Origin of the sequence: Streptomyces sp. NPDC006372 (assembly GCF_040612515.1) — a bacterium.
GTDB lineage: Bacteria > Actinomycetota > Actinomycetes > Streptomycetales > Streptomycetaceae > Streptomyces.
This window is the reverse complement of sequence record NZ_JBEXQJ010000024.1, coordinates 1-57,671: the sequence shown is the minus strand read 5'-3', so window position 1 is coordinate 57,671 and position 57,671 is coordinate 1. Positions and strand designations below refer to the sequence as shown.

General features: G+C 72.2%; 39 protein-coding genes (1 of these 39 running past the window's edge). 24 read left to right on the top strand and 15 right to left on the bottom strand.

What is annotated here, in order from left to right; translation table 11 throughout:
- From ABZ016_RS29020 to ABZ016_RS28980, 9 genes are all read left to right on the top strand, one after another.
- Positions 1–2,991, top strand: the 3' portion of a protein-coding gene (locus tag ABZ016_RS29020) for an FHA domain-containing protein (protein ID WP_356919718.1). 900 nt of this gene lie to the left of the window's left edge; 2,991 of the gene's 3,891 nt are visible here — the last part of the coding sequence; its start codon lies beyond the left edge, outside the window; it ends in the stop codon at positions 2,989–2,991.
- A 208-nt stretch (positions 2,992–3,199) separates the two neighbouring features.
- The gene (locus ABZ016_RS29015) at positions 3,200–4,603 is read left to right on the top strand and encodes an ABC transporter substrate-binding protein (RefSeq protein WP_356919648.1); all 1,404 of its coding nucleotides are present in this window, start codon (positions 3,200–3,202) and stop codon (positions 4,601–4,603) included.
- A 4-nt stretch (positions 4,604–4,607) separates the two neighbouring features.
- Complete coding sequence (locus ABZ016_RS29010; protein WP_356919647.1) at positions 4,608–5,954, top strand: sugar ABC transporter permease; 1,347 nt, start codon at positions 4,608–4,610, stop codon at positions 5,952–5,954.
- The gene (locus ABZ016_RS29005; RefSeq protein ID WP_356919646.1) at positions 5,951–6,808 is read left to right on the top strand and encodes a carbohydrate ABC transporter permease; all 858 of its coding nucleotides are present in this window, start codon (positions 5,951–5,953) and stop codon (positions 6,806–6,808) included. The genes ABZ016_RS29010 and ABZ016_RS29005 overlap by 4 nt, the downstream gene beginning before the upstream one ends.
- A 142-nt stretch (positions 6,809–6,950) precedes the next feature.
- Positions 6,951–9,212: a bifunctional glycosyltransferase family 2 protein/CDP-glycerol:glycerophosphate glycerophosphotransferase gene (locus ABZ016_RS29000; RefSeq protein ID WP_356919645.1), complete on the top strand. Its 2,262-nt coding sequence runs from the start codon at positions 6,951–6,953 to the stop codon at positions 9,210–9,212.
- A 154-nt stretch (positions 9,213–9,366) separates the two neighbouring features.
- A complete protein-coding gene (locus tag ABZ016_RS28995; protein WP_356919644.1) occupies positions 9,367–11,568 on the top strand; it encodes a CDP-glycerol glycerophosphotransferase family protein in 2,202 nt (733 codons plus the stop codon).
- Between the two features lie 8 nt (positions 11,569–11,576).
- On the top strand, positions 11,577–13,817 hold the full coding sequence (locus ABZ016_RS28990; protein ID WP_356919643.1) for a bifunctional glycosyltransferase family 2 protein/CDP-glycerol:glycerophosphate glycerophosphotransferase: 2,241 nt from the start codon (positions 11,577–11,579) through the stop codon (positions 13,815–13,817).
- A complete protein-coding gene (locus tag ABZ016_RS28985) occupies positions 13,814–15,619 on the top strand; it encodes a hypothetical protein (RefSeq protein ID WP_356919642.1) in 1,806 nt (601 codons plus the stop codon). The genes ABZ016_RS28990 and ABZ016_RS28985 overlap by 4 nt, the downstream gene beginning before the upstream one ends.
- A 113-nt stretch (positions 15,620–15,732) precedes the next feature.
- Positions 15,733–17,304, top strand: coding sequence for a hypothetical protein (locus ABZ016_RS28980; protein ID WP_356919641.1), 1,572 nt, complete (start codon positions 15,733–15,735; stop codon positions 17,302–17,304).
- A 17-nt stretch (positions 17,305–17,321) separates the two neighbouring features.
- Here the strand turns inward: ABZ016_RS28980 and ABZ016_RS28975 are convergent, their stop codons facing one another.
- Positions 17,322–17,735 (bottom strand): organic hydroperoxide resistance protein, encoded by a 414-nt coding sequence (locus ABZ016_RS28975; RefSeq protein WP_356919640.1) that lies wholly within the window; start codon positions 17,733–17,735, stop codon positions 17,322–17,324.
- Between the two features lie 122 nt (positions 17,736–17,857).
- Between ABZ016_RS28975 and ABZ016_RS28970 the strand changes: the two genes are divergently transcribed.
- Entirely contained in the window at positions 17,858–18,346 is a 489-nt protein-coding gene (locus ABZ016_RS28970; RefSeq protein ID WP_356919639.1) for a MarR family transcriptional regulator, read from the top strand.
- A gap of 10 nt (positions 18,347–18,356) precedes the next feature.
- On the opposite strand, the gene ABZ016_RS28965 is transcribed toward ABZ016_RS28970, so the two are convergent.
- Together ABZ016_RS28965 and ABZ016_RS28960 are read right to left on the bottom strand one after the other, a co-directional pair.
- Complete coding sequence (locus ABZ016_RS28965; protein WP_356919638.1) at positions 18,357–18,518, bottom strand: hypothetical protein; 162 nt, start codon at positions 18,516–18,518, stop codon at positions 18,357–18,359.
- Positions 18,502–20,088, bottom strand: a complete 1,587-nt coding sequence (locus ABZ016_RS28960; RefSeq protein WP_356919717.1) for a glycosyltransferase family 39 protein — start codon at positions 20,086–20,088, stop codon at positions 18,502–18,504. Before ABZ016_RS28960 ends, ABZ016_RS28965 begins: the two co-directional genes overlap by 17 nt.
- Positions 20,089–20,247: 159 nt before the next feature.
- Here ABZ016_RS28960 and ABZ016_RS28955 point away from each other — a divergent pair, with 159 nt between their 5' ends.
- Positions 20,248–21,939: a glycosyltransferase family 2 protein gene (locus tag ABZ016_RS28955; RefSeq protein WP_356919637.1), complete on the top strand. Its 1,692-nt coding sequence runs from the start codon at positions 20,248–20,250 to the stop codon at positions 21,937–21,939.
- 86 nt (positions 21,940–22,025) lie between these two features.
- Positions 22,026–23,006, top strand: a complete 981-nt coding sequence (galE, locus tag ABZ016_RS28950) for a UDP-glucose 4-epimerase GalE (RefSeq protein WP_356919636.1) — start codon at positions 22,026–22,028, stop codon at positions 23,004–23,006.
- 9 nt (positions 23,007–23,015) lie between these two features.
- Here galE and ABZ016_RS28945 read toward each other — a convergent pair whose 3' ends face one another.
- Positions 23,016–23,642, bottom strand: a complete 627-nt coding sequence (locus tag ABZ016_RS28945; protein ID WP_356919635.1) for a TetR/AcrR family transcriptional regulator — start codon at positions 23,640–23,642, stop codon at positions 23,016–23,018.
- Positions 23,643–23,831: 189 nt separating this feature from the next.
- Here ABZ016_RS28945 and ABZ016_RS28940 point away from each other — a divergent pair, with 189 nt between their 5' ends.
- The 4 genes from ABZ016_RS28940 (at position 23,832) to ABZ016_RS28925 (ending at position 29,530) form a co-directional block, all read left to right on the top strand.
- Entirely contained in the window at positions 23,832–24,746 is a 915-nt protein-coding gene (locus ABZ016_RS28940) for an ABC transporter permease (protein WP_356919634.1), read from the top strand.
- Positions 24,739–25,581 (top strand): ABC transporter ATP-binding protein, encoded by an 843-nt coding sequence (locus ABZ016_RS28935; RefSeq protein WP_356919633.1) that lies wholly within the window; start codon positions 24,739–24,741, stop codon positions 25,579–25,581. The genes ABZ016_RS28940 and ABZ016_RS28935 overlap by 8 nt, the downstream gene beginning before the upstream one ends.
- Positions 25,582–25,682: 101 nt before the next feature.
- The gene (locus ABZ016_RS28930; protein WP_356919632.1) at positions 25,683–27,887 is read left to right on the top strand and encodes a CDP-glycerol glycerophosphotransferase family protein; all 2,205 of its coding nucleotides are present in this window, start codon (positions 25,683–25,685) and stop codon (positions 27,885–27,887) included.
- Positions 27,884–29,530, top strand: coding sequence for a glycosyltransferase family 2 protein (locus ABZ016_RS28925; RefSeq protein WP_356919631.1), 1,647 nt, complete (start codon positions 27,884–27,886; stop codon positions 29,528–29,530). The genes ABZ016_RS28930 and ABZ016_RS28925 overlap by 4 nt, the downstream gene beginning before the upstream one ends.
- Positions 29,531–29,729: 199 nt before the next feature.
- Here the strand turns inward: ABZ016_RS28925 and ABZ016_RS28920 are convergent, their stop codons facing one another.
- The 3 genes from ABZ016_RS28920 to ABZ016_RS28910 form a co-directional block, all read right to left on the bottom strand.
- Entirely contained in the window at positions 29,730–34,682 is a 4,953-nt protein-coding gene (locus ABZ016_RS28920; protein ID WP_356919630.1) for an NAD-glutamate dehydrogenase, read from the bottom strand.
- 451 nt (positions 34,683–35,133) lie between these two features.
- Positions 35,134–35,799: an HAD family hydrolase gene (locus ABZ016_RS28915; RefSeq protein ID WP_356919629.1), complete on the bottom strand. Its 666-nt coding sequence runs from the start codon at positions 35,797–35,799 to the stop codon at positions 35,134–35,136.
- Positions 35,800–35,871: 72 nt separating this feature from the next.
- Positions 35,872–36,387 carry a hypothetical protein gene (locus tag ABZ016_RS28910; RefSeq protein ID WP_356919628.1) on the bottom strand — a complete coding sequence of 172 codons (516 nt, stop codon included), beginning with the start codon at positions 36,385–36,387 and terminating at the stop codon, positions 35,872–35,874.
- A gap of 295 nt (positions 36,388–36,682) precedes the next feature.
- Here ABZ016_RS28910 and ABZ016_RS28905 point away from each other — a divergent pair, with 295 nt between their 5' ends.
- On the top strand, positions 36,683–37,450 hold the full coding sequence (locus ABZ016_RS28905) for an Rv3235 family protein (protein WP_356919627.1): 768 nt from the start codon (positions 36,683–36,685) through the stop codon (positions 37,448–37,450).
- A gap of 78 nt (positions 37,451–37,528) precedes the next feature.
- On the opposite strand, the gene secA is transcribed toward ABZ016_RS28905, so the two are convergent.
- Positions 37,529–40,375: a preprotein translocase subunit SecA gene (secA, locus tag ABZ016_RS28900; RefSeq protein ID WP_356919626.1), complete on the bottom strand. Its 2,847-nt coding sequence runs from the start codon at positions 40,373–40,375 to the stop codon at positions 37,529–37,531.
- A 277-nt stretch (positions 40,376–40,652) separates the two neighbouring features.
- On the opposite strand from secA, the gene ABZ016_RS28895 reads away from it, so the two are divergent.
- Positions 40,653–41,222: a GNAT family N-acetyltransferase gene (locus ABZ016_RS28895; RefSeq protein ID WP_356919625.1), complete on the top strand. Its 570-nt coding sequence runs from the start codon at positions 40,653–40,655 to the stop codon at positions 41,220–41,222.
- A gap of 216 nt (positions 41,223–41,438) precedes the next feature.
- Positions 41,439–42,611 carry a crosslink repair DNA glycosylase YcaQ family protein gene (locus ABZ016_RS28890; protein ID WP_356919624.1) on the top strand — a complete coding sequence of 391 codons (1,173 nt, stop codon included), beginning with the start codon at positions 41,439–41,441 and terminating at the stop codon, positions 42,609–42,611.
- Positions 42,612–42,614: 3 nt separating this feature from the next.
- Here the strand turns inward: ABZ016_RS28890 and ABZ016_RS28885 are convergent, their stop codons facing one another.
- The 7 genes from ABZ016_RS28885 to mtnA all read right to left on the bottom strand — a co-directional run bounded on the left by ABZ016_RS28885 (position 42,615) and on the right by mtnA (position 51,772).
- Positions 42,615–43,361, bottom strand: coding sequence for a response regulator transcription factor (locus ABZ016_RS28885; RefSeq protein ID WP_356919623.1), 747 nt, complete (start codon positions 43,359–43,361; stop codon positions 42,615–42,617).
- A 205-nt stretch (positions 43,362–43,566) separates the two neighbouring features.
- Positions 43,567–44,268 (bottom strand): ribosome-associated translation inhibitor RaiA, encoded by a 702-nt coding sequence (gene raiA / locus ABZ016_RS28880; protein WP_356919622.1) that lies wholly within the window; start codon positions 44,266–44,268, stop codon positions 43,567–43,569.
- A gap of 312 nt (positions 44,269–44,580) precedes the next feature.
- Positions 44,581–45,468 carry a ComF family protein gene (locus ABZ016_RS28875; protein WP_356919621.1) on the bottom strand — a complete coding sequence of 296 codons (888 nt, stop codon included), beginning with the start codon at positions 45,466–45,468 and terminating at the stop codon, positions 44,581–44,583.
- A gap of 114 nt (positions 45,469–45,582) precedes the next feature.
- Positions 45,583–47,409: an LpqB family beta-propeller domain-containing protein gene (locus tag ABZ016_RS28870; RefSeq protein ID WP_356919620.1), complete on the bottom strand. Its 1,827-nt coding sequence runs from the start codon at positions 47,407–47,409 to the stop codon at positions 45,583–45,585.
- On the bottom strand, positions 47,399–49,732 hold the full coding sequence (gene mtrB / locus ABZ016_RS28865) for an MtrAB system histidine kinase MtrB (protein WP_356919619.1): 2,334 nt from the start codon (positions 49,730–49,732) through the stop codon (positions 47,399–47,401). The genes ABZ016_RS28870 and mtrB overlap by 11 nt, the downstream gene beginning before the upstream one ends.
- 1 nt (position 49,733) lies before the next feature.
- On the bottom strand, positions 49,734–50,423 hold the full coding sequence (mtrA, locus tag ABZ016_RS28860) for a two-component system response regulator MtrA (RefSeq protein ID WP_003990656.1): 690 nt from the start codon (positions 50,421–50,423) through the stop codon (positions 49,734–49,736).
- Between the two features lie 200 nt (positions 50,424–50,623).
- Positions 50,624–51,772: an S-methyl-5-thioribose-1-phosphate isomerase gene (mtnA, locus tag ABZ016_RS28855; protein WP_356919618.1), complete on the bottom strand. Its 1,149-nt coding sequence runs from the start codon at positions 51,770–51,772 to the stop codon at positions 50,624–50,626.
- 140 nt (positions 51,773–51,912) lie between these two features.
- Here mtnA and ABZ016_RS28850 point away from each other — a divergent pair, with 140 nt between their 5' ends.
- From ABZ016_RS28850 to ABZ016_RS28830, 5 genes are read left to right on the top strand one after another with little or no spacing between them, the layout of a single operon-like run.
- Positions 51,913–53,247: a glycerophosphoryl diester phosphodiesterase membrane domain-containing protein gene (locus ABZ016_RS28850; protein WP_356919617.1), complete on the top strand. Its 1,335-nt coding sequence runs from the start codon at positions 51,913–51,915 to the stop codon at positions 53,245–53,247.
- 37 nt (positions 53,248–53,284) lie between these two features.
- A complete protein-coding gene (locus ABZ016_RS28845) occupies positions 53,285–54,028 on the top strand; it encodes a DUF4129 domain-containing protein (protein ID WP_356919716.1) in 744 nt (247 codons plus the stop codon).
- Complete coding sequence (locus ABZ016_RS28840) at positions 54,025–55,221, top strand: DUF4350 domain-containing protein (protein ID WP_356919616.1); 1,197 nt, start codon at positions 54,025–54,027, stop codon at positions 55,219–55,221. Before ABZ016_RS28845 ends, ABZ016_RS28840 begins: the two co-directional genes overlap by 4 nt.
- Positions 55,221–56,210: a MoxR family ATPase gene (locus ABZ016_RS28835; RefSeq protein ID WP_356919615.1), complete on the top strand. Its 990-nt coding sequence runs from the start codon at positions 55,221–55,223 to the stop codon at positions 56,208–56,210. Before ABZ016_RS28840 ends, ABZ016_RS28835 begins: the two co-directional genes overlap by 1 nt.
- Positions 56,210–57,520, top strand: a complete 1,311-nt coding sequence (locus ABZ016_RS28830) for a DUF58 domain-containing protein (protein ID WP_356919614.1) — start codon at positions 56,210–56,212, stop codon at positions 57,518–57,520. Before ABZ016_RS28835 ends, ABZ016_RS28830 begins: the two co-directional genes overlap by 1 nt.
- Positions 57,521–57,671: the final 151 nt, after the last annotated feature.

Here is a 57,671-nt window from a genome sequence, read left to right as displayed (position 1 = left end):
CCGGACGTGACGCCGGGCCAGGGCGGCCCGGGCTCCGTCGACGCGGCCGCGGGCTCCCCGCGTCCCGGCGCTCCCGAAGGACCGCGCCCAGGGCCCCGTGAAGGGACGCCCGCGCTGTCGCCGGAGAGCTGGGTGCGCCCTCCCCGGCAGCGTGGTGCCGCCGGGGAATCGCCCTACGCGGACTCCCCCGACGGCGTCACGAGCGCTCCCCGGCATCCCGGGGCGGCGCGCTCCGGGCTCGGCGCCGGGGACACCCACTCGGGACGCTCCGGGATAGGCGCGTTCGACGACGGGGACGCGGACGGCTCAGGTCGGCGCGCCGGGGCGGCGGACAGCCTCGCTCCCGGTGCGGAGAGCGGACGCAAGGGCACGCCCCTCCGGGGCACCGACGTACCGCCGGGCACGCGCAGGCGGGGCGGTCTGGGGGCCTGGGCACGGCGGTTGGCCGGAGGGCGCGGCGAGCAGGGCCCGGATCCCGCGCGCGAGACGTACGAGGGCGAACCGGCCGGGGTCACGACGGAGCGGCCGGCCGTGGCGTCGGCGGCGCCGGAGACCTGGCCCGACCCGGCCGCGCTGCTGCTGACGGCGCTGGGGCCGGGCTCCCGGCTCTGGGAGCGCGGACCGGGCCACCCGGAAGCACTCGCGGTGCGCCTCGGTACGGCCGACCGTGCGGCGCCGGACGGCTCGGGCCTGCTGCCCGCGGTGCCGGTGACCGCCGGGCTGCTCGAGGTCGGTGCGCTGGGGCTGGCCGGACCGCGAGGACGGCTCGCCGGGCTGGCCCGTGCCGTGCTGGCGCAGCTCGCCGCACTGCACTCCCCCGACACGCTGGAGATCGTCCTGATCGCCGCGGACCGCTCCCGCTCCCTGGAGGAGCGCACCGCCGAGTGGTCCTGGCTGGGCTGGCTGCCGCATGTGCGTCCCGGGCACGGCCAGGACTGCCGGCTGCTCCTCGCCCACGACCGTGAACAGGCCGCGGCCCGCACCGACGAGCTCCTGCGCCGCCTGGACGACCAGCTGGCCGACGCGGGGGCGGGGCACAGCGCGGCAGGGGGCGGTGGCCGGCCGACAGGAGCGCCGGTCAGCGGCGCCCGGGGCGACGCCCCGGCCACTGGCACCACAGCCACCGGCGTCCCACCGGCCGGTGCTCCGGGCCCGCACGCCCACGGGAGCGACGGCCCGCTGGCGGACGCCCAGAGCGGCAGTGCCTTCCGGCCCCAGCACTCAGGGTCCGGCACCCGCGCCACCAGCGCCCCGCCGCTCCACGGCTCGAACACCACCGTTCCCCTGCCCCCCGGCAGCGAGCCGCTCCAGGCCCACTCCGGGGCGGCGGCCCGCCGCCCCTCCTGGGCCAAGGACGTCCCCGGCACGGACGCGGCGGACGGCTTCCCCGGCCCGTACACCGTCGTGGTCGTGGACGGCGACCCCGGTGGCGCCGACCTGCGCGAGGCCGTGGCACGGCTCGCGCTGGAGGGTCCCCGGGCCGGGATCCACGTCGTCTGCCTGGCCGAGGCGGCCGCCGCCTCCCCGGCCTCGCCGGTGACGGAGACGTACGAGGCCGCCTGCTCGGCGTCGCCGACGTTCCGGCAGTGCGGTGCGGTCGCGCTGCTCAGCGGGGACGTGGCGACGGCACTGCGGCTGATGCGCGTGGCCCGGGCCGGCGGCGGTTCCGCACCGGCCGGGCCCGTGGGTCACGGCACCATAGCCACCGTCGACGCCGTCTCCCCCGCCTGGGCCGAGCGGTTCGCGCGGGCGCTGGCGCCGCTGCGTACGGACGGCGCGACGAGCGAGCGGCAGCCGCGTGTCTCCGCACCGCTGCCCCAGGCTGCCCGGCTGCTGGACGAGCTGGGCCTGGCCCGGGCCACCCCGGCGTCGCTGATGGCCCGCTGGGCGGACGCCGCCGACGATGCCGAGGCGCTGGGCGGGCGCGTGCGTGCGGTGCTGGGTGCCGGGCCGCGCGGGCCGGTCTCCGCGGACCTCGCGCACCAGGGACCGCATCTGCTGATCGAGGGCCCGCCGGGCAGCGGCCGTACGGAACTGCTGCGGGCGGTCGTCGCGTCCCTGGCCGCCGCCGAGCGGCCGGACCGCCTGGGCGTCGTGCTGGTCGACGGCCGGGGCGGCCCCGGCGCGGGCGGCGGGCCGGGCGACGGACTGCGCGTGTGTACGGACGTACCGCATGTCACCACCTACCTCACGGCCCACGACCCGGTCCGGATGCGGGAGTTCGCGCAGTCGCTCAGCGCCGAGCTGAAGCGGCGCGCCGAGCTGCTCGGGCGGTCCGACTTCGCCGAGTGGCACACCGGGCGCGAGCTGTCCGGCCGGATGGTCACGCAGCGCACGGCGACGGCCCGGGGCGGCGCCCAGGCCGGGACCGCCCCCGGGACCGGCGCCGCCTCGGGGGCCGGTGACCTCGACTCCGCGTCCAGTTCGACCGTGCGGCTGCGGCCCGGAGCGGCCCGGCGGCAGACGGACGCGGCGCCGCCGCTGCCCCGGCTCGTCGTGGTCGTCGACGATCTGGACGCGCTGGTGTCCCCGGCGCTCGGTTCGACCGGACGGCCCGCGGCCGGGTCGGTGATGCGCGCGCTGGAGGCCGTGGCCCGGGAGGGCGAGCGGCTGGGCGTCCACATGGTGGCGGCCACCGGCCCGTGCGCCCGTACGGCGGAGACGGAACCGGCCCGCCGGGCCACCCTGCGCGTGACCCTCGAAGCTCCGGTGCCGGGTCCCGACGAGCCCGCCCCGGGCCGTGGACGCCTGGAGCAGGCTGACGGGCGGAGCACCCCGTTCCAGGGCGGGCGCGTCACCGGGCGCATCCCCCGGACGGCGACCCTGCGCCCCACGGTCGTGCCCCTCGAATGGCACCGCATGGGTGACCCTCCGGCCCGGCGTCCGGTGCGGGAGCTGGGAAACGGCCCGACCGACCTGGCACTGTTGGCCAGCGCGCTGGAAAGGGCGGCACGGGAGGTCGCGGCGGCGAAGGTGCCGTCACTTCTGTAGCACTGGTCCGTGGCACGGTTCCGTGGCACTGGCCGGATGCCGACCCCGTCCGTCGGCCGGGGACGAGCGCCCTGGTCACGACGGGGTCACGATCCCCCGCTTGACAGCCGACGCCATCTTGCCGCCCCCGCACACCCGGCGTAGACCAGATCGCACGGGAGCGCGCTCGACGTTCGACGAGGGAACGAAGAACGGGGCAGTCATGCGTATGACGAGCACCATCCGCACACTCTGGTCGCCGCCGCGAAACCAGGCGACCCCCCAGAGCCGCAGAGCCACCAGGGCAGCCGCCGCCGTCGCCGCGGGAGCGCTCGCGCTCTCGCTCACCGCCTGCGGAGGCTCCGACGACAACAACACCAAAAGCTCGGCCACCACCGAGGAGGCCACCGACCAGGTCACCCTGCCGAAACTGGACGGGACGAACCTGGAGGTCGCCGCCGTGTGGACCGGCACCGAACAGGCCAACTTCAAGAAGGTCCTGCAGGAGTTCGAGAAGCGCACGGGCGCCAAGGTGACGTTCGTGCCCGCGCAGGACCCGATCATCAACTTCATCGGCTCGAAGGTGGCCGGCGGGCAGCCGCCGGACATCGCGATGCTGCCGCAGCCCGGCGCCATCAAGCAGGCCGTCGACAAGGGCTGGGCCAAGCAGCTGGGCTCCGACGCCGTCAAGGAGCTCGGCGAGAACTACTCGCAGGGCTGGCAGGACATCGGCAAGGTGGGCGGCAAGCCGTACGGCGTGTACTACAAGGCCGCCAACAAGTCCCTGATCTGGTACAACAACCAGGTCTTCGAGAACGCGGGGGCCAGTGAGCCCGAGACCTGGCCGGACCTGCTGGGCACCGCGCAGACGGTCTTCGACTCCGGCGTCACCCCGTTCTCCATCGGCGCGGCCGAGGGCTGGACCCTGACCGACTGGTTCGAGAACGTCTACCTCTCCCAGGCCGGCCCGGAGAAGTACGACCAGCTGGCCAAGCACGAGATCAAGTGGACGGACCCGTCCGTGAAGAAGGCGCTGACCACCCTCGCGCAGGTCTGGGGCAAGCCCGACTGGATCGCGGGCGGGGCGAAGGGGGCGTTGCAGACCGACTTCCCGACCTCCGTCACGCAGGTCTTCACCGGCGGGGACCAGCCCAAGGCGGCCATGGTCGCCGCGGGTGACTTCGCGCAGGTCAACGTCCCCAAGAGCATGAAGATCGGTACGGACGCGAAGGTGTTCCCCTTCCCGGCCGTGGGTGACCAGGGCCCGGTGGTCTCGGGCGGCGACGCGGCCGTGATCCTGAAGGACTCGAAGGGGTCCCAGGCCCTGGCCACCTGGCTCGCCTCCCCGGACGCGGCGACGATCCAGGCCAAGCTGGGCGGCTATCTGTCGCCGAACAAGAACGTGCCGAACTCCGCGTACCCGAACGCGGTGCAGCAGAAGATCGCCAAGGCGCTCATCGACGCCGGTGACGACTTCCGCTTCGACATGTCCGACCAGGCCCCGCAGGCCTTCGGCGGTACGCCCGGCAAGGGCGAGTGGAAGATCCTCCAGGACTTCCTGAAGAACCCGAAGGACATCGCGGGCACCCAGGCGAAGCTGGAGGCCGAAGCGGCCGCGGCCTACGGGAACTGACGTCATGACGTCGGCCACGGCGGCAGGGGGCACCGAGCCCCCTGCCGCTCCCAAGTCGCGCAAGAGTGTGACCGGCACCCGCAGGACCGTCGCGGCGCTGTTCCTGCTGCCCGCGCTCGTCCTGCTCGGCGCGCTCGTGGTCTACCCGATCGGGTACTCGGTCGTGCGCAGCTTCTACGACCAGTCCGGCGACGGCTTCGCCGGAATAGACAACTACAAGGCCCTCTTCACCGACGAGGGCATCCGCACCGCGCTGAAGAACAACATCATCTGGGTGGTGTTCGCGCCCACGGTGGCGACGGCGCTCGGCCTGATCTTCGCGGTGCTGACCGAACGGGTGCGTTGGGGCACCGCCTTCAAGCTGGTCGTCTTCATGCCGATGGCGATCTCCATGCTGGCGGCGGGCATCATCTTCCGCCTGGTGTACGACCAGGACCCGGACAAGGGCGTGGCGAACGCGGTGTGGGTGGGCGTGCACGACACCTTCGCCCCGTCGTCGGAGTTCCCGAAGGCCCACCCGGGCCGGAAGTCGCCCCTGGAGCCGGCCGGCGGCGGCGCGTTCATCACCAAGTCGCCCGTGCGGACGGGCGAGACCGTCTCGCTGCCCCTGGTGGGTGTGGCTCCCGACCTGATGCCCGACGACGCGAAGTCCGCCGTGGCGGCGAAGCCCGAGCCGGACAAGATCACCGGCACGACCTGGCAGGACTTCACCCGCGGCAAGGGCGTGGGCAGGCTGGGCGAGGTCGACGCCGCCGAACTGGGCTATGCGGGCATGAAGGTCGAGGCCGTGAAGGACGGCAGGGTCGTGGCGTCGGCGACGGCCGCCGGCGACGGCACCTTCACGCTCCCCGCCTCGGCCGACGGGGCCCTGCTCCGGCTCCCGGCGAGCAACTTCAAGGAGCCGTACAACGGCCTGGACTGGCTCGGCCCGGCCCTGGTCACCCCGTCCATCATCGGCTCGTACATCTGGATGTGGGCGGGCTTCGCGATGGTGCTGATCGCGGCGGGGCTCGCGGGGGTGCCGCGGGAACTGCTGGAGGCGGCCCGGGTCGACGGAGCGTCGGAATGGCAGGTGTTCAGACGGGTCACGGTGCCCTTGCTGGCGCCGGTCCTCGCGGTCGTCACCGTCACCCTGATGATCAACGTGCTGAAGATCTTCGACCTGGTCTTCATCATCGCCCCCGGCTCCTCCCAGGACGACGCGAACGTCCTCGCCCTGGAGCTGTACCGCAAGGGCTTCTCCGAGGACCAGCCGGGCATCGCCAGCGCCATCTCGGTGTTCCTGCTGCTGCTCGTGATCCCGGTGATGTGGTTCAACGTACGGCGGCTGCGGCGGGAGGGGCGGCGATGAAGGCCAAGCAGCTGGGGTCCAGGCTGGTCGAGGGGGTCAGCGGTGGGCTCGTGCGGGTGTTCCTCATCGTCGTCGGGCTGTTCTGGCTGGTGCCGACGATCGGCCTGCTGCTGTCCAGCCTGCGCTCGCCGGAGGACATCGCGGCGAGCGGCTGGTGGAAGGTGTTCACCGAGCCCTCGCAGATCACCTTCGACAGCTACCGGAAGCTGCTGGAGAACGAGGACATCACCAACTCGCTGCTGAACACGGTGTGGATCACCGTGCCGGCGACGCTGCTGGTCGTGGTCATCGGCTCGCTGGCGGGCTACGCCTTCGCCTGGATGGAGTTCCCGGGCCGGGACTGGTGGTTCCTCGCCGTCGTCGGCCTGTTGGTCGTGCCCGTGCAGGTCGCGCTGATCCCGATCGCCGAACTCTTCGGCAAGATCGGCATCTTCGGCTCCGTGCTCGGTGTGGTGCTCTTCCACGTCGGCTTCGGACTGCCGTTCGCGGTGTTCCTGCTGCGGAACTTCTTCGCGGAGATCCCGAGAGAGCTGCTGGAGGCGGCCCGACTGGACGGAGCGGGTGAACTGCGGCTGTTCCTCCGCGTCGTGATGCCCCTAGGCGGCCCGGCGATCGCCGCCCTCGGCATCTTCCAGTTCCTGTGGGTGTGGAACGACCTGCTGGTCGCGCTGATCTTCTCGGACTCCGGGAGCCAGCCGATCACCGTGGCACTCCAGACGCAGGTACGGCAGTTCGGCAACAACATCGACGTGCTGGCACCCGGCGCGTTCATCTCGATGGTGATTCCGCTGGCCGTCTTCTTCGCGTTCCAGCGGCAGTTCGTGTCCGGTGTGATGGCCGGAGCCGTGAAGTAGCCATTACCACAAGGCGATTGGCGGGGCGGGCCGACAGCGGTCCGTCCCGTCCGGGTTCCCCCGGATGCCGTAGCCACCGTAACCAAGTCGCCTCGCCGGCCGTTCCCGGGCCGAACGCCCGTGCCGACCGATGGATGGCCTCTTGCCCAGGTTCAGTGTCATTGTCCCCGCGTACCAGGTTCAGGCGTACCTGCACGAGTGCCTCGAATCGGTGCTCTCCCAATCGTGTCCCGATCTGGAACTGATCGTCGTCGACGACTGCTCGCCGGACGCGTGCGGCGCGATCATCGACGAGTTCGCCGCCCGCGACGCACGGGTCCGGGCCGTCCACCTGCCGGAGAACGTCGGCCTCGGCCCCGCCCGCAACGCCGGTGCCGCGCACGCGAGCGGCGACTACCTGCTGTTCCTCGACAGTGACGACACCCTCACGCCCGACGCGCTGCGGTCGATCACGGACCGGCTGAAGGAGACGGGCGATCCGGACGTCCTGGTCTTCGACTACGCGCGCACCCACTGGACGGGCGAGGCGGTCCGCAACCAGGCGGCCCTCCACCTCACCGAGCAGGGCCCGGCGCCGTTCCGTCTGGAGGACCGGCCGGGGCTGCTGCGGCTGCTGATGGTCGCCTGGAACAAGGCCTACCGGCGGGACTTCGTCGAGCGGAATGGCTTCGCCTTCCCGCCGGGGTACTACGAGGACACACCGTGGACGTACCCGGTGCTGATGACCGCGGAGTCGATCGCGACCCTGGACCGGGTCTGCGTGCACTACCGGCAGCGCCGGCAGGGCAGCATCCTGCGCACCACCAGCGAGCGGCACTTCGACGTCTTCGAGCAGTACGACCGGCTCTTCGCGTACCTCGACGAGCGCCCCGAACTGGCCAGGTGGCGACCGGCGCTGTTCCGCCGCATGGTTCATCACCTGGCGATCGTGTACTCCCGGCGGGACCGGCTGCCCCGCGGTTCGCACGCGGACTTCCTGCGCCGGGCCCGCGGCCACTACCGCCGCTACCGCACCCCGGGCGCCCCGCTCCCCCTGCGCGCCCGGGTGCACCACACCCTGATCCGCTTCGGCCTGCACCGCACCTACCGCACGCTCCGGCTGGCCTCGGCCCTGCACCGAGGGGCGGCCCGGTCGGCCGGGCGGCTGCTGCGGGAGCTCAGGTCCGCCGTGCTCGGGGTGCACTACCACCTCCAGCGCTGTCTGCCGCTGCGCGCCGACCGGGCCGTCTTCGCCGCCTACGACGGCCGCGGCCACAGCTGCAACCCGGGCGCGCTGGAGTCCGCGTTCCGCGATCTCGCCCCGCACATCCGCACGGCGTGGATCGCCCGTCCCGAGCACCATCACGCGACGCCGCCGGGCCCGCGCCGCATCGTCCCCGGCACGGCCGCCTACTGGACGGCGCTCGCCCGCTCCCGGTACCTGGTCAGCAACACCGACTTCGACCACCGGCTGGCCAAGCGCCGGGGCCAGGTCCTGATCCAGACCGGACACGGCACCCCGCTGGGCCACATCGGCCTGGACCTCCAGGAGCGCCCGGCGGCAGCCCGCGGCAGGGACTTCGCGCGGCTGCTCAAGGGCGTTGACCAGTGGGACTACGTCCTGTCCGCCAACCGCCACACCACGCTGACCCACGAGCGGGTCCACCCCGGCCGCTACACCACGCTCGAGTACGGCTACCCCCGCAACGACGTGTTCCGCACGGCGACCGCGGCCGACGTGACCCGGCTGCGTGCCTCGCTCAGCATCCCCGAGGGGACGGTGGCGATCCTGTACGCGCCGACCCACCGCGACTACCGCCGGTCCCAGCGCCACTGCCTCGACCTCCAGCGGATCGTGCGCCGCCTGGGCCCACGCTTCGTCGTGCTGGCCCGCGCCCACCACTCCTACGGGGCCCCGCTGACCAGCACCTGCGGCAGGGTCGTCGACGTCAGCGACCACCCGCGCGTGGAGGCGCTGTGCCTGGCCTCGGACGCCCTGGTCACGGACTACTCGTCGCTGATGTTCGACTACGCCAACCTGGACCGGCCGATCGTGGTCCTCGCCGACGACTGGGAGGCGTACGACGCGGCTCGCGGCACCTACTTCGACCTGCGGTCCTTCCCGCCGGGCGCGGTCGCGCGCGGCGAGGACGAGCTGATCGACATCTTCGCCACCGGCCACTGGCGCGGCTCCCGCTCGACGCAGCTGCGTGCGGCGTTCCGCGAGCGGTTCTGCACGTACGACGACGGCCGGGCCGCCGAGCGGGTGGTACGCCGGGTCGTCCTCGGAGAGTCGGAGCTGCCGCCGGTCCTGCCGCTCGACGCCCGCTGTCCGGTGCCGTCGGCGGCGGCCTCGCTGGCGCGCCTGCCGCTCACCACGGTGCCGCAGCCGGCCGGTCCCGCGTCCGTCGCCGACCGCCTCTGAACACGTTCCGCAGCTTGGGGAGCCCGCATGCCCTCCAGCCCGTCGCGGCCGACACCCAGCCGGCCGCCCGCCTGGCGCCCGTCGGGACGGCCGGGACGCCGTGGCGGCGCCTGACAGCGACCCCGCTTCCGCAGAACCCGACAGAAAGAGCAGAATGCCCCGCTTCAGCATCGTCGTCCCGTCCCATGGGGTCGCAGGCCGGCTGTCCCTGGCACTGGACTCGGTCCTCGCCCAGTCCTTCGGCGACTTCGAGCTGATCCCGGTGTGCGACGCACCCGGCTCACCCGCGGCGGACGTCGTCGCCGGGTACGCGGAGCGGGACTCCCGGGTGACGCCGGTGGACTCCCCGCCGTCGGCGGGTCTGGCCGGGGCGCGCAACGCCGGGCTGCGGGCGGCGGTCGGCGGGCATGTGCTGTTCCTCGACGGCGACGACGTCCTGGTCCCGGGGGCACTGGCGGCGCTGGACGCCCGGCTGGGCGACACCGGCGACGTGGACGTCCTGTACGTCGAGCACGAGCGCGTCCCGTGGTGGGAGGGCGAGCCCGGCAACCCGGCCGCACCGCTGCTGGCCGACGCGCCGGACGGGGCCTTCTCCCCCGACCGGGCCCCACGGCTGACGGGCGTGGCCCTGCCCGCGTGGAGCGCGGTGTACCGCAGGGCCTTCCTCACCGAGCAGGACTTCACCTTCCCCGGGGACCACTTCACCGACGTCGGGTTCGGTGGGCTGGTCGCCCTGCGGGCGGAGCGGGTGGCGGTCCTGCGCTCGGTCGTCGTACGGCACCTGCTGCGCCGCCAGGGCAACCGGCTGGGCCTGCCCGGGAAACACCACGCCGAGCTGCTCGACCAGGCCGAGCTGGTGCTGACGCGGGCCGGGGAACAGGGGCTGGCGCCGGAGCGGCTGAAGCCGCTGTTCGAGCAGCTCTTCGCCGCCGTGCTGAAGACGGCCGCCCGTCCCCGGCGGCTGCCGGCCGGACACCGGGCCTTCTTCCACCGGGCGAGCGGGCTGTACCGGCGGCACCGCCCGGCCGGCTACCGGCCGCCCGGCGGCAGCCTCGGCGTCCAGCACCGGCTGCTGGCGGCCGGCTCCTACACGGCGTTCCGCACGCTGCGGGCCGCCAACCGCGGGGCGCTGCGGGCCGCCGCGCTGCTCCCCCGGCCCCGGGGGCTGCGCACCCGGCTGTGGTACGCGGTGCACCTGCGCCGTCCCCTCGACCGGAACCTGGTCGTGTACTGCGCGTACTGGGGCCGCGGCTACGCCTGCAACCCGGCCGCGATCCACGCCAGGGCCCGCGAGCTCGCCCCGCACCTGCGCTCGGTGTTCCTGGTGGAGCCGGACGCGGTGGACAGCATGCCGAAGGGCGTGGAGTACGCGGTGGTCGGCAGCCGGAAGTATTGGGAGGTGCTGGCGCGCGCCAAGTACCTCGTCAACAACGCCAACTTCGCGGACGCCGTCGTCAAGCGCCCCGGCAGCGTGCACCTCCAGACCCAGCACGGCACCCCGCTGAAGAGGATGGGCACCGACCAGGCGACGTATCCCGTGGTGGCCGCGGCGACCGGGAGCTTCGCCGGGCTGCTGGCCCGGATCGACCGCTGGGACTACAACCTCACCTCCAACCGGCACTCCACCCAGACGTGGGAGCGGGCGTTCCCCGGGGCGCACGAGATCCTCGAGTACGGCTATCCGCGCAACGACGTCTATTACACGGCGTCCGCCGACGACGTCGCGCGCGTGCGTCGCGAGCTGGGCGTCCCCGAGGGCAAGAAGGCCCTGCTCTACGCGCCCACGCACCGCGATTACGCCACCGGCTTCGCGCCGGGCCTGGACCTGGCGGAGTTCTGCGAGGCGATCGGCGACGACTACGTGGTCCTGCTGCGCGCCCACTACTTCTACGACCAGGGGGCGAGCCGGGGCGGCGGGCGGATCATCGACGTCACCGGGCACCGCTCGTCGGAGGACGTGTGCCTGGCCGCGGACGCGCTGATCACCGACTACTCGTCGATCATGTTCGACTACGCCAACCTGGACCGGCCGATCGTCGTGTACGCCGACGACTGGGACGTCTACCGGGAGACCCGGGGCGTCTGCTTCGACCTGATGCGGCTTCCGCCGGGCCGGGTCGCCCGTACGCCCGGGGAGTTGGCGGCCGTGTTCCGCGACGGCACCTGGGCGGACGAGTCCGCCGCCGCTCTGCGCGCCGCGTTCCGGGAGCGCTTCTGCCAGTTCGACGACGGGCGGGCCGCCGAGCGCGTCGTACGCCGGGTGCTGCTGGGGGAGCCGCCCGAGTCGATCCCGCCCGTGGTCCCGCTCGCGGAGCGCGTCCCGGCGCCCGCCGCCGCCACCCTCGTGAGGAGCTGACCGAAGAAGTGCCCCGCTTCAGCATCATCGTCCCCGTCTACAAGGTGCAGGGCTTCCTGCGCGAGTGTCTCGACTCGGTGCTCGGTCAGTCCTACGACGACTTCGAGGTGATCGCCGTGGACGACCGTTCGCCGGACGGCAGCGGCGCGATCTGCGACGAGTACGCGGCCCTCGACCCCCGGGTGCGGGTGCTGCATCTGCCCGAGAACGTCGGTCTGGGCCGGGCCCGCAACGCCGGGCTGGCGCAGGCGGCCGGGGACTACGTCCTGTTCCTCGACAGCGACGACCACTACACGCCGGGCCTGCTGGCGGCCGTCGCCGCACGGCTGGAGACGACCGGCGACCCGGACGTGCTGGTCTTCGACCACGTGCGTAGCCACTGGTGGGGCCGGGGCGGGCGCAGTGAGGCGGCGGACCTGCTGGCCGCGGCGGGCCTGGAGACGTTCACCGTCCGGGAGAGCCCCCAGTACCTGAACCTGTTCCTGGTCGCGTGGAACAAGGCGTACCGGCGGTCGTTCTTCCAGGGGCACGGACTGGCGTACGCGCCGGGTCTGTACGAGGACGCGCCGGTCACCTACCGGTCGATGGTGCTGGCCGGCCGGATCGCCTGTCTGGACCGGATCGGGGTCGAGTACCGGCAGCGGCGGCAGGGCGCGATCACCAGGACGCCCGGGCGCCGGCACTTCGACATCTTCCCGCAGTACGAGGGGCTGTTCGCGTTCCTGGAGCAGCGCCCCGACCTGGACTGGGCACGGCCTCTGCTGCTGGAGCGGGCGCTGGACCACATGCTGTTCGTGCTGGCCCGGGAGGACCGGGTGCGGCCCGCGGACCGGGGTGACTTCTACCGCGAGATCCGTTCCTTCCACCGCCGTCACCTCCCGGAGGGCGGCTTCCCGGAGCCGGACGGCTGGCGCGGGATGGAGATGCGGCTGCTGGCCTCGGCGCCCTACGCGTCGTACGCGGCGGTGCGCGGGCTGCGGGACCTGCGTGCGACCGCCCTGGCCGGGAAGCGGCGGGTGGCGCGGAAGGCGTCCGAGACCGCACAACGCACCTGGTACGCGGCCCGGTCGAAGCGCCCCCTCGACCCGCACCTCGCCGTCTACTCCACCACCCACCACCGGGGCGTCCGGGGCGACCCGGCCGCGATCCACGCCAAGGCCCGTGAACTCGCCCCGCACATCCGGGGCGTGTGGGTGGTCCGGGAGGACGCGGTCGACGCGCTGCCGCCCGGCACCGACCACGTGACGCCCGGCTCGCGCCGCTACCACGAGGTCATGGCACGGGCCACGTACTGGGTGAACGACGTCAACTGGCCGGGCACCCTGGCCAAGCGGCCCGGCAGCGTCCACATCCACACCCACCAGGGCACCCCGCTCAAGTACATGGGCGCCGACCTGCTGACCAAGCCGGGCGCCCGGCACGGCTTCGACGTCCCGCAGATGCTGCGCCGCGCCGACCGCTGGGACTACAGCCTGGTCGCGGGGCGGCACGCGGAGCGGGCCTGGGCGCGGGCGTACCCGTGCCACTTCACCTCGCTGCGGACCGGCAGCCCGCGCAACGACGTGCTGGTCGGCGCCGGTGCGGAGCGGGGCCCGGCGGTGCGCGAGCGGCTCGGGATCCCGGCCGGTGACACGGTCGTGCTGTACGCGCCGACCCGCCGGGACTACCGGCGCGGCGGTCACGTCGACCGGATCGACCTGGCCCGGTTCGCGGCGGACCTCGGCTCCGGCCACACGCTGGTGGTGCGGCTGCACCCCTCGCTGGCCGGGGGTGTGGCGCGCGGCCTCGGCCTGGCGGACCTGCACCGGCGCGGGGTGCTGGTGGACGCGACCGACGAGCCGCACGTGGAGGACGTGATGTTCGCCTCCGACGTGCTGGTCACCGACTACTCCGCCCTGATGTTCGACTACGTCCTCCTCGACCGGCCGGTGGTGGTCCACGCCGACGACTGGGGCGCGTTCGCGGCGAGCCGGGGCGCCTACTTCGACATCACGGCCGACGCGCCCGGGCACGTGTCTCGCTCGTACCGGGAGCTCAACTGGCTGTTCGCGTCCGGCACCTGGCAGGACGCGGAGTCGGGGCGGCTGCGGGCGGGCTTCCGGGAGCGGTACTGCGAGTTCGAGGACGGGCAGGCCGCCGAACGGGTCGTACGGCTGGTGATGCTGGGCGAGCGGGGCGGTGTGCTGCTGCCCGCTGCCCGCAGGCCACCCGCCGTCGCCGCGCGGTCCGAGGCGCTGATCGAGGGATGACGGCACCCGCCACCCCTGAGGCCCTCCCCTCCCTGCCCGCCCGGCGGGGCTCCTCGGCCCGGCCGTCGGCCCCCGCCGGGCGGCCGCGGCCGGTGCGGTGGTGGCACGCGGCCCTGGTCGCGGCGCCCACCGCGGCCCTGTTCGCGCTGGGCTACCGGCGCCGCTGGATCTGTGACGACGGGCTGATCTACCTGCGTCCGGTCCGGCAGATCCTGGCGGGCAACGGGCCCGTGTTCAACGTGGGGGAACGGGCGGAGAGCTCCACCGGCACCCTGTGGCAGTGGCTGCTCGCCCTCGGCACCTGGGTGACCGGAGAGGATCCGGCGTTCCTCGCGGTCGGGCTGGGGCTGCTGCTGAGCACCGCCGGGTTCGGGTTCGCGCTGTACGCCACGGGCCGGCTGCACCGCGGTGCGGGGCTGCTTGTCCCGGCGGGGGTGTTCGTGCTGCTGGCGGTGCCGCCGTTCTGGACGTACATGACCTCGGGTCTGGAGAGCGGCCTCGGCGCCTTCTGGACCGGCCTGTCGTGGTGGCTGCTGACGCGCACCCGGCGGGGTCAGGGAGCCCGGGAGACGTACCTGGCCGCCTTCGTGTTCGGGCTGGGCCCGCTGGTCCGGCCCGATCTCGCGGTGGTCACGGGGTGCTTCCTGGCGGCGCAGTGGTGGGTGCTGCGGCCCTGCCGGCGGGGCGTCGCCGCGGTGCTGGCCTCGGCCGGGGCGCTGCCGCTGGCGTACGAGGTCTTCCGGGCGGGGTACTACGGGATCCTGGTGCCGCTGCCCGCCATCGCCAAGGAGGCGGGCGCCAGCGACTGGAGCCGGGGCGCCGGTTACGTGCAGGAGACGTTCGGACCTTACTGGCTGTGGCCTGTCGTGCCCGTGCTGGGCGCGCTGGTGGTGCTGCTGGTGCGGCGCACCGGTCGGCAGCGGCGGATGCGTGCCCCGGGCCGGGCCTCGCTCGCGGTGCTGCTGGCGCCGCTCGCGGCGGGCCTGCTGCTGGCCGGGTACGTCGTCCGCGTCGGCGGTGACTACATGCACGCCCGCATGATCCTGCCCGCCCTCCTGCTGCTGCTCCTGCCGGTGCTGGTGGTTCCCGCGACCAGGTTCACGAGCGTGGCGGGTGCGCTGCTGGTGGTGTGGCTGTGCGCGGCGGTCAGTCCCCTGCGGGCGCCGTTCGACGTGCGCGGCAGCGCGACGACCTTCAATGTGCGCAGCTCCGACGTGGAAGGGCTCGGTGACCACAACCCGGTGCGCACCGTGACCTGGGTGGCCGACTGGCCGGCCCTGCCGGAGGGGCGGGGCATGCTCGCCCGGGCCGCGCGGGCGCCCCGGCCGACGCTGCTGTACTTCGACGCGCGGCGCCGGCTGCACGCCACTCCCATGCGGGGAGACGCGCCGTACCACGTGGTGATCGTGGGACGCCATCTCGGTGTCACGGGGGCCGCCGCGCCGCTCGACGCCTACGTCAACGACGCCTGGGGGCTGGCCAGCCCCGTCGGCGCGCATCTCGCGCTGGAGCGGTGGAGCTGGCCCGGGCACGAGAAGTTCCTGCGCAACCACTGGGTCTTCGCGGAGTGGGCGGTCGAGTCCCCGTCGCGGCCCGACCTGCTGCGGGCGGGGACCTCGCGGGAGGCGGTCGGGGCGGCCCGGGCCGCGCTGGGCTGCGGTGCGCTGGCCGAGCTGACGGAGTCGGCGCGTGCCCCGCTCACCGCCGGCCGGTTCTGGGACAACCTCACGGGGTCCTTCGAACGGACCCGGTTCCGGTTCGCGCGCTGGCCGGCCGCGGCGGAGCGGGCGCTGTGCGACTGACGGCTGGCAGGTGGGCGTAACCGCCTCACCCGATGAAGTGACCCGGGGTCAGGCCTGTGGTGGGGCGGGAACATTCGGCGCATGCCCGAGTCCCTTCCCCTTCCCTCCGCCCTGTGAGCGGCGGACTCCTCGTCCGGCGGACCGTGCGCGGCGCGACGGCGCTGCGCGGCGGCCGTGCCGGGCGACTGACCCCGTACCGGCTCTTCGGCGCCCTGTTCTGGCTGGTGATGACACTGGCGTACTGGCGGATCCCGCTGTGCTGCGACGCCGGACAGCACGCGGCGGTCGTCGAGCGTCTCAAGGCCGACCTGCTCCACCCGGCCCACTCCATGGCGGACCTGCCGGGCGACGGCAGCCCGTACTACGGCCCGTACGCCGTCGTCCAGGGCGTCCTGGCGCGGCTGACGGGGCTGTCCGGCTGGGAGGTCGTCAAGCTGGCCGGGCCGGTGCACCTGCTGGTGCTGCTGACGGGGATCGGCCGTTTCGTCAGGACACTGACCGCGCGCGCCTGGGCACCGGTTCTGGCGCTGCTGTTCATGACGCTGCTGTGGGGCACCGCGCGGATCCTGTGGAGCGGTTACCTCGGGCTGCTGCCGATGACGACGAACCTGGGGTACCCGTCCGCGCTCGCGATCGGGCTGACGTTCTGGGCGTGGGCCTGGACGGGCACGCTGGCGCGTGCGGACGCCGCCGCCGTGCGGTTCGTCGGCCCGAGCGGCCTCGGCGGCTGGTGGGGGTACGCCGCGACCGGCGCCCTGTACGGGCTGATCCTGCTCACCCACCCCGTCACGGCGGCGTCGGCGCTCATCGGGGCGGTGGCGATCGTGGCGTCGCGTCAGCGGCGGTGGCTCCGGCCGGTCGCGGCGCGGTGGGCGCTCGCCGTGGCGGCCTGCGCGGCGGTCGGCGTGTCGTGGCCGTACTACGACGTGCTGTCGCTGGTGGGCGACACCGGCATGGACGGGATGCACCGGCAGCTCTACGAGGGGATGCTCGCCAACTCCTGGCTGGCGCTGCTCGGGCTGCCCGCCCTGTGGGTGCGGGCCCGCGGGCCGGGGAACGCGGGGGTGCGCGACCCGCTGGTGCTGATGTTCCTGCTGGAGTGCCTGCTGCTGGCGTACGGCTGGGTGAGCGGGCACTACACGTACGCCAGGGCCCTGTGGGCGGCGCTGGTGCCGCTGCAGTTCGCGCTCGCGGTGGAGCTGGCGGCGCCCCGGCCGTGGCGGCGGGGCCGGAGGGTGCTGGGCGGGGCGGCGGCGGCCGCGGCGTGCCTGGGGTTCGTCACGCTGCACGCCGGGGCGGTCGTGCCGCGGGCGATCGACCCGGTGGGGTTCCCGCAGGCGACGCGCTGGCCGGCCTACGACTGGGCGGCGCGGCACATCGGGCCGGGCGAGGTGGTGATCACCGACGGGTACTTCGCCAGTCACGCCATCGCGGGGTACGGGCCCAACCTGGCCGCGCCCATCTGGCCCGACCCGGCCCTGGACGAGGGGGAGCGCAGACGCCGGGCGGCCGACGTCCGCGCCTATCTCGCCCCCGGCTCGACCCGCGCCGAGCGGGCCGCCGTCGTCCGCCGCTACCACGTGCGCTGGCTGCTGCTGACGCGCTGGCACCCGGTGCCCGAGGAGGCCGTGGTGGTGGCGTGGAGCAGACGGACGGGGGAGGTGCTGGCGCGGGTCGGGGGGTGAGCCGTACGGCTGGGTGCTTACTCGATGACGAGGTCGACCTCGATGTTGCCGCGGGTGGCGTTGGAGTACGGGCAGACCTGGTGGGCCTGCTCGACCAGCTTGCGGCCGGTCGTCTCGTCGACGCTGTCGGGGAGCTCGACGCGCAGCGTGACGGCGAGACCGAAGCCCTCGCCCTGCTTGCCTATGGACACCTCGGCGGTCACGGCGGCGTCGCTGACGTCGACCTTGGCCTGGCGGCCGACGAGGCCGAGGGCGCTGCCGAAGCAGGCGGCGTATCCGGCGGCGAAGAGCTGCTCGGGGTTGGTGCCCTGGCCGTTGCCGCCCAGTCCCTCGGGCATGCCCAGGGCGAGGTCCAGCACGCCGTCGGAGCTGACGGCCCGGCCCTCACGGCCGTGGGTGGCGGTGGCGACAGCGGTGTAGAGCGCGTCCATGGAAAACCTTCCCTCTCACGTCAATGTTCGGCGGCCCGCTCCCGGGCCGCCTGACAACCCCGATTAGAGCACACAATTAAGTTGTGCGCAATTGAATGGCGGGCACGAGCTACCCTGGACCCATGAACACGCCGGACGACGACTGGCTCCGCCTGGACCAGCAGATCTGTTTCTCCCTGCACGCGGCATCCCGCGCCTTCAACGGCGTCTACCGCGTGATCCTCAAGGACCTCGGGCTCACGTACCCGCAGTACCTGGTGATGCTGGTGCTGTGGGAGCACGACGAACTGCCCGTGAAGAAGCTCGGGGAGCATCTGCGTCTCGACTCCGGCACGCTGTCGCCGCTGCTGAAGCGGCTGGAGGCGGCCGGGCTGGTGCGCCGGGAGCGCAGCGCCCGCGACGAGCGGTCGGTGGAGGTGCGGCTGACCGAGGAGGGTGTCGCGCTGCGGCAGCGGGCGCTTCAGGTGCCGCGCCGGATCGCCGCCTCGACCGGCTTCGGGCCCGACGAGGTCCGCAGGCTGCGGGCCCACCTCGACGAGCTCACCACCGCCCTGGACGCGGCCGCGCTCGCGGAGCCGCCGAGCGCCGTTCCCGCGGACGAGCGGTCGTAAGGGCCGGGGTCTAGGGCGGATCCTCTGCGGCCGGGGCGTCGGCGTCCGGGGCGCTGGCGGGCGGCTCGTCTTCGGCCGGGGCGTCGGCGGGCGGCTCGTCGCCGGGCAGCTCGTCTTCGGCCGGGGCGTCGGCGGGCGGCTCGTCCGCAGGCGGCTCAGCCGGGCAGCCCATCCGCAGGCGGCCCGTCGGCGGTCGACCCATCGGAGGTCAACTCACCGGCGAACGGCTCTTCGGCGAACGGCTCTTCGGCGGTCGACTCGTCATGGGCCGACTCGTCAAGGGTCGGCTCCTCGGCGGCCGGCCGCCGGACGTGGAGGCGGAGGACCACTCCGTCCCGTACGTGTTCCTCCCGGACGGTGAACTCCTGCCGCAGCACGGCGAGCTTCGTCCGCTCGACCGGGTCGGGCGGAGACCAGCCCGGGTCCAGCGCGTACGCCTCGGCGACGACCCAGACCCGGCCCACCGAGGCGAGCCGGCGCCGCAGCTCCCCGGGGGTCGCCTCGCGGCCCCACAGCGTCCCGGACCCGGGCACCGACCCCCGCAGCGCGATGTCCCGGACCTGCCGGAAACCCTTCGGGTAGGCCAGCGCGGCGAGCCTGCCGACGGACGGCACGAACAGCACCGGGTCACCCGGGCGCATCTGCCGGACGGCGAGCGCGGAGACGACGGCGAGGTTGTCGGGGCGGTGGGCGGCGGAGCGGTCCCGGCGGTGCACGGGGAGTTCGTGCACGAAGGCGGCGACGAGGACCAGGGCACCGCCGACGCCCAGCAGGGCCCGCACCCACCGGTCGTCGAGCCGCACCCGGCCCCCACCGCACCGCACGCGCCCCAGCGCACCGGCCAGCCGCCCGGCCCCGGCGGCCACCAGCAGGGGCGCTCCCGCCAGCGCGTAGAGCACGTACCGGTCGTGGAACAGCGGCCGGACCTGGGACACGGTCAGCAGGATCCCCGGCGGCACGAGCAGCAGCGGAAGGGCGACCGCGGCCGTCCTCCGCTCCCACAGTCCCACCCCGAGCAGCAGCAGGGCGCCCCAGAACACCACCCCGTCCGGGCCGGGCGAGAAGTGCCGCACCAGCTGCCCGACGCTGTCCCAGCCGGGCGTCACCAGCCACGCGACCTGCCCCGCCTGCCCCTGCGACACCCACACCAGCGGCAGCACGGGCATCACCGCCGCCCCCGCCGCGCCGCCCCAGCCGGCCCACACCCTCCCCGGCACCCTCAGCAGCCCCAGCGTCACCGCGTGCGCGCAGAGCCCCAGCACCGCCAGCTCGTGCAGCAGACAGGTCAGCGCGACCACGGTCCCGTACGGCCACCAGGCCCGTGCGGTGGCCCCCTCCACGGCCCTCAGGAGCAGCAGCGTCGCCCCCGCCACACCCGCCGCGACGAGCGCGTACGACCGTCCCTCCTGGGCGTAGTGGCCGGTCATCGGAGTGATCGCGTAGAGGAGACCGGCCCACAGGCCGGCCCGTGGCCCCGCCAGCCGGACGCCGAGGGCCGCGACCAGGCCCGCGGTGGCCGTCGCCGCGCAGACCGACGGCAGGCGCAGGACGACCTCGCCCGGATGGACGGTGAGGACGACGTGCATGAACAGGTAGTACAGGCCGTGCACCGCGTCCACGTCGTGCAACAGCCGCCAGATCTGCGGAACCGTGCGCTGTGCGACCAGGAAGGTGACGCTCTCGTCGCCCCACATGCCGCCGCGGTCCACGCCCCACAGCCCGATCGAGAACATCGCCGCCATGGGAACCGCCACGGGCACCGCACCCGTGCGGGACCGGCGGCCGCTCCCCGTCGACTGTCCGATCGTCACGGACCGATTCTGTGCCGTTTCCGTGAGGTACGAGGCTTTTGATGGTGTGTTACCACTTTCATGTCATTCACCCGGCTTACGATCCGCCTGATGAATGTCGTCGTGGATGCCGTCGTGGATGCCGCCGTGGATGCCGCCGTGGATGCCTTCGCGCGACCCGAGGGGCCGGTCCCCCGTGTCGCCGTCGTGGTCATCGGCTACGACGACGCCGCCCATGTGACGGACGCCGTGCGCTCGGCGCTCACCCAGGGCCCGGCCGTACGGGAGGTCGTGGCCGTCGACGACTGCTCGACGGACGGCAGCGCCGCCCTGCTCGACCGGCTCGCCGCGTCCGAGCCACGCCTGAAGGTGATCCGCCGCCGGGTCAACAGCGGCGGCTGCGGCACCCCGCGCAACACCGGGCTCGACGCGGTGACGTCCCCGTACGTGATGTTCCTGGACAGCGACGACGTCCTGCCGCCCGGCGCGGTCGACGCGCTGCTCGATGCGGCGACGGGCACGCACGCGGAGGTCGCGAGCGGCCTGTGCGTACGCCGGGAACTGCCGTCGGGGCGCGAAATTCCCTGGCAGGCGCGCCTGTACGCGCTCCACGCCGTCGTTCCGCACCCGGCGCAGCGCCCGCGCCTGGTCCACGACACCCTCTGCGTCAACAAGCTCTACCGCACCGGCTTCCTGCGCGAGCACCGCATCCGCTTCCCCGAAGGCCGCTTCCCCTACGAGGACGTCGTCTTCACCGCACGTGTGCTGGCCGCGGCCCCGCGCATCGCCCTGGTCCCGGACCGGGTGTACGTCTGGCACGTGCGCCGGTCCGCCGAGCGGTTGTCGATCTCGCTGGACCGGGCGGGCGTCGAGAACTGGCGGGCCCGCACCGAGGCGTGCCGGCAGGCGTACGAGGTCCTGCTGGGCGCCGGGCAGAAGGAACTCGCCCGGGGGGCGCGCGCCAAGTTCCTCGACCACGACCTGCGGATGTACGTGCGCGAGCTGGGGTTGCGCGATGCCGCGTACCGGCGCGCGTGGTGGGAGCTCACGCGGGCGCATCTCGCGGAGTACGACGCGGACGACTGGGCCCGCAACCCGGCCGCTCCGGGCCGGCTGGCCGGGCAGGTCGTCCTGGCCTCCCCGGAGCCGCGCGACCTGCCCCGGCTGCGCGAACTGACGGCACGCCCGGCCCGGCTGACCCCGCCGTACGCCTGTGCCCCCGACGGCACGCCCGTCTGGTCGGAGGAGCTCCCGCAGATTTCCCTGGAGCCCCTGCTGACCCGGCCGGTGGGCGCCCTGCCTCTCGCCGTCGACGCGGAACTACGACCACGCGCCCGCGGCACCCGGCTGCGGCTGCGCCTGCACGAGCTGTACGGCCGCCTGGCGCAGGCAGGCCCGGAGGCGGTGGAGGTGGAGTGGCGACACCGGGACGACGGGGACACCAGGGCCCGCGACACGGTCGCGCTCACGCCGTCCGCAGAGGCCGCTTCCGCTGCCGGAGCTGCCGGCGGCTGGTCGGCGGACGCGGTCGTGGATCTCTCCTCCCTGGCCGCACTCGGCCCGGGCACCTGGGACCTGCGGCTTCGGGTCCGGTTCCGCGAGGGCGTGAGCCGCGAGGTCACGGCGCACGCCCTCGCGGGCGCCGGTCTGCTGCGTCGGCGAGCCGTGCCCAATGCCCGGCACGGCGTGGTACTCGTACAGCCGTACCGCACCCATTCCGGTGCGCTGGCGCTGCGCGTGGCGCCCGGCGTACGCGGTGTGCTGTCCGTCGCACGCGGAAGGCTGCGCCGCCTGCTTCACTGAGAACCACCACGACGACACCGAGAGCAGCACGGCGAACGCGAGCACGCGACACCGGCACGGGGCAACTGACGAGGGGACGGCCGCACATGACCTGGTTGATCACCGGCGGCGCCGGCTACATCGGTGCGCATGTCGTACGGGCGATGACCGCGGCGGGTGAACGGGCGGTGGTGTACGACGACCTGTCCACCGGCCTCGAGGAGCGCGTGCCCGACGGTGTGCCGCTGGTGGTGGGCTCGACGCTGGACGCCGAGCGGCTCGCGCGCGTGTTCGCGGACCACTCGGTCACCGGCGTCGTGCACCTCGCGGCGAAGAAGCAGGTGGGAGAGTCGGTCGAGCGGCCGCTGCACTACTACCGGGAGAACGTGGAGGGCCTGCGGACGCTGCTGGACGCCGTGACGGCCGCGCGGGTGGCGTCCTTGGTCTTCTCCTCCTCGGCGGCGGTGTACGGCATGCCGGACGTGGATCTGGTCACGGAGGAGACACCGTGCCTGCCGATGTCCCCGTACGGCGAGACGAAGCTGGCCGGTGAGTGGCTGGTGCGCGCGACGGGCCGGGCGACCGGGCTGTCCACGGCGTGCCTGCGGTACTTCAACGTGGCGGGCGCGGCGAGCCCGGAACTCGCGGACACCGGCGTGTTCAACCTCGTCCCCATGGTCTTCGAGAAGCTCACCGAGGAGGCACCGCCGCGCGTCTTCGGCGACGACTACCCGACCCCGGACGGCACCTGCGTACGCGACTACATCCATGTCGTGGACCTGGCCGAGGCCCATGTCGCGGCGGCCCGCGCCCTGCGCTCCACCCCGGGCCGGGAACTCACGCTCAACATCGGCCGGGGCGAAGGAGTCTCGGTCCGCGAGATGATCGACCGCATCAACGCGGTCACCGGCTACGACCGGCCGCCCACGGTGGCCCCCCGCCGCCCGGGCGACCCCGCGCGGGTCGTCGCCTCCGCCGACCGGGCCGCCGCCGAGCTGGGCTGGAAGGCCCGGCTGGACGTCCAGGACATGATCACGTCGGCGTGGGCGGGCTGGGTGCGGCTGCACCCGGAGGCGGGCCGCAGCTGACGGCAGGCCCTACAGCGCGCGCAGGGCCTCCGCCGTGGCCCGGGCCAGCGAGCCCAGATACCCCTGGGGCAGCTTCGGGCTGCGGATGACCACCGAGCGCCAGTACAGGGGCCCGGAGATCAGGTCGAGGGCCAGGTCGTGGTCGAGGTCGCGGCGGAGTTCGCCGCGTGCCGCCGCCGCCGTGACGATGCCGGTGGCGACGCCGTCCTGGCCCTCGCGCAAGGCCTTCTGGAGGGCGTCGGCGATCTCCGGGTTGCGGGCCGCCTCGGCCTGGAGGTCGGGGATGACCTGCGAGGCGACGGGGTGGCGCAGGGCACGGGACGTCACCTCGTAGAGCAGCCGCAGGTCGCCCTCCAGGGAGCCGGTGTCCGGCGCGGGCAGGCCCTGCACGGCGAGCGCCGAGACGATGTCGAGGACCAGGTGCAGCTTCGAGCGCCAGCGGCGGTACACCGCCGTCTTCCCGACGCCCGCCCGGCGCGCGATCCCCTCGATGGACATCCGCGCGTAGCCGACGGCCGCGAGCTCCTCGAAGACGGCCGCCCGGATGGCTTCCGTCACGTCCTGTCGCAGTACGGCCGCCCCCGCGGGGGCCCGGCGGCGCGCGGGCTGCTGGGGCTCGTCGGGCTTCGTCGTCATTCCGACAGCATAGGGCGTCACGACGAAACGGTTGCGTTCCGACGTAGCCTCGACGTACGCTCACGTTGCGACGATACGGTCCCGTCCCGACGTAAGAAGTCGTGAAGAGTCCGGTAAAAACCACCCCCCTTCCACGGCCTTCTTCCCGCCCATAGGTCCCGCCCCCTCCCCCGAGCGAAAGCAGCGGATGTGAGCCAGGTCCTCGACACACCGCCCCAGACACCACCCCCGGCCGGCGAAGACCTCGCGGCCCTGGCCGCCCGCCACGGCCTCGCCGTCAGCGGCGCCCGCCCCTCGCTGCCCGCGTACGTCCGGCAGCTGTGGGCCCGCCGCCACTTCATCACCGCGTTCGCCACCGCCAAGCTCACCGCCCAGTACAGCCAGGCGAAGCTCGGCCAGGTCTGGCAGGTGATGACGCCACTGCTCAACGCGGCGGTCTACTACTTCATCTTCGGTGTGCTGCTCGGCACCAAGCACGGCGTGCCGGACTACATCCCGTTCCTGGTCACGGGCGTGTTCATCTGGACGTTCACGCAGAGCTCGATCATGGCGGGCACCCGCGCCATCTCCGGCAACCTCGGCCTCGTCCGCGCCCTGCACTTCCCGCGCGCCGCGCTGCCCCTGTCGTTCTGCCTCCAGCAGCTCCAGCAACTGCTGTTCTCGATGGCCGCCCTGATCGTCATCCTGCTCTGCTTCGGCGTGCCGGTCGGCGTGTCCTGGCTGCTGGCACTGCCGGCGCTGGTCCTGCAGTTCACGTTCAACGCGGGCGTCTCCATGGTCATGGCCCGGATGGGCGCCAAGACGCCGGACATCGCCCAGCTGATGCCGTTCGTGCTGCGCACCTGGATGTACGTCTCGGGCGTCATGTGGAGCATCGACAAGCTGGCCGACAAGGACAGCCTGCCCCACGCGGTGACGCTCGCCCTGGCTGCCAATCCGGCCGCCGTCTACATCGACCTGATGCGGTTCGCCCTGATCGACAGCTTCCACGCGAGCCAGCTCCCCGCCCACGTGTGGGCGATCGCCACCGGCTGGGCGCTGCTCGCCGGAGTCGGCGGCTTCATCTACTTCTGGAAGGCTGAGGAGACCTACGGCCGTGGCTGACCACACCAACGACAGGATCCCCACCGTCGTCGCCGACGGCGTCGACATCGTCTACCGCGTCAACGGCACCGGCGCCGGACGCGGCTCCGCCACCGCCGCCCTCAACCGCATCCTGCGCCGCAAGCAGACCGAGAAGGCGGCGGGCGTGCGCCGGGTGCACGCCGTGCGCGACGTGTCCTTCGTCGCCTACAAGGGCGAGGCGATCGGCCTGATCGGCACCAACGGCTCCGGCAAGTCGACCCTGCTGAAGGCCGTCGCCGGGCTGCTCCCCGTGGAGAACGGCCGCATCTTCACCCACGGCCAGCCCTCCCTGCTCGGCGTCAACGCGGCCCTGATGAACGACCTGACCGGCGAACGCAACGTGCACCTCGGCGGCCTGGCCATGGGCATGTCCCGCGAGCAGATCAGGGACCGCCACCAGGAGATCGTCGACTTCTCGGGCATCAACGAGAAGGGTGACTTCATCACGCTGCCGATGCGTACGTACTCCTCCGGCATGGCCGCCCGGCTGCGGTTCTCCATCGCCGCCGCCAAGGACCACGACGTGCTGCTGATCGACGAGGCCCTGGCCACCGGCGACCGTTCCTTCCAGAAGCGCTCCGAGGAGCGCATCCGCGAGCTGCGCAAGCACGCCGGAACGGTGTTCCTGGTCAGCCACAACAACAAGTCCATCCGCGACACCTGCGACCGGGTGCTGTGGCTGGAGCGCGGCGAGCTGCTCATGGACGGCCCGACGGAGGACGTCCTCAAGGAGTACGAGGCGTTCACCGGGGACAAGTCCGCGAAGCCCAAGCCGAAGCCGAAGGCGGCGCCCAGGGTCCCCGTTCACTCGTAAGGCCCAATCCCGTCTGCCGTTTTGCCACATTGATGGCACCATGACCGAAGCCGGTGCGCCCGGCGCGAGGTGACGCGCGACGAGATGAAGGAGTCCCCGTGATGGCCGAGCTCAGCGTCATCGTCCACGGGCCCAACGTTCAGGACCATCTGACGGAACTCCTCGACTCCCTCGCCGCCCGCCCCTTCCCGGACGCCGAGCTGATCGTGGCCGCGGCCGGCGACTGGGCCCGTGAGACGGCCGAGCGGCACGCCCCGGACGTCCCCGGCCTGCGCGTCCTGCCGCTCCCGGCGCACACGGGCGACGCCGCGGCCCGGTCCGCGGGCGCGGCGCGGGCGTCCGGCCGCTGGCTGCACTTCGTCCACGCCAAGGACGGTCTGCCCGCCGGCGCCCCGCGCACGGTCGCCGAGCGGCTGGCCGAGCTGCCGGCCGAGGTGGACGTCCTGCTCCTCGACCACGTCCGCAGCACCTGGCGCACGTCCGGGCTGCCCTCCCCGGACGGCTCCCTGCTCGCCCGGACAGGCCGTGCCGACGTCCGCCTGGACGACTGCGCACACCTGTTGCGCCTCACTCCCCTGCTCGGCACCCGCGTCCTGCGCGCCGACTTCTGGCGGGCGCACGAGCAGCGGCTCACCACCGACGACGAGCCGTACGCCGCACTGGCCGCCCTGCTGCTCGCCGGCCGCGTCGCCTGTCTGCCGCACGTCGCGTACGAGGACCGCAGGCTCCGCCCGGCGAGCCTGCCCCCGCTCACTCCCGAGCAGCGCTACGGCCTCGTGGAGCGCTACGAGTCGCTCCTCGACCTCACCCGGGACCGCCGCGCCGCCCACGCCGCGCTCTACGACGTGATGGTCCGCGACTGCCTGCGCACCTTCGCCCGCGGCGGCATGGCGGAGGAGGTCGCACGGGAGTTCTTCCACCGGGCCTCCCTGGCCGCCCTGCGCCGCCGCCCCGAGGGACACCGCCGCCCCGCCGGGCTCGAAGGCGTCCGCCGTTCCCTGCTCGAAGAGGACGCCTACGCCAAGTACCGGGCCTTCCAGGTCGTCAACCGCACCCGCCGCACCGCCCAGTCGGCCGTACGGGCCCGCAGGCGCCAGGTCGGCACCAAGCTCCGCGACCACCAGTACCGCAGGGCGCTCGGCCGCCCCGTCGACCCCGACCTGGCGGTGTTCTCGGCGTACTGGAACCGCGGGGTCGCCTGCAACCCCGCCGCGATCGCCGCCGAGCTCGCCGAACTCGCCCCGTGGATCCACCCGGTGTGGGTGGTGACCCGGGAGAACGCGGCCCTCCTCCCGCCCGGCACCGACCACGTCGTCCCCGGCACCCGCCGCTACTGGGAGGTGCTGGCGACCGCTCGGTACCTCGTCAACAACGTCAACTTCCCCAACGCCGTGGTCAAGCGCCCGGACGCGATCCACGTCCAGACCCACCACGGCACGCCCCTCAAGCGCATGGGCCTGGACCAGATGGCGTACCCGGCCGCCGCGCAGGGACTGGACTTCCACGCCCTGCTGGAACGCGTCGACAAGTGGGACTACAGCGTCTCCGCCAACAGCCACACCACCCGCATGTGGCAGCGCGCGTACCCCTCGCGCTACGTCAGCCTCGACCACGGCTATCCGCGCAACGACGTCTACTACCGGGCCGGCGCGCAGGACATCCGCGCGATCCGCGACCGGCTCGGCATCGCGCCGGGCCGCCGTGCCGTCCTCTACGCGCCCACCCACCGCGACTACGAGGCCGGCTGGACCCCGCGCCTGGACCTGGCCGCCCTCGCCGACCGCCTCGGCGACGACACCGTCCTCCTCGTCCGCGGCCACTACTTCTACGGCGGCGCGGCCTCCCCGCTCACCCACCTGCGCCGCACGGGCCGGATCGTCGACGTCTCGTCCTACGACCCGGTGGAGGAGCTGTGCCTGGCGGCGGACGCGCTGGTCACGGACTACTCCTCGATCATGTTCGACTACGCCAACCTCGACCGCCCGATCGTGATCCACGCCGACGACTGGGAGACGTACCGCACCACCCGCGGCGTCTACTTCGACCTGATGGCCGAGGCCCCGGGCCCGGTGGCCCGCACCCAGCAGGAGCTGACGGAGATCCTGACCACCGACGCCTGGCACGACGAGAGCGCGGCCAAGAACCGGGCCGTCTTCCGGCGCCGGTTCTGCGAGTACGACGACGGACGCGCCGCCGAACGCGTGGTCCGCAGGGTCTTCCTCGGCCAGGACGAACGGTCCCTGCCGCCGGTGCTGCCGCTCGAGGGCCGCACCCCGGCCCCGACCCCGCAGGAGGCGACCGCATGAGCACGCCCGACGTCACCGTGACGGTCATCGTCTACAACGACGCCGAACGCCTCGTCCGCGCGGTCGACTCGGTCCGCCGGCAGACCCACGCGAACCTCGAGATCGTCATCAGCGACGACCACTCCACGGACCGGACCCCGGAGGTCGCCCGGCGCCTGGCGGTTCGGGACCCCCGTGTCCGCCATCTCCGCCTGGAGCGCAACAGCGGCGGATGCAGCGCCCCGCGCAACCGCGCGCTGGAGATCGCCAGGGCGCCCTACCTGATGTTCCTCGACAGCGATGACGAACTCCCCGGCAACGCCGTCGAACTGCTGCTCCGCGCACACCGCGAACGCGAGATCGACTTCGCGATGGGCGCGGTGCAGCGCGTCCGGGTGGACAACGGCCGCCGCTCCACGTGGATGCCGCACCTGGTCGCCGAGCGCCGCACCCTCGACGGCATCGAGGCCGACCCGCGCCTGTTCTTCGAGCACCTCTCCACCAGCAAGATGTACGCGCGGTCCTTCCTCGACCGGCACGGCCTGCGCTTCCCCGAGGGCATCCACTACGAGGACCAGCTGTTCTCGGCGCAGGCGTACTGCCTGGCCAAGCGCTTCACGATCATCCCCGAACCGGTCTACCGCTGGTACGTGGAGCCCTTCGCCGCCGCGGGGTCGGCGTCGATCTCGAACCAGCGGCACAAGCTCGCCAACGTCCGCGACCGCATCCACGTCCAGCACCTCATCGACGCCTTCCTCGACGAGAGCGGGCACGCGTCCCTGCGGGAGGACAAGGACCACAAGTTCCTCAAGCACGACTTCCGGATGTACGCCGGTGACCTGCCCTACCGGGACGAGGAGTGGCTGTCGTCCTTCGCCGACCTGGTCACGCCGTACCTGGACACCCTCGCGCCCGGCGCGTTCACCCGTCTCCCGCGCGCCGAACGCGTCGTCGTCCAGCTGATCCGGGACCGCCGCCTGGCGGACGCACGACTGGCGGCGCGCGGACTGGGCCACGGCGTGGCCCCCCGGCAGATGACGACCGACGAGGACGGCCGCACCTACTGGGGCGCCGAGGTCCCCGCGTCGGACCGGTCCCGCCGCGAACTGGACATCTCCGATCTGGAGCTCGACATCTGCCCCTTCCCGAGCGCCCAGTTCCGCCACGAGATCACGGAACTCACCCCAGGTCCGGGCGCCTCCGTCGACCTCACGATCCGCACCTACGACCCGGCCCTGCGCCTCCCGGTGGGCCCCCAGCGCGCGACCCTGCTCCTCACCCCCGGCCGACACCGGCTCCATGTTCCGTTCCGGCTCTCCCCCGTCCGCCCGGGTGTCTTCGAGGGCCGCGCCCACCTGGACCTGGCGGCGGCCCGCCTCCCCCTCCAGGGCTTCGCCGGAATCCGCCACCCGGTGCTCCGCCTGGAACACCAGGGCCTGTCCCACACAGGCCTGCTCCTGGCCCCCCTGACCTTCCCGACGTCGACCACCCACGTCCCCCACCACCACCTGACCCTGGAACCCGAGGGCCACGCCCCCGGCCGCCTACAGATCCACTGGCAGCCAGTGGGAACGACAGCAAGAGTGATCCGCCCACTGACCCACCGCCTGACGAACCCTCGCCTGAAGAAGGCAGCACAACTGGTGGCAAGCGCACTGAAGTAGTCAGAGCTGTGGCCGCCTCCCGCTTAGCTGCGGGCAGTCGTGCCGCTGGGGCGATGGGGGCCCCCTGCTCGAGCGAAGCCGAGAGCTTGGGGGAGGGTGGGCGCAGCGGCACCCCGCTCCGCCGGGCTGCGCAACGCCCCGCCCCCAGCAGAAACGCCCCGGACCGACACCGGCCCGGGGCGTCCCCACCTCACACCCCCTACGAGTGCTGCCGCAGCAACGTCCTCATCGTCCGCATAGCCACCGACAGATTCGCAAGATCGAACGCCTCGGACCCCTGAATCTCCTCCAGCGTGGTCCGGGCCCGCCCGAGAATCGCCGCGTTCTTCTGCTCCCACGCCTTGTACCGCTGCTCGGGAGTAGAACTGCCATTACCCACCGCCAGCACATCGGCCGTCAGCGCCGCGTGCGCCGCGTACAGGTCCTCACGGATCGCCGCACGTGCCATGGACTGCCACCGGTCGGCCCGGGGCAACTCGATGATGCGGTCCATGAGCTGGGTGATCCGCAGCCGGTCGGCGAGGTCGTAGTAGACGTCGGCGACGTCCAGCGGCTCCCGGCCCATCCGGTCGGCGATCGACACGATGTCGAGCGTCGGGAAGGCGGAGGAGAAACCGGCCACGCGCGTGGCGAGTTCGTCCGGAACACCCGCGCCCGTCAGCTCGTCGTAGATCTTGCCGTACCACTCCAGGTCCGCACCCCGCAGCAGCTTCGGCAGCTGCGCCCAGACCTGCTCCACGCGCTCGGCGAAGAAGTCGACGGTGTCGGCCAGCTGAAGCGGCTGCGGCCGGTTGTTGAGCAGCCACCGCGTGCCCCGCTCCACCAGGCGCCGCGCGTGCAGCCGGATGCGGGTCTGGACCTCGGCGTCGACCTTGTTGTCGAGCGCCTCCACTCCGTCCCACACCGGGGACTGGCGGAAAATCGCCCGGGCCGCGGTCTGCGCCCGCACGATCTCCTCCAGCGACGCCCCGGTCTCCTCCCGCAGCCGGTGCAGATACGTCGTACCACCCGTGTTGACCGTGTCGTTGACCAGCACGGTCGTGGTGATCTCACGGCGCAGCGGGTGGCTGACGAGGTGCTCCGGGAACTGCTCGCGCAGCTCGGTCGGGAAGTAGGCGTGCAGCAGGGTGCTCAGGTACGGGTCGTCCGGCAGCGAGGTGTGCAGTAGCTCCTCGGCGACCGTGATCTTCGTGTACGCCAGCAGCACGGCCGTCTCCGGGCCCGTCAGACCCTGGCCCTGGGCGAGCCGCTCACGGATCTGCCGGTCGGTGGGCAGGAACTCCAGCGCCCGGTCGAGGTGCCCCTCCCTGACCAGGTGCTTCATGAAGCGCTGCTGGGCGTGGAGCATGGCGCCGGACTGGGCGAGGGCATTGGCGATCGCCGTGTTCTGCGCGTAGTTGTTGCGCAGCACCAGATGGCCGACCTCGTCGGTCATCTCGGCGAGCAGCTTGTTGCGCTGCTTGAGGGTCATGTCGCCGTCCGCGACCAGGCCGTTGAGCAGGATCTTGATGTTCACCTCGTGGTCGGAGGTGTCCACGCCCGCGCTGTTGTCGATGGCGTCGGTGTTGATCCGGCCGCCCCGCAGCGCGAACTCGATCCGGCCGAGCTGGGTCAGGCCCAGGTTGCCGCCCTCGCCGACAACCTTGACGCGCAGGTCCCCGCCGTCGACGCGGATGGCGTCGTTGGCCTTGTCGCCGACGTCCGCGTTCGACTCGGCCGAGGACTTGACGTACGTGCCGATGCCGCCGTTCCACAGCAGGTCCACCGGGGCCTGGAGGATCGCCTTCATCAGGTCGGCCGGCGTCAGCTTGGTGACCTTGGCCTCGATGCCGAGGGCCTCGCGGATGTGCGCGTTGACCGGGATCGCCTTGGCCGTGCGCGGGAAGATGCCGCCGCCGGCCGAGAGCAGCTCCTTGTTGTAGTCCTCCCAGCTGGAGCGGGGCAGCTCGAACAGACGGCGGCGCTCGGCGTAGGAGGTGGCCGCGTCCGGGTTCGGGTCGATGAAGATGTGCCGGTGGTCGAAGGCGGCGACCAGACGGATGTGCTCGGAGAGCAGCATGCCGTTGCCGAACACGTCACCGGACATGTCGCCGATGCCGACGACCGTGAAGTCCTCGGTCTGCGTGTCCACGCCCATGTCGCGGAAGTGCCGCTTGACGGACTCCCAGGCGCCGCGGGCGGTGATGCCCATGCCCTTGTGGTCGTAGCCGGCCGAGCCGCCGGAGGCGAAGGCGTCGCCGAGCCAGAAGTTGTACTTCTCGGCGACCCCGTTGGCGATGTCGGAGAAGGTCGCGGTGCCCTTGTCGGCGGCGACGACCAGGTAGGTGTCGTCCTCGTCGTGCCGGACGACGTCCGCCGGGGGCACGACCTCGCCGGCCACCATGTTGTCGGTGATGTCGAGCAGCGCCGAGATGAACGTCTTGTACGAGGCCACGCCCTCGGCCAGCCATGCATCGCGGTCGACGCTCGGGTCGGGCAGCTGCTTGGCGACGAAGCCGCCCTTGGCGCCGACCGGCACGATGACGGTGTTCTTCACCATCTGTGCCTTGACCAGACCGAGGATCTCGGTGCGGAAGTCCTCACGCCGGTCGGACCAGCGCAGACCACCGCGCGCGACCTTGCCGAACCGCAGGTGCACGCCCTCGACCCGCGGCGAGTACACCCAGATCTCGAACGCCGGGCGCGGCGCGGGCAGGTCCGGGATGGCCTGGGGGTCGAACTTCATGGAGACGTACGCGTGCGGCTTGCCGCCCGCGGCCTCCTGGAAGAAGTTCGTCCGCAGCGTCGCCTTGATGACCGTGAGGAAGGACCTGAGGATGCGGTCCTCGTCGAGGCTCGCGACCTGGTCGAGGGCCGCGTCGACCTCTTCGAGGAGGGCGTCCACGATCTCGTGCCCCGCGCGCTGCCGGTCCGGCGACATCCGCGCCTCGAACAGGGAGACGAGCAGCCGGGTGGTGTGGACGTTGTTGCGGAGGGTGTCCTCCATGTAGTCCTGGCTGAACGTCGACGCCGCCTGGCGCAGGTACTTCGCGTACGCCCGCAGCACCATCGCCTGGCGCCAGGAGAGCCCAGCGCTCAGCACCAGCGCGTTGAAGCCGTCGTTCTCCGCCTGGCCGGTCCAGGTGGCCGCGAAGGCGTCCTGGAATCGCTCGCGGGCGTCGTCGCCGAAGTAGTCCCCGCCGCCGTTCGAGCGGGGCATGCGCAGGCCGAAGTCGTAGATCCAGGCCACGCTGCGGTCCGAGCAGCGCAGCTCGTACGGCCGCTCGTCGACGACCTCGACGCCGAGCCGGTTGAGGACGGGCAGCACCGCCGACAGGGAGATCGCGTCGCCCGTGCGGTAGATCTTGAAGCGGCGCTCCTCGGGGGCGGCTCCGACCGGCTCGTACAGGCTGAGCGCGAAGTCCTCACCCTCCTCGGCGTTCAGCTGTTCGAGGTGGACGAGGTCGGCGACCGCGGCGCGCGGGTTGTGGTCGGCCTTGTAACCCTCCGGGAAGGCGTGCGCGTACCGGCGCATCAGCTCCGCCGCGTGTTCCTCGCCGAGCTCGGCGTTGAGCGCCTCGGCGAAGGCGTCCTCCCAGGAGCGGGCGGCCTCGACCAGCCGGGCCTCGATGCGCTCCTTGTCGGCGTCGGACAGCTCCGGCAGCTCGGTGCCCTGCGGGACCCGGACCACGAAGTGCAGCCGGGACAGGATCGACTCGGTGTTCCACGCCGTGAAGTCGACGCTGATACCGCCGAGCTCCTCCTTCAGGATCTCGATGATCCGCAGACGGACGGCCGTGGTGTAGCGGTCGCGGGGGAGGTAGACGAGGGCGGAGTAGTAGCGCCCGTACTCGTCCTGGCGCAGGTAGAGCCTCAGGCGCCTGCGCTCCTGGAGGTAGAGCACGGAGGTGACGATGGAGCGCAGCTCGTCGACCGGAGTCTGGAAGAGCTCGTCGCGCGGGTACGTCTCCAGGATCTGCGTCAGGTCGCGGCCGTCGTGGCTGTTGGGCGAGAACCCGGCCTTCTCGAGGACCTCCTCGACCTTGCGCCGGATGACCGGGACCCGGCGCACGGACTCGGTGTAGGCGGCGGAGGAGAACAGTCCGAGGAAGCGCCGCTCGCCGACGACGTTGCCGTCGGCGTCGAACTTCTTCACTCCGATGTAGTCCAGGTACGACGGCCGGTGCACGGTCGCCCGGCTGTTCGCCTTGGTCAGGACGAGCAGCTTGTGCTCGCGCGCCTTGGCCCGGGCGTCGGCGGGCAGCCGCTCGAAGGACGGGCTGACCGGGTGGCTCTCCTCGTCGGCGTGGTGCGGGTCCGCGCGCAGTATGCCGAGGCCGGTGCCGGGCACGGCGGCCAGCGAGTCGTCCTCGCGCAACTGGTACTCGCGATAGCCGAGGAAGGTGAAGTGGTCGTCGGCCAGCCAGCGCAGCAGCTCGCGGGCCTCCTCGACCTGGGGTCCGGGCAGGTCACCGGGGGTGGGCTCGTTCGGCAGCCCCTCCGCCAGCCGGATCGCCGACTCCCGCATCTTGCTCCAGTCCTCGACGGCCTCACGGGCGTCGGAGAGCACGCGGAGCAGGTCGACGGTGATCTGCTTCAGATCGGCCCGGTCGGTCTCCCGGTCGATCTCGACGTGAATCCAGGACTCGACGTGCGCGTCGTGCGGGAGGTCGCCGGTCGCCGGGGTCGAGAGGACCTCGATGAGCTTGCCGGTGACATCGCGCCGCACGACGAACTGCGGGTGGATGACGACGTGGATCCCGCGCCCCTGCCGGGTCAGCTCGTTCGTCACGGAGTCGACGAGGAAGGGCATGTCGTCGGTGACGACCTCGACGACGGAGTGGCTGCAGGTCCACCCGTTCTCTTCGACCGTGGGAGTGTGCACCCGCACGTTGGCCGTGCCCTGGGGGCGGTTCTCGGCCAGCCGGTAGTGCGAGACGGCGGCTCCGAAGACATCGACCGGGTCGCGGTCGGAGAGGTCCTCCGGGGCCGTGTGCAGGTAGTAACGCTGGAGGAATGAGAGGAGGGTCTCGCGGTCGGGGGCTTCCTGGGCGTCTGGGGTCTCCTCGCCCGTCGACCCGGTCGGTAGGTGCCCCCCGACCGGGCTGTTCTCAGCTACCCGGGCGGCCCTCTCGAGCAACTCGGCCTTGGCTTCGTCCAGCTTGGTCTGCATTGTCCTCTGGCTCCTGTCGCGCGCCGTTGCGTGACGTAGAAGGAAGTACGGTCTCTGCGCCTACGACGTCACGTCGAGACACGGGGTATCCGGTCTGTTCCGACGCTATGCCGCAAGGTGAGATGAGCGGGGGTGTCTGAGCCATTTTTGAGCTGACCCACGGGTGTGAGGCTGCTCTCTGCGACGCCTCGAACCGGGTGGTGCTCGGCGTCCCGGGAGTCCTCGATGCCCCGTCCCGCCCGCGAAGACCAGCGACCGCCGCCCGGTCACGGATGTTGTCCGTGCTCTCCGGGCGCGGGGCAGGGACGACGACGTCCCCGCGAACTATCGCGCTGATCACGCCACTAAGGCTATCGCTCCTTACAGGGGCCCCGTCATGAGCCGTATGTGTACAAAACCAGGCCTGGAAGTTTGACGTTCTGCACAGTGCGGACCTCCTGGCTGCACCTGGCTACGCAGCGATCCGCTCCGCCTCCGCAACGGCCTCCTCCAACGTGTCCACGACAGGCACCCCCACCGCCTCCAGACTCGCCCGCCCATGCGACCCCCCGGTGTACAGCACAGCCCGAGCCCCCACATGCAACGCCGCCACCGCATCATCCGCCGCATCCCCGATCACCACGGTCCGCCCCGGCTCCACCCCCGCCAACGACGCCAGGTGCCGCACCATGTGCTCGGCCTTACTGCCCCCCGACGGCCCGGTCCGCCCGTCCACCCGCACGAAGTGCGGCTCGATCCCGAACCCACGCACCAACGGCACGAGCTCCTCGTGCACGTACATGCTCAGGATCGACTGACTGTGCCCGGCCGACCGCCACCCCGACAGCAGCTCCACCGCCCCCACCGTGAGCCCGCAGGCCCCCCGGTGCTCGGCGTAATACCGGTGGAAGACGTCGTCCATGGCCTCCCACTCGGCCTCCGTCGGCAACCGCCCCATCAGCCGCTCGTAGAACTTCGGCACCGGCACGCAGTACAGCTCCCGGTACTTCTCCAGCGTCAGCGGCTCCAGCCCCAGCTCGGCGAATGCCGCGTTCGTCGCCCCGATGATCGCGTCGATGTCATGGAACAGCGTCCCGTTCCAGTCCCAGACGATGTGCGCAGCCCTCTTCGTCCCCATGCCAGAAAACGTACCCGCCCCCACTGACAATCAAGAGAACGGACCTCCACGCGCCCCCGGCCGGGAGGTGGCTCAGTCGCCGCGCCCCACCAGGTTCGGGATCTCCTGTGTGGCGAACCAGAGCAGCTCGTGGTCCTCGGCCCCGTCCACGACGAACTGCGCGTCGTCGTCACCGCCGTCCGCCGCCGGCAGCGCCCCGGCCGCCGCCGTCACGTCCGCCTCCGCGTCGTCCGCGTCGACGTGCACCGAGGCCGCCCTGGCCAGCGCCACGGCACCGGAGACCCGCACCTCCCCCAGCGCCGCCGGGTCGAGCCCCCGGTCGGGGTCCACGCTCGCGTCCCGGTCGGGCACGTCGACCGCGACCACGACCCGGCGCCGCGGCGCCTCCGGCTCGGCCGCCAGCAGCCGCAACGAGGCCAGCGCGGCCCGGTTCAGCGCCGCGTACTCCAGCTCCTCGATGTCGTCGGAGACGTACCACTCGCGCAGCGCGGGCGTGACCGCGTACGCGACGAACGGCCCGGCTCCCAGCTCACCCGTCTTGTACGCCTCGGCGAGACCGGGGAGGGTCAGGGGGACGTAGACGCGCATGGCTGGCCGCTTTCGTGGTCGGAGCGATGGTGAAGGGCCTTCAGGATACGTGCGGGGCGTCCCCTTTCGAGTTCCGGCCCGTGACGCCGGAAGCGTCCACACCGGTCCAGGGATTCACCCGGTACACCCGCCCAGTGATGGGCCTCGGCACCACGGAACCACCCGGATAGGTGAACATTTCGGCGCCCGCCGCCCTCAGGTCCTCTCCCTTGCTCCTACCCCTGTCGACCCCGTACAAGATCACCAACCCGAAGTTACTCCCCGGTATCAACCGGGCCCACGAACGGGGACCCCCATGAACAAGGTCATGACCAGGGCACACCGCCCGACCGCCCACCCACCGTCCCGCCGCGACGCACGCCGCCCCGGCGCCACCGCCCCACCACGCACCCCTGCCGGGATCACCCCGTCACGCGCCTCTGACGCCACCGCCCACCACACCCCCGGCACCACCGCTCACCGCGCCCCTGGCGGCGCCGCCCCACCCCGCACCCCCGACGGGGGCTCCGCCCGCCCACCGGCCGCCGGAGGCCGCCCCCCGGCCTCCGCCCGGACCACGACCCCGCGCACCCGCCCCACGGACAACCGCCCGCCGATCCTCTCCGGAACCTCCACGGCCCCCGCCAGGGCAAGGACGACCGCCGCCCCCGCCCCCACTCGCACCCCCACAGAATCCGCCCCGCGGGTCCCGTCCCAGAGCCCCCGGCGCCCGGTCGCCCCCCACCCCCTCCCCACCGACCTCTTCGCCGACCTCCTCCTCGCCGTCCTGAGCGGCCACCGCCCCGTCCACTCGATGCTCCGCCACACCCGGGGCCGTGCCTACGACGAACTCGCCTGGCTCGCCGAGCGTGGCCCCCTGCGCACCCGCGGCCCGCGCCCCGTCGTCCGCGACATCGGCTGGTGTGAACCCCGCCCGGGCGCCATCGAGGCCTTCGCACGTATCGGCGCCGGCGACAGGCTGCGCGCCATGGCCTTCCGCCTGGAACTCGGCCAGGACCTCCGCTGGCGCTGCACGGCCGTGGAACTCGGCGGCCCCCGCCCGCCCCGCGCCGAGGCCGACTGAGGCCCCTCGCAGCAGACAGAAGGGCCGGACACCCAGAGGTGCCCGGCCCTTCAAGCCGCTACCGTGCCGCAGCCACCGTCACTTCTTGCGACGGCCCCGGCCCTTCGCCTGCTTGCGGCGCTCCGCGCGCGTGAGACCGTCGGACTCGGAACGCACCGGCTCGCCGTCCTCGGTGAAATCACCCTCGATGGTGCCGCCCTCGCCGTCGACAGTCGGCGCGGAGAAGTGGAGGTTGCGCCGCTGCGGGACGTCGAGGCCCTTGGCGCGGATCTCCGGGCGGGCACCGGCCTGCGCCGGCACCGCGTCGTGCTTCTCCAGGTCGGCCACCGGCTTGGTGTCCTCGACCGGAACCTCCTCGACCTGCTGCTCGACCTGGACCTCCAGGTTGAACAGGTAGCCGACGGACTCCTCCTTGATGCCCTCCATCATGGCGGTGAACATGTCGAAGCCCTCGCGCTGGTACTCGACCAGCGGGTCCTTCTGCGCCATCGCGCGCAGGCCGATGCCCTCCTGGAGGTAGTCCATCTCGTAGAGGTGCTCGCGCCACTTGCGGTCGAGGACCGACAGCACGACCCGGCGCTCCAGCTCGCGCATGATCTCGGAGCCGAGCTGCGCCTCGCGCGCCTCGTACTGCTCGTGGATGTCGTCCTTGATGGAGTCGCCGATGAACTCGGCGGTCAGGCCCGCCCGGTCGCCGGCGGCCTCCTCCAGCTCCTCGATCGTGATCTTGGCCGGGTAGAGCTGCTTGAACGCGCCCCACAGCCGGTCGAGGTCCCAGTCCTCGGGGAAGCCCTCGGCGGTCTCGGCCTGGACGTAGGCGTCGATGGTGTCGTCCATGAAGTGCTGCACCTGCTCGTGCAGGTCCTCGCCCTCCAGGACGCGGCGCCGCTCGCCGTAGATGACCTCACGCTGGCGGTTGAGGACCTCGTCGTACTTCAGGACGTTCTTACGGGTCTCGAAGTTCTGCTGCTCGACCTGCGACTGGGCGGAGGCGATCGCGCGCGTGACCATCTTGTTCTCGATCGGCACGTCGTCCGGGACGTTCGCCATCGACATCACGCGCTCGACCATCTGGGCCTTGAACAGCCGCATCAGGTCGTCGCCGAGGGAGAGGTAGAAGCGGGACTCGCCCGGGTCTCCCTGACGGCCGGAACGACCGCGCAGCTGGTTGTCGATCCGCCGCGACTCGTGCCGCTCGGTGCCGAGCACGTAGAGCCCGCCGAGCTTCTCGACCTCGTCCTTCTCGGCCTGGACGGCCTTCTCGGCCCGCTGGAGCGCCTCGGGCAGGGCGTGCGCCCACTCCTCGATGTGCTCCTCGGGGTCGAGGCCGCGCTGGCGCAGCTCCGCCTCGGCGAGGTCCTCGGGGTTGCCGCCGAGCTTGATGTCCGTACCACGGCCGGCCATGTTCGTGGCCACCGTGACAGCGCCCTTGCGGCCGGCCTGGGCGACGATCGTCGCCTCACGGTCGTGCTGCTTGGCGTTGAGCACCTCGTGCTGGATGCCGCGCTTGCTGAGCTGCTGCGAGAGGTACTCGGACTTCTCGACGGAGGTGGTGCCGACGAGGATCGGCTGCCCCTTGCGGTGCTTCTCCTCGATGTCGTCGACGACCGCCTCGAACTTGGCGACCTCGGTCCGGTAGATCAGGTCCGACTGGTCCTTGCGGACCATCGGCCGGTTGGTCGGGATCGGCACCACGCCGAGCTTGTAGATCTGGTGGAACTCGGCGGCCTCGGTCATGGCCGTACCGGTCATGCCGGCCAGGCCGGGCTGCTCCTTGCCGCTGTGGTCGTGGCGCTTGTAGAGACGGAAGAAGTTCTGGAGCGTGATCGTGGCGAGCGTCTGGTTCTCGTCCTTGATCGGCACCGCTTCCTTCGCCTCGATCGCCTGGTGCATGCCCTCGTTGTAGCGGCGGCCGGCGAGGATACGTCCGGTGTGCTCATCGACGATCATGACCTCGTCGTCGATGATGACGTAGTCCTTGTCCTTCTTGAAGAGCTCCTTGGCCTTGATGGCGTTGTTCAGGTAGCCCACCAGAGGGGTGTTCACCGACTCGTACAGGTTGTCGATGCCCAGCCAGTCCTCGACCTTGCTGACGCCGGACTCGTGGATGGCGACCGTGCGCTTCTTCTCGTCGACGTCGTAGTCGCCGGTCTCCTCGAGGCCCTTGAGGGGGTTGCCGGGCTCGCCGCGCTTGAGGCGCGTGACCAGCTTGGCGAAGTCGCCGTACCACTTGGTGGCCTGGTCGGCCGGGCCGGAGATGATCAGCGGCGTACGGGCCTCGTCGATGAGGATGGAGTCGACCTCGTCGACGATGGCGTAGTTGTGGCCGCGCTGGACGAGCTCGTCCTGGGACCACGCCATGTTGTCGCGCAGGTAGTCGAAGCCGAACTCGTTGTTCGTGCCGTACGTGATGTCGCAGGCGTACTGCTCACGGCGCTGAGCCGGCGTCATGTTGGCGAGGATGCAGCCGACCTCCAGGCCCAGGAACCGGTGGACGCGGCCCATCATCTCGGAGTCGCGCTCGGCCAGGTAGTCGTTGACCGTGATGATGTGGACGCCCTTGCCGGACAGGGCGTTCAGATACGCCGGCAGCGTACCGACGAGGGTCTTGCCCTCACCGGTCTTCATCTCCGCGACGTAACCCATGTGCAGGGCGGCGCCGCCCATCATCTGCACGTCGTAGTGCCGCTGGCCGAGGACGCGCTTGGCCGCCTCACGGACGGTGGCGAACGCCTCGGGCAGCAGGTCGTCCAGGGTCTCGCCGTCGGCGTAGCGCTGCTTGTACTCATCGGTGAGGGCGCGCAGCTCGGCGTCGGAGAGGTCGACGAAGTCCTCTTCGATGGAGTTGACCTGGTCCGCGATGCGGTGCAGCCTGCGCAGGATCTTGCCTTCGCCTGCACGCATGATCTTCGAGAGGACGGACACGGGGGTTGGTCTCCTTGCCGGTCGGGCCTGGGACGGTCGGTTACCACTTGACTTACTGAGCAACGGCCATCGTATGCGAGGACCCCACCGCGCCGGGAGGGCCTGCCGTGACGGCGACCGTCCGCTGCTTCATTTCTCTTTCACTCTTCTGAGGGGACAACGTCCGGGCCCCTCGGATAGTGCCGCATCCACCGACCGATTCACGCGAAGCGTGACCACCCCGTCACCCTGGGTGAACGGATGGCGCTCACGGCGAGCCTCCGAGCACAATCGGCCGATGGACCCCGTAACACTGACCACGGACCGCCTCCTGCTGCGCACGGTCGGCCCCCAGGACACCGACGCGGTCTACGACGCCTGCCAGGACCCGGACATCCAGCGCTGGACCACGATCCCCTCGCCGTACCTCCGTGAGCACGCCGAGGCCTTCACGGAACAGGTGGCCCCCGACGGCTGGAGCGACGGATCCATGTTCACCTTCGGCGTCTTCGTCCACTCCGGGGAACTCGCCGGCATGCTCGGCATCACCATGCGCGCCCTGGGCATGGGTGAGATCGGCTTCTGGGCGGCCAAGCGGCACCGCGCCCACGGCTACATCACGGAAGCCGCCCTCACCGCCTGCCGCTGGGCCTTCACCCACGCCGCGCTCGACCGCATCGAATGGCGCGCCGAGGTGGGAAACCGTGGTTCCCGCGCGGTGGCGGAACGAGCGGGCTTCACGATCGAGGGCACACTCCGCTCCGCGACGAACAACAAGGGAGTCCGCAGGGACAGCTGGATAGGCTCCCTCCTCCCCTCAGACCTGGGCCTCCCGTCAACGTCCCCATATCTGCCCGGCCGCGCGTAGCTGCCTGGCTGCCTAGCTACCTAGCTGCCTAGCTGCCTAGCTGCCTAGCTGCCTAGCTGCGGGCAATCGTGCCGCTGGGGCGGCACGGGTGGGCGCAGCGGCACCCCGCACCGCCGGGTTGCGCAACGCCCCGCCCTCAGCACCAACGCAGCGCGCGAAACAGCAAACCCCCAGCTCACACCCCGTTGTCACCCCCACCCCCTATCGTGCGGATCCATGACCACCCCGCGCCCCACAGCAGAGCTCTCCGCAGACGAGGCCCGCAGAATCGCGCTCCGCGCCCAGGGCTTCCTCGGCACCCCACCCCGCCGCTCCGGCGTCCGCGGCATCCTCCGCCACCTGGGCGCGATACAGCTCGACACGATCTCGGTCCTGGCCCGCTCCCACGAACTCGTCCCGTACGCCCGCCTCGGCGCGGTAGGCCGCAAGACGATCGAGAACGCCTACTGGAAGGACACCCACGCCTTCGAGTACTGGTCGCACGCCGCCTGCATCCTCCCCGTCGAGGAGTGGCCCCACTTCGCGTTCCGCCGCCGCGCCTACCGCAACCGCCCGCACTGGAACCACGAGCTCCCGGACGGCGCCTACGACCAGGTCATCAAACAACTCCGCGCCGAAGGCCCCCTCACCGCCACGGAGTTGGGCGGCGCGAAGAAGACCAGCGACTGGTGGGACTGGTCCGGCTCGAAGGTCGCCGTGGAACGCGCCCTGATGTACGGCGAGGTGGTCTGCGTGGAGCGCCGCGGCTGGAAGCGCGTCTACGACCTCGCCGACCGCGCGATCCCGGACGCGCTGCTGCACGAGGAGCTGGACGACACCGAGTGCCTGCGCCGCCTCGTCCGCCTGGCGGGCCGGTCCCTCGGTGTCGGCACCCGCGCGGACATCGCCGACTACCACCGCCTCAAGGGCGAGCAGGTCGAGGCGGTGATCGCCGACTCGGGGCTCGTCCCGGTCACGGTCGAGGGCTGGGGCAAGCCCGCCTGGGCCGACCCCGCAGCCCTGGAGGCACCCCCGCGCGGCCGCCACCGCACGACCCTCCTGTCGCCCTTCGACTCCCTGATCTGGGAGCGGGCGCGCACGGAGCGGATCTTCGGCTTCACCCACCGCCTGGAGGCCTACGTCCCCAAACAGAAGCGGATTCACGGCTACTTCGCGATGCCGGTGCTGGCCGGCGGCCGACTCGTCGGTCGGGTGGATCCGGCGCGCGAGGGCCGCACACTGGTGGCCAAGCAGGTCACGCTCGACGGCCCGAAGGCGGTCCCGGCCGTCGCCCAGGCCCTCGCCGAGGCGGCGACCTGGGTGGACTGCACGGACGTCCGTGTGGAACGGGTCGACGCACCGGACCTGCGCGAGCCCCTCGTGCGTGAGCTGGCCCGCCTGACCGCCTGACCGTCAGCGGATCTCGAGGATCTTCTCCCGCATCGCGTACACCACCGCTTCCATCCTGGAGTGCAGCTGGAGCTTCTCCAGGATGTTGCGCACGTGGTTCTTCACGGTGTTCTCGGAGATGAACAACTCCTTGGCGATGTCACGGTTGTTCATGCCCGTCGCGACGAGTTTGAGGACTTCCAGTTCGCGGTCCGTGAGGCGCGGGGCGGGCACCAGCCGGCGCTCGTCCGTGCGCTGGATCATCGACTTGAACTCGGTGAGCAGCTTCGACGCCATGGACGGGCTGATCTGCGACTGCCCGTCGGCGACCGCGCGAATCGCGGTGGCCACCTCGTCCGTGGAGATCTCCTTGAGGAGATAGCCGGTCGCGCCCGCCTTGATCGCGTCGTAGAGGTCGGCTTCCTCGTCGCTGATCGTCAGCATGATGATCTTGGCGCTGGGGGCGACCTCCTTGATGGAGGTACAGGCCTCGATCCCGCCGCGCTTGGGCATCCGCACGTCCATCAGGACGATGTCGGGCAGCAGGTCGGCGGCCTTCTCGACGGCCTCGGCGCCGTCCCCGGCCTCGCCGACGACCTGGATGTCCTCCTCGGCGGCGAGCACGATCTCCAGACCACGGCGGAACAGGGCGTGGTCGTCCACGACAAGGACTCTGATCGGTTCCTTGCGTGGAGAGCCCGTGTCCGGGCCCATGCCGACGACGCCGTCGTCGGCATCCCCGTCACGCATCGGTCCGAAGCTGTCCGCCATCGTTCCTCCCCCTGAAGGCTGTGGCCTGTGGTCCTGAGCCATCGCCAACCCAGAGCAACGACCCACCGGTTGGGTCGTTGCCACCATGATTTCATGCCTGGACGGCGCCGGGGCGACAGAGCGGGGCGCGAAGTGGTCCCACGGGGGTGCCCCTGGGGGCGCACACGCGCTCCAGGGGCACCCTCTCCGCTGTCACCCGGCACAGTCAGCCGCCGAGCGCACCGCCCGCGTCCGGGGAGTGCGCCTGTGTGACCATCGTGTCCGTCCTGAGGTGAATCACGCCGTAGTCATAGGCGTGCCGTCGGTAGACGACACTCGGTTCCTTGGTCTCGGAGTCGACGAACAGGTAGAAGTCGTGCCCGACCAGCTCCATCTCGTAGAGAGCCTGGTCGAGGGTCATGGGTGCTGCGACGTGGGTCTTCTCGCGGACGACGATGGGGCCGTCACCCTGTACCTCCAGAGAGCCGATCTTCTTCGTGGGGACGGCTGCTTCGGGCTCCTCCTCCGGGGGAGCCGTCGCCAGGCCGTTCCCGTTGAGCGTCGCCACGCCCGGGACGTGGTCGGCGACCTCGGCGGCCGAGATCCGGCGCGAGCCACGGCGCGAGAACCGCTTGTCGTGTTGCCTGCGCAGCCGGGCTTCCAGCTTTTCCGCCGCCAGGTCGAGCGCCGCGTACGGATCGCTCGCCGCTGCCTCCGCCCGGATCACCGGACCGCGGGAGCGGAGCGTGATCTCCACTCGGTCACAGCGGTCGGCCTGTCGCGGGTTCGGCTCCTTGGACACCTCGACGTCGAGGCTGATCACCTTGCCATCGAGCTTCTGGATCTTCTCCAGCTTCAGCTTCTCGGCCACGTGCTTCCGGAACCGCTCGGGCACCTCGGTCTTGCGGCCCTTGACGACGATGTCCACGCAGAACTCCGTTCCCGGATCGCTCCGCTTCGCTGCGGAGCGTCTCCCTTTTTGCACCAGGTTCCGGTGAGTCCCGGAACCTCGGACTCGGTGACTTCCACCTCCTCCCCCATGGGCGGGATCTCCACTCCACCGTCGCGAGTGATGAAGAAAAACCCGCAGCACGGCATTCGGATTTGAGAGGCGTGGCCTGCGGCTTTCCCTCTCAACCGAACATATCTCGCCCGGACGGATGTCGTCACCCTCTACTGCGGCGTACCTCCGTTCAGGCGAATAAGCCCTCTCGTTACCTGCAACGACGCAAGATCTCGGTCAGTTCCGGTTTATTTCAAAAGAGTCCGGTGGTGCCGCGACCACGGCCGCACACACCACGTCCACGTCTTGGCCGGCGCCACCCGCGCCCGCCATTCCCGGCCGGCCGGGTCGCCGACCCGTCCTCTCTCGCGTCGGTCCGACGTTCTGTTCTTCTCTGCTTTCCCACGTCTCTCCCCCATACACGGCCCCAGTTCCCGCAGCGTTCGAAATCGGCCCCGTCGCCGCCCGCACGGCCCGCGCGGCCTCCGCCAGCGACGCCCCCGTGGTCATCACGTCATCGACGAGGACGACCGGCCCTTCGGAGAGGAGCCGGGCACCACCGGACGCCACCGCCAGCGCGCCCGCGAGATTGTCCAGCCGCTGCCGGGAGTTGAGTTCCGCCTGGTCGGCGACGGCCCGCCGCTGCCGCAGCACGCCGAGCACCCGGGCCGGAGTCCCGCTCCGCCGCAGCTCGCCCGCGGCCGCGAGCGCGATCCGCCGCGCGGGATCATGTCCCCGGGCCCGCACGGCCCGCCGCCCGGACGGCACGGGCACGAGCAGCACCGGACCCCAGCCACCACCTGCCCAGGCACCCTCGCCCCCGGTCCAGGCGCTCTGAAGCCCCGCCCGCACCGCTCCCGCCAGAGCCGCCCCGAGCGGACCGGCGAGCGCCAGAGCGCCCCGTTCCTTGTGGGCCAGCAGCGTCGCCCGCACCTCGTCCGCGTACCGAGCCGCCGCGTGCACCACGGGCAGCCCGGGCGGCTCCGGCAGCGGCCGCACCGGGCGCGCCGCGGCTCCGCTCAGCACCGCGCGGCACTTCGCGCAGAGCACCGCACGAGGCCGCCCGCAGCCCCCGCACTCCGTCGGCAGCACCAGGTCGGTGAGGTCCTGCCACCACCCCCGCATGGCCACCACTGTGCCAACACCGACCCCGCCCGGCCACCCCTGTGGACAACGGCCTGTGGACAACGGCCTGTGGACAACGGTCTGTGGACAACTCCGCCCCGGGGGCGTGACACCTCACCCGGGATAGATCGGCGCCGTCCCCTCCGTCACCTTCTGCCACTGCGCTCCCGACGGCAGCCGGACGATCCCGTCCACCGAATACGCCACGAGCGGCAGCTGGTCGTCCTCGGCGGCGGTGACGTCCTTCACGCCGGTCAGGGCCGCGGGCGCCGGCACGTCCGGCGTGGAGCCGTCGACCGAGACGTACCGCATCTGCTCCACGCCGCCGTGCTCGCGCCCGACGACCACGAGCCGGCTGTCCCCGGCCCACGACATGGCGGTGACCTCCTCCAACTCAGGTGTCGCGGAGCGCAGTTCCACCACCCTGACGGCCTGCTTGCCCGGCTTCCCCTCCCGCTCGATCAGCCCGATGAGCAGGGTCTTCTTGCCGCCCTTCTCCACGACGAGCGCGATCCGCACTCCGTCGGCGGCCACCCGCACAGCCTGGATCCGCCCGTCCAGGTGCGGTGTGCGCACCTCCAGCGGATCGCCCTTGCCGTCCTCGAACAGGAGCAGCCGGGGATGGTCCGGGTCACGGTCGGCGACCCACAGGCCGTCGTGCGCGTCCCAGCTGGGCGTCGTCAGCCGGTCCTGCTCGGTGCGGCCCTGGCTGCGCAGCACCGGCTCGCCCAGCGAACCGCCCGAGACCAGCGATCCCACGTACAGCGACTTGCCGTCGAGACCGACACCGGCCGCGGTGTGCTCGTCGCGCGACACCGCCACCGACCGCAGAGCCGTGTCGCCCTCACCGAGCGCCCCCGGCGCCTGGTCCGGCTCGGGGTCGCTGCTGCCCGCGGGGATCCGTACCAGCCGGTCCTTGGCGTCGACGAAGTACAGGTAGTCGGGGCGGCGCACCGAGCTGCGGAAGGCCGCGGCGTCGGCCGTCTCCTGTGTGAGCGAGCACAGCTCCGCCCCGTCGGCCCGCAGCTCGACCTCCTCCACCGCGGGGCTGAGGTTCTGCAGCGTGAAGAGCAACTGGGCCGCCATCTCCTCGCACCGGTTGGTGCCGATGCCCGCGGCCTTGTCGTTGAGCGGGACCGTCAGCTTGTTCCGGTCGTCGGGCGTGAGCACGCCGGCACCCTTCGCCAGCGCCGTACCGGTCGGGAAGCTCGACCTGACCACCGGCCCGAGCCACCGCGTCGGCCCGGTCAGCAGGGAGCGCACCGTCTGCGTCATGGGTTCCACCCGCCGGCGGACGTAGACGGGGTCGGCGACCGCGGTGGGCTGCGAGTCCCCGGCCTCCACCGTGTTCGAAGCGAAGTAGTACTTGTTGACGGACATGTAGTTGCGCTGGAAGTCCGACTCGCCCATGACGACGCCCTGCGGCAGCGCGTCGATCCGCCACTGCTCGGTCTTCTCGTCCTGCGTCAGGTGCACGGTCCTGCCGTACGCACCGGTCGCCGGCGCGTACGACTGCTGCGCATCGACGGTGGCCACCTTGGCGCCGGTCAGCCGGTACGTGATCTCGCCGGTGTCCTCCAGGCCGCCCGGGCCTTCGGCCTTGGCGCCCGGCCCGTCCGTCAGCACCGTCGTGGACACCTCCGGCCGCCAGGTCTTCGCCGCCTCGCCGGTCAGATACTGACGCGCCGTCTTGTAGTGCGGATCGTCGCTGGTGAGCGCCTCCAGGAAGCCCTGCACGATCTCCGACGGCGGCGCGTCCTCACCCGGCGGCACGGCGAACACCCGCACCTGGGTGTCCTGGCGCGGGGTGGACTCCACGCCCCGCAGATCCCCGCTGTCCGGCATCGAGGCACACCCCGCCAGCAGCAGGACGCCACCGGCGGCGTACACCATGACACGCGCGGGCATACGCCGGCCGCGCCCCTCGCGGTCAGCGCCCACGAGATGCCTCCCCTTGCCTGTCCGCGTCCCCCGGCTCGGTTTCCCGGCCCGAACCTGCGGCTCCGTCGTCCCTGTCCGCACCCCGCGGTCCGCCCACGCCCTGATCCGGCACGGATCCCGGGCCTCCTGTCTGACCGCCCACCGCACGGTTACCGGCGGAGCCCTCCTGACCGCCCACCGCACCGTTGCCCTCGACGCCCGACGGACCGCTCACCACACCGTTACCGGCCGAGCCTTCCGGACCACCGCCCGCACCGTCGCCGTCCGGGCCCGCCGCATCATCCGCACGCTCGTCGCGCGCCGACGGCTCCAGCGCCCCCGGTTCGTCCGCGCGTCGCGCACCCGTGCCCGAGGCGGGCCGGGGCACCACACGCGCGCCGTTGCCGGGCAGCGCCGTCGGATCGGCCGTGGGCGGCGCGGTGGCCGCCCGCGGGGGTATCGGGTCCCGGGCGGGCCCCGAGGGCACCGGCCCGCTCGCCGACTGCGCCGGCACGGTCGCCCGCTTCTCGCCGTCCCCGGCGCCGCACGGAAGACCGGCGTCGTCGAGCCCCCGGTTCCGCCGCGAGTCCTTGGGCTCCAGCGGTATCGGGGAGCCCCGCAGCGGCTCGTCCGCGGTCCTGGGCAGCGTCAGCCGGAACTGCGAACCACCGCCCGGCTCACCCCACGCCTGGAGCCAGCCGCCGTGCAGCCGCGCGTCCTCCAGGGCGATGGACAGCCCCAGGCCCGTGCCGCCCGTGGTACGGGCGCGTGCCGGGTCGGCCCGCCAGAAGCGGCTGAACACGCGGGTCGCCTCACCCGGCTTGAGCCCGACTCCGTAGTCCCGCACCGCGACGGCGACCGCACCACCGGCCGCGGCCAGCTTGACGACGACGTCCCTGCCATCACCGTGCTCGACGGCGTTGACGACGAGGTTGCGCAGCACACGCTCCACGCGCCGGGCGTCGGCCTCGGCGACGACGGGCTGCTGGTCGCCGAGGACCCGGATCCGCGTGCCCTTGCGCTCCGCGAGCGGCTCCGCCCCGCTGACCACACGCCACACGACCTCCCTGAGGTCTATCGGCTCCGCCTCCAGCGCTGCCGCACCCGCGTCGAACCGGCTGATCTCCAGCAGATCCGCGAGCAGCGACTCGAACCGGTCCAGCTGGTCGGTGAGCAGCTCCGCCGACCGCGCGGTCACCGGGTCGAAGTCCTCGCGCGCCTCGTGGATGACGTCCGCGGCCATCCGCACGGTCGTCAGCGGCGTACGCAGCTCGTGCGACACGTCCGACACGAACCGGCGCTGCATCCGCGACAGGTCCTCCAGCTGGCTGATCTTGAGCTGGAGGTTCTGGGCCATCTTGTTGAAGGCCTCGCCGAGCCGCGCGATGTCGTCCTCGCCGGTGACCTTCATACGTTCCTGCAGCCGCCCGGCGGACAGCCGCTCCGCGATCCCCGCCGCCATCCGCACCGGCGTCACGACCTGGCGCACCACGAGCCAGGCGATGGCCCCGAGCAGCACGACGACGAACAGCCCGGCCGTCGCGAGCGTCCCCTTGACCAGGCTCAGCGACTTCTCCTCCTGGGTCAGCGGGAAGAGGTAGTAGAGCTGGTACGGGTCCCCGTTCGGGTCGTTGACCTGCTTGCCGATGACCAGGCCCGGCTGGGAATCCTTGACGTCGTTGTTGTAGGTGATGCGCGTGTAGATCTGGGCGGCCGTCGTGCTGCTGCCGATCCGCTCGCGCAGCGCCACGGGCACGCTCGTGCTCCAGTCCACCTCGCCGGAGGCACGCTGCCCGCGGCCGCCGGGGCCGTCCGAGTCGGACGCCGGGAGCGTCACCACGTCGAAGGCGCCCTGGCCGCCACTGGACAGCGACGAGACAAGGTCGCTCATCCACTCGGTCACGTTCTGCGCGGGACGCCCGTCCGCCGTGGCGACGTCGTCACCGGTGCCGCTCGCCGCCTCGTCGGCCCGCTGTTTGGCCACCGCGAACCCGCCGGTGGCCTGACTCTGGGACGCCTTCACCTTGGCGTCCAGCAGCCCGTTGCGGACCTGCCCGATGACGACGAAGCCCAGCAGCAGGACCACGCCCAGCGACATCAGCAGGGTGGTGGCCACGACCTTGAGCTGGATGTTGCGCCGCCACAGCCGCATGACGGGCAGCAACGGCCGGCGCACCCACCGCATGAACAGCCGGATGACCGGGCTGCCCTGGACCCCGCCCTGGAGCAGCAGCCCGCTCTCCAGGAACCGTCCCCAGCGGGAGCCGGTCCTCCTCCGCCCGACAGGCCGCCCCGGGCGGGCCCCGGACCGGCCGGGCGCCGAAGCGGCACTGTCGCCGGACATCTCAGCTCGGCCCTGCCTTGTATCCGACGCCGCGGACGGTCACCACGATCTCCGGCTTCTCCGGGTCCTTCTCGACCTTGGAGCGCAGCCGCTGCACATGCACGTTGACCAGACGCGTGTCCGCCGCGTGCCGGTAGCCCCACACCTGCTCCAGCAGCACCTCGCGCGTGAACACCTGCCACGGCTTGCGCGCCAGCGCGACCAGCAGGTCGAACTCCAGCGGCGTCAGCGCGATCGACTGCCCGTCCCGCTTCACGGAGTGCCCCGCCACGTCGATGACCAGGTCACCGATGGCGAGCTGCTCCGGAGCGGGCTCCTCCGACCTCCGGAGCCTGGCCCGGATCCGGGCCACCAGTTCCTTCGGCTTGAACGGCTTCACGATGTAGTCGTCGGCACCCGACTCCAGGCCCACGACGACATCGACCGTGTCGCTCTTCGCCGTGAGCATCACGATCGGCACCCCGGACTCCGCCCTGATCAGACGGCACACCTCGATGCCGTCCCGGCCGGGCAGCATCAGGTCGAGCAGCACCAGATCGGGCTTGGACTCGCGGAAGGCGGCCAGCGCCTTGTCGCCGTCGGCCACGAAAGACGGCTCGAAACCCTCACCACGCAGCACAATGCCGAGCATCTCGGCCAGTGCGGTGTCGTCGTCGACGACAAGGACTCGTCCCTTCATAAACGACATCATCCCATTCTCATAACAGTGGCGAAGGCAGTGGTGAGGTAGGTCACCGCCAGTGACCATAGTCGCAGCAAGCGCGACTGTCTGCCCTCGTCCGCCCACTGTTGATCTCGAGACGCCGACTACGCGGGGCGCCGAAGCGCGGGGAGGGCGAAACCCTGCCGCTCCCCTCAGCGCTCCGGCAGCCCCACCGCTCAGCCCACAGCTCAGCCCGCCGCCACCCGGGGCGAACGGGCACACACCTCCGCGAGCGCCTCGGCCGTCACCGGAGAAACCACACCCTCCTCGGTCACGATCGCCGTCACCAGCTCCGGCGGGGTCACATCGAACGCCGGGTTGTACGCCTGGGTCCCCAGCGGCGCCACCGGAATCCCACCACCCGCTTCCGCCCCGGCCACCGGCACCTGCGGCGCCACCAGCTCGGTCACCTCGTGCCCCGCGCGCTGCTCGACCTCGATGGACGCCCCGTCCGGTGTGTCCAGATCCACCGTCGTCACCGGCGCCACCACGATGAACGGCACATGGTGATACCGCGCGAGCACCGCCAGCGGATAGCTTCCGACCTTGTTCGCCACCGAACCGTCCGCCGTGATGCGGTCCGCTCCGATCAGCACCGCGTCCACCTCACCGGCGGCGAACAGCGACCCGGCAGCGTTGTCCGTGAGGAGCGTGTAGGCCATCCCGCTGCGCGCCGCCTCGTACGCCGTCAGGCGCGCACCCTGCAGCAGCGGCCGCGTCTCGTCCACCCACAGACGCCGCAGCCTGCCCGCACGGTGCGCCGCGAGCGCCACCGCGAACGCCGTACCCTCCCCGCCCGACACCAGCGAACCGGTGTTGCAGTGGGTGAGCAGCCGATGCCCGCCCCCGGGCACCAGCTCCTCCAGCAGCGCCACCCCGTGCTCGGCCATCCGCGCACTGGCCTCGGCGTCCTCCCGATGCAGCTGCCGCGCCGCCGCCAGCGCCGCCGCGGCCGCCTGCCGGACGTCACCGTCCTCGGCGAGCGCGGCCTCGTGGGCCGCCTGCGCCCGGCGCACACCGACGGCCAGGTTCACCGCGGTCGGCCGGGCGCTCGCGAGTGCGGCCGCGGCCTCCTCCACGTCGAAGCCCCGCACGGCGGCGAGCGCGACGCCGTACGCCCCCGCGATACCGAGCAGGGGCGCCCCGCGCACGGCGAGCGAACGGATCGCCTCCACGAGCGCGGACGCGTCCGTACAGACCAGTTCGACCTCCTGGGCAGGCAGCCTCGTCTGGTCCAGCAGGACCAGAACCGGACCTTCCGGCGGCTCTTCCCAACGGATCACCGGGAGCCCCGTCGGCCGTTTGTCATCGCCGCTGTACGCGTACTGATCAGCCATACGGTCAGTCTGCCCCTTCTCGAGCGGACAATTGAAGGTACGCAGCCCATACCGCCGCCGGTCACTCGAAGACCACCCCATGGCACGATGGCTGCCAACCTGCCGCCGCGTCCGCGGACGGGCACCGTGAAGGAGCGACGATGAACGACACTCCGGGCTGGGCCTCGCCCGGATCCGCACCGTCCGACGGACAGAAGCCCGACGCGTCCGGCCCTGCCGAGTCCGCCGACCGCCCCGGCCCCGTACCATCCGCCGACCAGCCGAGCCGGCCGGGCGAGGCCCCACAGGGCGCCGGCCCGCAGTGGTCCAAGGAACAGCCGCCACCAGCCCAGTGGTCCGCCCCGAGCGCCCCGGCCGGTCCCGGCCAGGCGCCCCCGCCCCCGCCACCCGGCCCGGGCTGGGGCACCCAGCCCCCCGGGGGCCACGGCGGCTACGGCGGCCCCGGAGGCTACGGCGGCTGGGGCAACGGCTGGGGCGGCCCCCCGCCCGCAGCCAAACCCGGCGTGATCCCCCTCCGCCCGCTCGGCGTGGGCGAGATCCTCGACGGCGCCGTCTCCACCATGCGCACCTACTGGCGCACGGTCCTGGGCATCTCCCTGACCGTCGCAGTCCTCACCGAGGTCATCGTCGTGCTGTTCCAGGGCCTCGTCCTGGACGACACCAGCAACCAGGCGCTCAACGACCCCAACGCCGGCTTCGACGAGCTGAGCCGCGCCATGGGCGACGCCATGCTCAACTCCACCGTCGTCTTCGTCATCTCCCTGGTCGGCACGGTCATCGCGACCGCCCTGCTCACCACTGTCACCAGCCGCGCCGTACTCGGCAGGTCGGTGACGATCGGCGAGGCCTGGCGGGACGCCCGCCCTCAGGTCGTCAAACTGTTCGGCCTCATCTGCCTGCTGCTGCTCATCACCGCCGGCATCGTCACCGTGGGCACCCTGCCCGGCATCCTCCTCTCCCTCTCCGGGAGCACCGGCGCGGGCGTCGCCCTCACCGTGCTGGGCATCATCGGCGCCGGCATCGTCGCCCTCTGGCTGATGATCCGCTTCTCCCTGGCCTCGCCCGCCCTGATGCTGGAGAAGCAGGGCGTCAAGAAGGCCATGAGCCGCTCCGCGAAGCTCGTTCAGGGCACCTGGTGGCGGATCTTCGGCATCCAGCTGCTCGCCACGACCATCGCGAACGTCGTCGCCTCGATCATCGTCATCCCCTTCACCTTCCTCGCCGCGGCCCTCGGCGGCGACGGCATCACCGGCTGGCTCAACGGCGGCGCCAGCGTCGGCTGGACGTTCCTCGTCGTCAGCGGCATCGGCTCGGTGATCGGCTCCATGATCACGTTCCCGATCACGGCGGGCGTCACCGTGCTCCTCTACATCGACCAGCGCATCCGCCGCGAGGCCCTCGACCTCGAACTGGCCCGCGCCGCCGGTGTCCAGGGCCACGGCTCCACCGCCCCCGGCGCGACCCCGGGGAGCTGATGGGGTGAGCTGGGCGGGGGAACCTCTCACAACGGTGCTGCCACGCACCGCGATACGGACACTGCTGAGCTCCGGCGACACCACCGCACTGCCGTCGCTGTTGTCGGCAGGCTCCACAGACGAGCCACCGCTCACCACCCCGCGCGACCCAGCGCGCGAAGCGGCCCGGCGCGAACTGTCCAAGCGGATGTACCACGAGAACGACCCCAGCCTCTTCCAACGCGCCCTCGACGCCTTCTGGGACTGGCTGGGCAAGCTCCTCAACGCCGCCTCGACCGCGACGCCCGGCGGCACACTCGGTCTGGTCGTCATCATCCTGACCGTCGTCGCACTCGTGGCCGCACTGTGGTGGCGCCTCGGCACCCCGCGCCGCCAACCCACCTCGTCCGCCACCCTGTTCGACGACCGCCCCCGCAGCGCCGCCGACCACCGGTCCGCCGCCGAGGCACACGCCGCCCAGGGCCACTGGAACCAGGCCGTCCAGGAACGCATGCGGGCCCTCGTCCGCGCCCTCGAGGAACGCGCCCTCCTCGACGTCCGCCCCGGCCGCACCGCCGACGAGGCCGCCGCCGAAGCCGGCCGGGCCCTGCCCGCCCACACCGACCGACTGCGCGCCGCCGCCCGCGACTTCGACGACGTGACGTACGGCGGCCGCTCGGCGACCGAGCAGTCGTACCACCGCATCGCCGAACTCGACCGCGACCTGGAACGCACCAAACCCCAGCTCGCCACCAGCGCCCCCAGCACGGCCCCCCACACCCGCCAGGGAGCCGCCGAATGACCACCGAGGCCACCCACCCGTCCACCTCGGCCTCGCCCACCGCCCGCCACCTGTGGACCCGCACGCGCGGCATCGCACTCGCCCTCGTGGTACTCCTCGCCGGAGCCATCGCGATCGCCGTGATCCGCTCCGACGCCCGGCACGGCGAACTCGACCCGCGCTCCGCCGACCCCGGCGGCAGCCGCGCCGTCGCCGAACTCCTCGCCGACCGGGGCGTGGACACACGCGTGGTCACCACCCTGGACGAGGCGGCCACCGCGGCCGGCCCGGACACCACCCTCCTGGTCGCCGTCCCCGACCTGCTGACACGGGCTCAACAGTCTCGCCTGCACCACGCGTTCACCGACTCCGGCGCCCGTACCGTCCTGGTCGCCTCCGGCAGCGCCTCCGTGGAACGGCTCGCCCCCGGCGTCACCGCCGACCCCGCCACCAGCCTCGACTCGACGCTCTCCCCCGAATGCGACCTGCCCGCCGCCCGGCGCGCAGGCACCGCCGACACGGGCGGCGTCCGCTACACCACCACCCACCTCGACGCCGACGCCTGCTACCCCAGCGAGCGCCTGGCCACCCTGCTGCGCGTCCCGGACCCGACCGGGAACGGCGACACCGTCCTCCTCGGCGCACCCGACATCCTCCTCAACGACCGCCTCGACAAGCAGGGCAACGCCTCGCTCGCCCTCCAGCTCCTCGGCTCCCGCCCCCATCTGGTCTGGTACCTCCCCTCGCTCTCCGACACGTCGGCCACCGCACCCGACGACGAACGCAGCTTCTTCGACCTGCTCCCCTCGGGCTGGCTCTGGGGCACCCTGCAACTCTTCATCGCCGCAGCCCTGGCCGCCCTCTGGCGCGCACGCCGGCTCGGCCCCCTCGTGCCCGAAAAACTCCCCGTCGCGATCCGCGCCTCCGAAACCGCCGAAGGCCGCGCCCGCCTCTACCGCAAGGCTGACGCCCGCGACCGCGCGGCAAGCGCTCTTCGCTCCACCACCCGCACCCGCCTCGCCCCCCTCACAGGCGTCCCCGTCACCCAGGCGCACACGCCCGAGGCCCTGCTCCCCGCCCTGTCCGCCCACCTCCACGGCGACGGACAGGACCTGCACACCCTCCTCTTCGGACCACCGCCCAGCGACGACGCAGCACTCATCGCACTCGCCGACCGACTCGACGCCCTCGAAAGAGAGGTACGCCGTCCATGATGGACCCGACCACTGACAACGCCGGGCAGACCGGGGAACCGGGCACCGCCCGAGCCTCCCTGGAGGCCCTGCGCGCCGAGATCGCCAAGGCCGTGGTCGGCCAGGACCCCGCCGTCACCGGCCTCGTCGTCGCCCTGCTCTGCCGCGGCCACGTCCTCCTCGAAGGCGTCCCCGGCGTCGCCAAGACCCTCCTGGTCCGCGCCCTCGCCTCCGCCCTCGAACTCGACACCAAACGCGTCCAGTTCACCCCCGACCTGATGCCCAGCGACGTCACCGGCTCCCTGGTCTACGACACCCGGTCCGCCGAGTTCTCCTTCCAGCCCGGCCCGGTCTTCACCAACCTCCTCCTCGCCGACGAGATCAACCGCACGCCCCCCAAGACCCAGTCGTCCCTCCTGGAAGCCATGGAGGAACGCCAGGTCACCGTCGACGGCACCCCCCGCCCCCTCCCCGAGCCGTTCCTGGTGGCGGCCACGCAGAACCCGGTGGAGTACGAGGGCACGTACCCCCTCCCCGAAGCCCAGCTCGACCGCTTCCTCCTCAAACTCACGATCCCCCTCCCCTCGCGCCAGGACGAGATCGACGTCCTCACCCGCCACGCCGAGGGCTTCGACCCCCGCAACCTCCACGCCGCCGGCGTACGCCCCGTGGCGGGCCCGGCCGACCTGGAGGCCGCCCGCACCGCGGTCGCCGAGACAACCGTCTCCCCCGAGATCACCGCCTACGTAGTCGACATCTGCCGCGCCACCCGCGAGTCGCCGTCCCTCACCCTCGGCGTCTCCCCCCGAGGCGCCACGGCCCTCCTGGCCACCGCCCGCGCCTGGGCCTGGCTGACGGGCCGGGACTACGTCATCCCCGACGACGTGAAGGCACTCGCCCTGCCCACGCTCCGCCACCGCGTCCAGCTCCGCCCGGAGGCAGAAATGGACGGCGTGACCGCCGACTCCGTCATCAACGCGATCCTCGCCCACGTCCCCGTCCCCCGCTGATGGCACTCACCGGACGCGCCGCCCTCCTCGCGGCCCTGGGCTCCCTCCCCGTCGGCATCTGGGAGCCCAGCTGGACGGGCATCCTGGCGGTCAACGCCCCCTTGGCCGTGGCCTGCGCGTGCGACTTCGCGCTCGCCGCCCCCGTACGACGCCTGGGCCTGACCCGCTCCGGCGACACCTCCGTACGCCTGGGCGACACGGCGGACGTGACCCTCACGGTCACCAATCCGTCCCGCCGTCCCCTGCGCGCCCACCTCCGCGACGCCTGGCCCCCCAGCAGCTGGCTGCCCGGCACGGAGACGACAGCCTCCCGCCACCGCCTCACGGTCCCCGCGGGCGAACGCCGACGGCTGACGACCCGTCTACGCCCCACCCGCCGTGGCGACCGCCAGGCCGACCGGGTCACCATCCGCTCGTACGGCCCCCTCGGCCTCTTCTCCCGCCAGGGCACCCACAAAGCCCCCTGGACGGTACGCGTCCTGCCCCCGTTCACCAGCCGCAAGCACCTGCCCTCAAAACTGGCCCGCCTGCGCGAACTGGACGGCCGCACCAGCGTGCTCACCCGCGGCGAGGGCACCGAATTCGACAGCCTGCGCGAGTACGTCCCCGGCGACGACACCCGCTCGATCGACTGGCGCGCCACAGCCCGCCAGTCCGCTGTCGCCGTACGCACCTGGCGCCCTGAACGCGACCGCCACATCCTCCTGGTCCTCGACACCGGCCGCACCTCGGCAGGCCGCGTGGGCGACGCACCCCGCCTCGACGCCTCGATGGACGCGGCCCTGCTCCTCGCGGCCCTCGCCTCCCGCGCCGGCGACCGCGTGGACCTCCTCGCCTACGACCGCAAGACCCGCGCCCTCGTCCAGGGCCGCACCGCGGGTGACCTGCTCGCGTCCCTGGTCAACGCGATGGCCACGCTGGAGCCCGAGCTCGTCGAGACGGACGCCCGAGGCCTCACGGCCACTGCGCTGCGCACCTCTGCCCGCCGCTCCCTGATCGTCCTGCTCAGCACGCTGGACGCCGCCCCGATCGAAGAGGGCCTGCTCCCGGTCCTCTCCCAGCTCACCCAGCGCCACACGGTCCTGCTGGCATCGGTGGCCGACCCGCACATCACGGAAATGGCCACGGCACGCGGAGACGTCGACGCCGTCTACGAGGCAGCCGCGGCCGCCCAGGCCCAGTCCGAACGCCATCGCACGGCAGAACAACTCCGCCGTCACGGCGTCACGGTCGTGGACGCCACCCCCGACGACCTGGCGCCGGCACTGGCGGACGCGTACTTGGCATTGAAGGCGGCGGGACGTCTCTGACGAAAAGGGATCCCCCGAAAGGGGACCCAGAAACGCAGAAAACCCCCGCACCGAATGGTGCGGGGGTTTTCCCAATAATTGTTCGGCGGCGTCCTACTCTCCCACAGGGTCCCCCCTGCAGTACCATCGGCGCTGTAAGGCTTAGCTTCCG

What these genes read in the sequence shown, in the direction of transcription:
- ABZ016_RS29015 (WP_356919648.1), top strand. Translation starts at nt 3,200, where the DNA reads ATGACGAGCACCATCCGCACACTCTGGTCGCCGCCGCGAAACCAGGCG.
- ABZ016_RS29010 (WP_356919647.1), top strand. Translation starts at nt 4,608, where the DNA reads ATGACGTCGGCCACGGCGGCAGGGGGCACCGAGCCCCCTGCCGCTCCC.
- ABZ016_RS29005 (WP_356919646.1), top strand. Translation starts at nt 5,951, where the DNA reads ATGAAGGCCAAGCAGCTGGGGTCCAGGCTGGTCGAGGGGGTCAGCGGT.
- ABZ016_RS28995 (WP_356919644.1), top strand. Translation starts at nt 9,367, where the DNA reads ATGCCCCGCTTCAGCATCGTCGTCCCGTCCCATGGGGTCGCAGGCCGG.
- ABZ016_RS28985 (WP_356919642.1), top strand. Translation starts at nt 13,814, where the DNA reads ATGACGGCACCCGCCACCCCTGAGGCCCTCCCCTCCCTGCCCGCCCGG.
- ABZ016_RS28975 (WP_356919640.1), bottom strand. Translation starts at nt 17,735, where the DNA reads ATGGACGCGCTCTACACCGCTGTCGCCACCGCCACCCACGGCCGTGAG.
- ABZ016_RS28970 (WP_356919639.1), top strand. Translation starts at nt 17,858, where the DNA reads ATGAACACGCCGGACGACGACTGGCTCCGCCTGGACCAGCAGATCTGT.
- ABZ016_RS28965 (WP_356919638.1), bottom strand. Translation starts at nt 18,518, where the DNA reads ATGGGCTGCCCGGCTGAGCCGCCTGCGGACGAGCCGCCCGCCGACGCC.
- ABZ016_RS28960 (WP_356919717.1), bottom strand. Translation starts at nt 20,088, where the DNA reads ATGGCGGCGATGTTCTCGATCGGGCTGTGGGGCGTGGACCGCGGCGGC.
- ABZ016_RS28955 (WP_356919637.1), top strand. Translation starts at nt 20,248, where the DNA reads ATGAATGTCGTCGTGGATGCCGTCGTGGATGCCGCCGTGGATGCCGCC.
- galE (WP_356919636.1), top strand. Translation starts at nt 22,026, where the DNA reads ATGACCTGGTTGATCACCGGCGGCGCCGGCTACATCGGTGCGCATGTC.
- ABZ016_RS28945 (WP_356919635.1), bottom strand. Translation starts at nt 23,642, where the DNA reads ATGACGACGAAGCCCGACGAGCCCCAGCAGCCCGCGCGCCGCCGGGCC.
- ABZ016_RS28930 (WP_356919632.1), top strand. Translation starts at nt 25,683, where the DNA reads ATGGCCGAGCTCAGCGTCATCGTCCACGGGCCCAACGTTCAGGACCAT.
- ABZ016_RS28925 (WP_356919631.1), top strand. Translation starts at nt 27,884, where the DNA reads ATGAGCACGCCCGACGTCACCGTGACGGTCATCGTCTACAACGACGCC.
- ABZ016_RS28920 (WP_356919630.1), bottom strand. Translation starts at nt 34,682, where the DNA reads ATGCAGACCAAGCTGGACGAAGCCAAGGCCGAGTTGCTCGAGAGGGCC.
- ABZ016_RS28915 (WP_356919629.1), bottom strand. Translation starts at nt 35,799, where the DNA reads ATGGGGACGAAGAGGGCTGCGCACATCGTCTGGGACTGGAACGGGACG.
- ABZ016_RS28910 (WP_356919628.1), bottom strand. Translation starts at nt 36,387, where the DNA reads ATGCGCGTCTACGTCCCCCTGACCCTCCCCGGTCTCGCCGAGGCGTAC.
- ABZ016_RS28905 (WP_356919627.1), top strand. Translation starts at nt 36,683, where the DNA reads ATGAACAAGGTCATGACCAGGGCACACCGCCCGACCGCCCACCCACCG.
- ABZ016_RS28895 (WP_356919625.1), top strand. Translation starts at nt 40,653, where the DNA reads ATGGACCCCGTAACACTGACCACGGACCGCCTCCTGCTGCGCACGGTC.
- ABZ016_RS28890 (WP_356919624.1), top strand. Translation starts at nt 41,439, where the DNA reads ATGACCACCCCGCGCCCCACAGCAGAGCTCTCCGCAGACGAGGCCCGC.
- ABZ016_RS28885 (WP_356919623.1), bottom strand. Translation starts at nt 43,361, where the DNA reads ATGGCGGACAGCTTCGGACCGATGCGTGACGGGGATGCCGACGACGGC.
- ABZ016_RS28875 (WP_356919621.1), bottom strand. Translation starts at nt 45,468, where the DNA reads ATGCGGGGGTGGTGGCAGGACCTCACCGACCTGGTGCTGCCGACGGAG.
- mtrB (WP_356919619.1), bottom strand. Translation starts at nt 49,732, where the DNA reads ATGTCCGGCGACAGTGCCGCTTCGGCGCCCGGCCGGTCCGGGGCCCGC.
- mtrA (WP_003990656.1), bottom strand. Translation starts at nt 50,423, where the DNA reads ATGATGTCGTTTATGAAGGGACGAGTCCTTGTCGTCGACGACGACACC.
- mtnA (WP_356919618.1), bottom strand. Translation starts at nt 51,772, where the DNA reads ATGGCTGATCAGTACGCGTACAGCGGCGATGACAAACGGCCGACGGGG.
- ABZ016_RS28850 (WP_356919617.1), top strand. Translation starts at nt 51,913, where the DNA reads ATGAACGACACTCCGGGCTGGGCCTCGCCCGGATCCGCACCGTCCGAC.
- ABZ016_RS28840 (WP_356919616.1), top strand. Translation starts at nt 54,025, where the DNA reads ATGACCACCGAGGCCACCCACCCGTCCACCTCGGCCTCGCCCACCGCC.
- ABZ016_RS28835 (WP_356919615.1), top strand. Translation starts at nt 55,221, where the DNA reads ATGGACCCGACCACTGACAACGCCGGGCAGACCGGGGAACCGGGCACC.
- ABZ016_RS28830 (WP_356919614.1), top strand. Translation starts at nt 56,210, where the DNA reads ATGGCACTCACCGGACGCGCCGCCCTCCTCGCGGCCCTGGGCTCCCTC.